The organism is Pseudomonas sp. GW821-FHT12A04 (genome assembly GCF_058807755.1).
In genome coordinates, this window is record NZ_JBXAQZ010000004.1 from 1 (window position 1) to 56,949 (window position 56,949).

Annotated in this window: 55 protein-coding genes and 1 pseudogene (1 of these 56 only partly in view); 16 read left to right on the forward strand and 40 right to left on the reverse strand. The window is 60.8% G+C overall.

Features of this window, described 5'->3' with window-relative positions:
* Window positions 1-533 precede the first annotated feature (533 nt).
* From AC1RS8_RS07600 to AC1RS8_RS07610, 3 genes are all read right to left on the reverse strand, one after another.
* Window positions 534-749 (reverse strand): DUF1289 domain-containing protein, encoded by a 216-nt coding sequence (locus tag AC1RS8_RS07600; protein ID WP_489339799.1) that lies wholly within the window; start codon window positions 747-749, stop codon window positions 534-536.
* The gene (locus AC1RS8_RS07605; protein WP_489339798.1) at window positions 746-1,270 is read right to left on the reverse strand and encodes a gamma carbonic anhydrase family protein; all 525 of its coding nucleotides are present in this window, start codon (window positions 1,268-1,270) and stop codon (window positions 746-748) included. The genes AC1RS8_RS07600 and AC1RS8_RS07605 overlap by 4 nt, the downstream gene beginning before the upstream one ends.
* Window positions 1,271-1,341: 71 nt before the next feature.
* A complete protein-coding gene (locus AC1RS8_RS07610) occupies window positions 1,342-1,941 on the reverse strand; it encodes a CoA pyrophosphatase (protein ID WP_057716271.1) in 600 nt (199 codons plus the stop codon).
* Between the two features lie 147 nt (window positions 1,942-2,088).
* Here AC1RS8_RS07610 and AC1RS8_RS07615 point away from each other — a divergent pair, with 147 nt between their 5' ends.
* The 7 genes from AC1RS8_RS07615 to nagE all read left to right on the forward strand — a co-directional run bounded on the left by AC1RS8_RS07615 (window position 2,089) and on the right by nagE (window position 10,857).
* Complete coding sequence (locus tag AC1RS8_RS07615; RefSeq protein ID WP_057716272.1) at window positions 2,089-2,640, forward strand: NUDIX hydrolase; 552 nt, start codon at window positions 2,089-2,091, stop codon at window positions 2,638-2,640.
* Window positions 2,641-2,761: 121 nt separating this feature from the next.
* On the forward strand, window positions 2,762-3,265 hold the full coding sequence (locus AC1RS8_RS07620; protein WP_007982819.1) for a L,D-transpeptidase family protein: 504 nt from the start codon (window positions 2,762-2,764) through the stop codon (window positions 3,263-3,265).
* A 295-nt stretch (window positions 3,266-3,560) separates the two neighbouring features.
* Window positions 3,561-4,292 carry a GntR family transcriptional regulator gene (locus tag AC1RS8_RS07625; protein WP_057716273.1) on the forward strand — a complete coding sequence of 244 codons (732 nt, stop codon included), beginning with the start codon at window positions 3,561-3,563 and terminating at the stop codon, window positions 4,290-4,292.
* A 39-nt stretch (window positions 4,293-4,331) separates the two neighbouring features.
* The gene (gene nagA, locus AC1RS8_RS07630) at window positions 4,332-5,438 is read left to right on the forward strand and encodes an N-acetylglucosamine-6-phosphate deacetylase (RefSeq protein ID WP_489339797.1); all 1,107 of its coding nucleotides are present in this window, start codon (window positions 4,332-4,334) and stop codon (window positions 5,436-5,438) included.
* Window positions 5,419-6,441 carry an SIS domain-containing protein gene (locus AC1RS8_RS07635; protein ID WP_109790605.1) on the forward strand — a complete coding sequence of 341 codons (1,023 nt, stop codon included), beginning with the start codon at window positions 5,419-5,421 and terminating at the stop codon, window positions 6,439-6,441. The genes nagA and AC1RS8_RS07635 overlap by 20 nt, the downstream gene beginning before the upstream one ends.
* A gap of 154 nt (window positions 6,442-6,595) precedes the next feature.
* Window positions 6,596-9,112 (forward strand): phosphoenolpyruvate--protein phosphotransferase, encoded by a 2,517-nt coding sequence (gene ptsP, locus AC1RS8_RS07640; protein WP_489339796.1) that lies wholly within the window; start codon window positions 6,596-6,598, stop codon window positions 9,110-9,112.
* Between the two features lie 29 nt (window positions 9,113-9,141).
* Window positions 9,142-10,857, forward strand: a complete 1,716-nt coding sequence (nagE, locus tag AC1RS8_RS07645; RefSeq protein ID WP_489339795.1) for an N-acetylglucosamine-specific PTS transporter subunit IIBC — start codon at window positions 9,142-9,144, stop codon at window positions 10,855-10,857.
* 184 nt (window positions 10,858-11,041) lie between these two features.
* Here the strand turns inward: nagE and AC1RS8_RS07650 are convergent, their stop codons facing one another.
* On the reverse strand, window positions 11,042-11,353 hold the full coding sequence (locus AC1RS8_RS07650; RefSeq protein ID WP_057716278.1) for a YqfO family protein: 312 nt from the start codon (window positions 11,351-11,353) through the stop codon (window positions 11,042-11,044).
* 5 nt (window positions 11,354-11,358) lie between these two features.
* Window positions 11,359-15,255, reverse strand: coding sequence for a phosphoribosylformylglycinamidine synthase (purL, locus tag AC1RS8_RS07655; protein ID WP_057716279.1), 3,897 nt, complete (start codon window positions 15,253-15,255; stop codon window positions 11,359-11,361).
* A 285-nt stretch (window positions 15,256-15,540) separates the two neighbouring features.
* Here purL and mltF point away from each other — a divergent pair, with 285 nt between their 5' ends.
* Complete coding sequence (gene mltF, locus AC1RS8_RS07660) at window positions 15,541-17,001, forward strand: membrane-bound lytic murein transglycosylase MltF (RefSeq protein ID WP_079246808.1); 1,461 nt, start codon at window positions 15,541-15,543, stop codon at window positions 16,999-17,001.
* A gap of 123 nt (window positions 17,002-17,124) precedes the next feature.
* Here the strand turns inward: mltF and pdxJ are convergent, their stop codons facing one another.
* The 8 genes from pdxJ to lptF form a co-directional block, all read right to left on the reverse strand.
* Complete coding sequence (pdxJ, locus tag AC1RS8_RS07665; RefSeq protein WP_340315358.1) at window positions 17,125-17,868, reverse strand: pyridoxine 5'-phosphate synthase; 744 nt, start codon at window positions 17,866-17,868, stop codon at window positions 17,125-17,127.
* Between the two features lie 49 nt (window positions 17,869-17,917).
* Window positions 17,918-18,601, reverse strand: a complete 684-nt coding sequence (gene recO / locus AC1RS8_RS07670; RefSeq protein WP_489339794.1) for a DNA repair protein RecO — start codon at window positions 18,599-18,601, stop codon at window positions 17,918-17,920.
* Window positions 18,602-18,773: 172 nt separating this feature from the next.
* Entirely contained in the window at window positions 18,774-19,676 is a 903-nt protein-coding gene (era, locus tag AC1RS8_RS07675; protein ID WP_007973959.1) for a GTPase Era, read from the reverse strand.
* Window positions 19,669-20,358: a ribonuclease III gene (rnc, locus tag AC1RS8_RS07680; RefSeq protein ID WP_008053221.1), complete on the reverse strand. Its 690-nt coding sequence runs from the start codon at window positions 20,356-20,358 to the stop codon at window positions 19,669-19,671. The genes era and rnc overlap by 8 nt, the downstream gene beginning before the upstream one ends.
* Before the next feature lie 184 nt (window positions 20,359-20,542).
* Window positions 20,543-21,397, reverse strand: coding sequence for a signal peptidase I (gene lepB / locus AC1RS8_RS07685; protein WP_057716283.1), 855 nt, complete (start codon window positions 21,395-21,397; stop codon window positions 20,543-20,545).
* Window positions 21,398-21,402: 5 nt separating this feature from the next.
* A complete protein-coding gene (gene lepA, locus AC1RS8_RS07690; protein ID WP_008053223.1) occupies window positions 21,403-23,202 on the reverse strand; it encodes a translation elongation factor 4 in 1,800 nt (599 codons plus the stop codon).
* A 171-nt stretch (window positions 23,203-23,373) separates the two neighbouring features.
* Entirely contained in the window at window positions 23,374-24,435 is a 1,062-nt protein-coding gene (lptG, locus tag AC1RS8_RS07695) for an LPS export ABC transporter permease LptG (RefSeq protein ID WP_057716284.1), read from the reverse strand.
* Window positions 24,428-25,546, reverse strand: a complete 1,119-nt coding sequence (gene lptF, locus AC1RS8_RS07700) for an LPS export ABC transporter permease LptF (protein WP_057716285.1) — start codon at window positions 25,544-25,546, stop codon at window positions 24,428-24,430. Before lptF ends, lptG begins: the two co-directional genes overlap by 8 nt.
* A gap of 393 nt (window positions 25,547-25,939) precedes the next feature.
* Here lptF and AC1RS8_RS07705 point away from each other — a divergent pair, with 393 nt between their 5' ends.
* The 3 genes from AC1RS8_RS07705 to AC1RS8_RS07715 are packed head-to-tail and all read left to right on the forward strand — an operon-like array spanning window position 25,940 to window position 28,335.
* On the forward strand, window positions 25,940-27,430 hold the full coding sequence (locus AC1RS8_RS07705) for a leucyl aminopeptidase (RefSeq protein WP_489340603.1): 1,491 nt from the start codon (window positions 25,940-25,942) through the stop codon (window positions 27,428-27,430).
* 60 nt (window positions 27,431-27,490) lie between these two features.
* The gene (locus AC1RS8_RS07710; protein ID WP_057716286.1) at window positions 27,491-27,919 is read left to right on the forward strand and encodes a DNA polymerase III subunit chi; all 429 of its coding nucleotides are present in this window, start codon (window positions 27,491-27,493) and stop codon (window positions 27,917-27,919) included.
* An 8-nt stretch (window positions 27,920-27,927) separates the two neighbouring features.
* Entirely contained in the window at window positions 27,928-28,335 is a 408-nt protein-coding gene (locus tag AC1RS8_RS07715) for a DNA polymerase III subunit chi (RefSeq protein ID WP_340315351.1), read from the forward strand.
* Window positions 28,336-28,476: 141 nt separating this feature from the next.
* Here the strand turns inward: AC1RS8_RS07715 and AC1RS8_RS07720 are convergent, their stop codons facing one another.
* Complete coding sequence (locus AC1RS8_RS07720; RefSeq protein WP_489339793.1) at window positions 28,477-29,244, reverse strand: sulfite exporter TauE/SafE family protein; 768 nt, start codon at window positions 29,242-29,244, stop codon at window positions 28,477-28,479.
* Between the two features lie 196 nt (window positions 29,245-29,440).
* Here AC1RS8_RS07720 and xseA point away from each other — a divergent pair, with 196 nt between their 5' ends.
* Together xseA and AC1RS8_RS07730 are read left to right on the forward strand one after the other, a co-directional pair.
* Window positions 29,441-30,820, forward strand: coding sequence for an exodeoxyribonuclease VII large subunit (gene xseA, locus AC1RS8_RS07725; protein ID WP_489339792.1), 1,380 nt, complete (start codon window positions 29,441-29,443; stop codon window positions 30,818-30,820).
* Between the two features lie 3 nt (window positions 30,821-30,823).
* On the forward strand, window positions 30,824-31,645 hold the full coding sequence (locus tag AC1RS8_RS07730) for a peptidoglycan DD-metalloendopeptidase family protein (RefSeq protein WP_102670186.1): 822 nt from the start codon (window positions 30,824-30,826) through the stop codon (window positions 31,643-31,645).
* A gap of 124 nt (window positions 31,646-31,769) precedes the next feature.
* Here the strand turns inward: AC1RS8_RS07730 and AC1RS8_RS07735 are convergent, their stop codons facing one another.
* The gene (locus tag AC1RS8_RS07735; RefSeq protein ID WP_167362849.1) at window positions 31,770-31,931 is read right to left on the reverse strand and encodes a hypothetical protein; all 162 of its coding nucleotides are present in this window, start codon (window positions 31,929-31,931) and stop codon (window positions 31,770-31,772) included.
* 166 nt (window positions 31,932-32,097) lie between these two features.
* On the opposite strand from AC1RS8_RS07735, the gene leuA reads away from it, so the two are divergent.
* Window positions 32,098-33,777 (forward strand): 2-isopropylmalate synthase, encoded by a 1,680-nt coding sequence (gene leuA, locus AC1RS8_RS07740; RefSeq protein WP_489339791.1) that lies wholly within the window; start codon window positions 32,098-32,100, stop codon window positions 33,775-33,777.
* Window positions 33,778-33,963: 186 nt separating this feature from the next.
* Here leuA and AC1RS8_RS07745 read toward each other — a convergent pair whose 3' ends face one another.
* From AC1RS8_RS07745 to trmJ, 22 genes are all read right to left on the reverse strand, one after another.
* Window positions 33,964-34,755 carry an amidohydrolase gene (locus AC1RS8_RS07745; protein ID WP_057716292.1) on the reverse strand — a complete coding sequence of 264 codons (792 nt, stop codon included), beginning with the start codon at window positions 34,753-34,755 and terminating at the stop codon, window positions 33,964-33,966.
* Entirely contained in the window at window positions 34,743-35,891 is a 1,149-nt protein-coding gene (locus tag AC1RS8_RS07750; RefSeq protein WP_489339790.1) for a pyridoxal phosphate-dependent aminotransferase, read from the reverse strand. The genes AC1RS8_RS07745 and AC1RS8_RS07750 overlap by 13 nt, the downstream gene beginning before the upstream one ends.
* Window positions 35,892-36,182: 291 nt before the next feature.
* The gene (gene der, locus AC1RS8_RS07755) at window positions 36,183-37,652 is read right to left on the reverse strand and encodes a ribosome biogenesis GTPase Der (RefSeq protein ID WP_057716294.1); all 1,470 of its coding nucleotides are present in this window, start codon (window positions 37,650-37,652) and stop codon (window positions 36,183-36,185) included.
* Complete coding sequence (locus AC1RS8_RS07760; protein WP_157858934.1) at window positions 37,640-37,816, reverse strand: hypothetical protein; 177 nt, start codon at window positions 37,814-37,816, stop codon at window positions 37,640-37,642. Before AC1RS8_RS07760 ends, der begins: the two co-directional genes overlap by 13 nt.
* A 76-nt stretch (window positions 37,817-37,892) precedes the next feature.
* Window positions 37,893-39,044 (reverse strand): outer membrane protein assembly factor BamB, encoded by a 1,152-nt coding sequence (bamB, locus tag AC1RS8_RS07765; RefSeq protein ID WP_489339789.1) that lies wholly within the window; start codon window positions 39,042-39,044, stop codon window positions 37,893-37,895.
* Window positions 39,037-39,678, reverse strand: coding sequence for a tetratricopeptide repeat protein (locus AC1RS8_RS07770; RefSeq protein WP_057716297.1), 642 nt, complete (start codon window positions 39,676-39,678; stop codon window positions 39,037-39,039). The genes bamB and AC1RS8_RS07770 overlap by 8 nt, the downstream gene beginning before the upstream one ends.
* Window positions 39,679-39,719: 41 nt before the next feature.
* The gene (gene hisS, locus AC1RS8_RS07775) at window positions 39,720-41,009 is read right to left on the reverse strand and encodes a histidine--tRNA ligase (protein ID WP_008053247.1); all 1,290 of its coding nucleotides are present in this window, start codon (window positions 41,007-41,009) and stop codon (window positions 39,720-39,722) included.
* Window positions 41,010-41,047: 38 nt separating this feature from the next.
* Complete coding sequence (gene ispG / locus AC1RS8_RS07780) at window positions 41,048-42,157, reverse strand: flavodoxin-dependent (E)-4-hydroxy-3-methylbut-2-enyl-diphosphate synthase (RefSeq protein WP_008057743.1); 1,110 nt, start codon at window positions 42,155-42,157, stop codon at window positions 41,048-41,050.
* A gap of 3 nt (window positions 42,158-42,160) precedes the next feature.
* Window positions 42,161-43,186 (reverse strand): RodZ domain-containing protein, encoded by a 1,026-nt coding sequence (locus AC1RS8_RS07785; RefSeq protein WP_489339788.1) that lies wholly within the window; start codon window positions 43,184-43,186, stop codon window positions 42,161-42,163.
* Window positions 43,186-43,944 carry a type IV pilus biogenesis/stability protein PilW gene (pilW, locus tag AC1RS8_RS07790; RefSeq protein WP_489339787.1) on the reverse strand — a complete coding sequence of 253 codons (759 nt, stop codon included), beginning with the start codon at window positions 43,942-43,944 and terminating at the stop codon, window positions 43,186-43,188. The genes AC1RS8_RS07785 and pilW overlap by 1 nt, the downstream gene beginning before the upstream one ends.
* A 16-nt stretch (window positions 43,945-43,960) precedes the next feature.
* Complete coding sequence (gene rlmN / locus AC1RS8_RS07795) at window positions 43,961-45,103, reverse strand: dual-specificity RNA methyltransferase RlmN (RefSeq protein ID WP_046040918.1); 1,143 nt, start codon at window positions 45,101-45,103, stop codon at window positions 43,961-43,963.
* 28 nt (window positions 45,104-45,131) lie between these two features.
* On the reverse strand, window positions 45,132-45,557 hold the full coding sequence (gene ndk, locus AC1RS8_RS07800) for a nucleoside-diphosphate kinase (RefSeq protein ID WP_007903599.1): 426 nt from the start codon (window positions 45,555-45,557) through the stop codon (window positions 45,132-45,134).
* 89 nt (window positions 45,558-45,646) lie between these two features.
* Window positions 45,647-45,847, reverse strand: a complete 201-nt coding sequence (iscX, locus tag AC1RS8_RS07805; RefSeq protein WP_008070969.1) for a Fe-S cluster assembly protein IscX — start codon at window positions 45,845-45,847, stop codon at window positions 45,647-45,649.
* A gap of 14 nt (window positions 45,848-45,861) precedes the next feature.
* Entirely contained in the window at window positions 45,862-46,203 is a 342-nt protein-coding gene (fdx, locus tag AC1RS8_RS07810) for an ISC system 2Fe-2S type ferredoxin (protein ID WP_007998670.1), read from the reverse strand.
* A 2-nt stretch (window positions 46,204-46,205) separates the two neighbouring features.
* Window positions 46,206-48,068: a Fe-S protein assembly chaperone HscA gene (gene hscA / locus AC1RS8_RS07815; RefSeq protein WP_057716301.1), complete on the reverse strand. Its 1,863-nt coding sequence runs from the start codon at window positions 48,066-48,068 to the stop codon at window positions 46,206-46,208.
* A 51-nt stretch (window positions 48,069-48,119) separates the two neighbouring features.
* Complete coding sequence (hscB, locus tag AC1RS8_RS07820; RefSeq protein WP_057716302.1) at window positions 48,120-48,641, reverse strand: co-chaperone HscB; 522 nt, start codon at window positions 48,639-48,641, stop codon at window positions 48,120-48,122.
* Window positions 48,642-48,649: 8 nt separating this feature from the next.
* Complete coding sequence (iscA, locus tag AC1RS8_RS07825) at window positions 48,650-48,973, reverse strand: iron-sulfur cluster assembly protein IscA (RefSeq protein WP_003227904.1); 324 nt, start codon at window positions 48,971-48,973, stop codon at window positions 48,650-48,652.
* A gap of 34 nt (window positions 48,974-49,007) precedes the next feature.
* Complete coding sequence (gene iscU / locus AC1RS8_RS07830) at window positions 49,008-49,394, reverse strand: Fe-S cluster assembly scaffold IscU (RefSeq protein ID WP_028620148.1); 387 nt, start codon at window positions 49,392-49,394, stop codon at window positions 49,008-49,010.
* 101 nt (window positions 49,395-49,495) lie between these two features.
* Entirely contained in the window at window positions 49,496-50,710 is a 1,215-nt protein-coding gene (locus AC1RS8_RS07835; protein WP_489339786.1) for an IscS subfamily cysteine desulfurase, read from the reverse strand.
* A 50-nt stretch (window positions 50,711-50,760) separates the two neighbouring features.
* Window positions 50,761-51,252 carry a Fe-S cluster assembly transcriptional regulator IscR gene (gene iscR / locus AC1RS8_RS07840; RefSeq protein WP_007903581.1) on the reverse strand — a complete coding sequence of 164 codons (492 nt, stop codon included), beginning with the start codon at window positions 51,250-51,252 and terminating at the stop codon, window positions 50,761-50,763.
* Between the two features lie 254 nt (window positions 51,253-51,506).
* A complete protein-coding gene (cysE, locus tag AC1RS8_RS07845) occupies window positions 51,507-52,283 on the reverse strand; it encodes a serine O-acetyltransferase (protein ID WP_007982740.1) in 777 nt (258 codons plus the stop codon).
* 2 nt (window positions 52,284-52,285) lie between these two features.
* On the reverse strand, window positions 52,286-53,056 hold the full coding sequence (gene trmJ / locus AC1RS8_RS07850; protein ID WP_008053257.1) for a tRNA (cytosine(32)/uridine(32)-2'-O)-methyltransferase TrmJ: 771 nt from the start codon (window positions 53,054-53,056) through the stop codon (window positions 52,286-52,288).
* Between the two features lie 146 nt (window positions 53,057-53,202).
* On the opposite strand from trmJ, the gene suhB reads away from it, so the two are divergent.
* Together suhB and AC1RS8_RS07860 are read left to right on the forward strand one after the other, a co-directional pair.
* Window positions 53,203-54,021: a type III secretion system regulator SuhB gene (suhB, locus tag AC1RS8_RS07855; RefSeq protein ID WP_008053258.1), complete on the forward strand. Its 819-nt coding sequence runs from the start codon at window positions 53,203-53,205 to the stop codon at window positions 54,019-54,021.
* A gap of 91 nt (window positions 54,022-54,112) precedes the next feature.
* Window positions 54,113-54,208 (forward strand): annotated as a pseudogene (locus tag AC1RS8_RS07860) (outer membrane lipoprotein carrier protein LolA); the annotation flags it as partial.
* Window positions 54,209-54,279: 71 nt separating this feature from the next.
* Here the strand turns inward: AC1RS8_RS07860 and AC1RS8_RS07865 are convergent.
* From AC1RS8_RS07865 to secD, 3 genes are all read right to left on the reverse strand, one after another.
* Window positions 54,280-54,828: a glycine zipper 2TM domain-containing protein gene (locus AC1RS8_RS07865; RefSeq protein ID WP_057716304.1), complete on the reverse strand. Its 549-nt coding sequence runs from the start codon at window positions 54,826-54,828 to the stop codon at window positions 54,280-54,282.
* A 121-nt stretch (window positions 54,829-54,949) separates the two neighbouring features.
* Entirely contained in the window at window positions 54,950-55,864 is a 915-nt protein-coding gene (gene secF / locus AC1RS8_RS07870) for a protein translocase subunit SecF (RefSeq protein ID WP_218494982.1), read from the reverse strand.
* 9 nt (window positions 55,865-55,873) lie between these two features.
* Window positions 55,874-56,949, reverse strand: partial view of a protein translocase subunit SecD gene (gene secD, locus AC1RS8_RS07875; RefSeq protein WP_057716306.1) — the 3' portion only. The gene runs 793 nt beyond the window's last position; the window shows 1,076 of its 1,869 coding nt (coding positions 794-1,869); the start codon falls outside the window, past its right edge — the gene reads right to left on this strand; it ends in the stop codon at window positions 55,874-55,876.

A 56,949-nucleotide genomic window follows, 5' to 3' on the forward strand; every position in this document is an offset into this window, starting at 1 on the left:
AGACGAACGCATTCCCATGTGGGAGCGAGCCCGCTCGCGATGGTCGTTAACGATAACGCGGGACGTCTGGCTCCCCGTGGTGTTCTTGAGTCCATCGCGAGCAGGCTCGCTCCCACAGACGAAAGCATTCCCATTTTGGAGCGAGCCCCCGCGCGATGGGCGTTAACGATATCGCGGGACGTCTGGCTCCCCGCGGTGTTCTTGAGTCCATCGCGAGCAAGCTCGCTCCCACAGACGAACGCATTCCCATGTGGGAGCGAGCCCGCTCGCGATGGTCGTTAACGATAACGCGGGACGTCTGGCTCCCCGTGGTGTTCTTGAGTCCATCGCGAGCAAGCTCGCTCCCACAGACGAACGCATTCCCATGTGGGAGCGAGCCCGCTCGCGATGGTCGTTAACGATAACGCGGGACGTCTGGCTCCCCGCGGTGTTCTTGAGTCCACCGCGAGCAGGCTCGCTCCTACAGTCGAACGCATTCCCATGTGGGAGCGAGCTTGCTCGCGATAAAGTGCGAAGCACTTTCTGGGGGCAATTCAGTTATCGGATTTGGAAGGCAACATCCAGATCAACCCACTGGCCTTGGCCCGCTCATGACACAACCCCAACACCGTGCGGCGCTCGTCGTTGGTCATGCGGCTCCAGCGGGTAATCTCCTCCACCGTGCGTTGGCAACCGGTGCAGATGTCATCGTCGTCCAGCGCACAAATATTCACGCAGGGCGATGCAACCGGGCGTTCGGTGGCAGTCATTCTTCCTGCTCGGCCAGGTCGCGGGCATAGCGCTGCGAGTTGTGCACGTAGTGAGCAGCGCTGGCTTCCAGCATCCTGATTTGCGGCTCGATCAACTCACGCACCACTTTGCCGGGCGAGCCCATGACCAGCGATCCGTCCGGAATCTCCTTGCCTTCGCCGATCAGCGAGTTGGCGCCGATGATGCAGTTCTTGCCGATCTTCGCACCATTGAGAATCACCGCGTTGATGCCGATCAGGCTGTAGTCGCCGACGGTGCAGCCGTGGAGCATGGCGTTGTGGCCGATGGTCACGCCGGTACCGATGGTCAGCGGGTAGCCCATGTCGGTGTGCATCACGGTGCCGTCCTGGACGTTGCTGTTCTTGCCGATCAGGATCAATTCGTTGTCGCCGCGCAATACGGCGTTGAACCAGACGTTGGCGCCCTCTTCCAGCTTGACCTTGCCCACCAGCACGGCATTGGGTGCGACCCAGCTCTGTGGATGGGTTTCGACGCGGGCGTCGCCCAGGCGGTATTTCATTGTTGTATTCCTCAAGGCTCAGGCAGGCTTTTTTCAGCAAAACCAGTATTCAGGCCATTCGAACGATGGCTTCAGATACTGATAAAGCTTTTGGGAGGCTGATGCAGGCTGATTTTGGCGTCATACAGCAGGTTGATCAACTCGACGATCATGATCGCCGTCAGCCCCCAGATCTTGTATTCGCCATAGCGATAGCTCGGCACGTACCAGCTGCGGCCCTGATAGTCGATGCGGTGGGTATGTTCGCGAGGGTCTTTACGGAAGAATTCCAGGGGCACGCTGAACACCGCGGCGATCTCGGCGTCGTTGGCCCGGTATTCGACAAAATCCGGGATCACCCCGACATAGGGCGTGACCTTGATGCCATGCAGGCTGATCAGCGGGCTGAGCGGTCCGATCACCTCGACCAGCCCCGGCGGCAGGCCGATCTCTTCTTCGGCTTCACGCAGGGCGGTGAAAATCAGGTCGGGGTCTTCGGGGTCACGGCGCCCGCCGGGGAAGGCAACTTCGCCGCCATGGGTCGACAGGCCGCTGGCACGCAGGGTCAACACCAGCTCGGGCTCGTCACTGCGGGTGATGGGCACCAGCACCGCTGCCTCGGGAAAACGACGATCGGTCTCCAGTGTGCGTGGAGTGTGGTTACTAACCCGATGCAGTAGCTCGTCCAGCATGAGTGTTCTCGATTTGTGCCTTACCCGGCATCATGCACCAATCGCTGCGGTCGCCCAACCCCCGCAACCGCCCCATGTCGCGAAACGACAACTTGCCGACCGGCACTGCCGCACGCCAAGATAGGCGCAGCATTCAGGAACCCCAGCATGAAATTTTGCAGCCAGTGCGGTAACCCGGTGACCCAGCGCATTCCCGAAGGCGATTCGCGCCTGCGCTTTGTCTGCGACAGTTGTCACGCCATTCACTACCAGAACCCCAACATCGTCGCCGGCTGCGTGGCGACCTGGGGCACCCAGGTATTGCTGTGCCGGCGGGCCATCGAGCCGCGACGCGGTTACTGGACCCTGCCCGCCGGTTTCATGGAGAACGGCGAGACCATCGAACAGGCTGCCATTCGCGAGACGGCCGAGGAAGCCTGCGCCCGGGTGCGCAACCTGAACATCTATACCCTGATCGACGTGCCGCACATCAGCCAGGTGCATGTGTTCTTCCGTGCCGAACTGGTGGACCTGGACTTTTGCGCCGGCCCCGAGAGCCTGGAAGTGCAACTATTCGACGAAGCGGACATTCCATGGGATGAGCTGGCTTTCCGCACGGTGGGCCGTACCTTAGAATGCTTCTTCGCTGACCGGCGGACCGAAATCTATCCCGTTCGGTCTGAATCGATCCCACCGCTTGCTCAGCCCGCCATTATCTGATGTCATCTCGGCATCACCGGGAGGCGCCGAAAGATTGTCCGAATGCGGCCCGAGCCAGCGGCAGCTCCTGCAAAAACTTCTATACATAAATAGTCGCGACACCTCCTGGGGAATCGTTTCAATGCGCTGGTTGCTTGCCCTGTTCTGTTTGTCGTTTGTCACGGTGTCCCAGGCTTCTGCCGTGGAAACCCTGGACGGCAAGGTCATCGAGAAAATCCTGATTCTCAAGTCTTCCCATCAATTGCAATTGATCAATGACGGCAAGCCGCTCAAAACCTATCGCATTTCCCTGGGCAAGCGTCCCAAGGGGCCGAAGCTGATGGAAGGCGACAAGCGCACCCCGGAAGGCTTCTACTGGGTCGACTGGCGCAAGATCAGCGACCGTTTCAACCTGGCGATGCACATTTCCTACCCGAACATCAGCGACTCCGCCCGCGCCCGTCGTGAAGGCGTCGAGCCCGGCGGCATGATCATGATCCACGGCACCCCGGACAGCGAAGACACCCCGGAAGACCTGTTCCACACCCTGGACTGGACCGACGGCTGCATCGCCATGCGCAACATGGACATGCGCGAAGTCTGGAACCTGGTGCCGGACGGCACGATGATCGAGATCCGCCCGTAAATCCCCCGACCTTTGGTCGCCTCGCAAAAAAAATCAAAAAAATTCCAGCCTTCGGCAGCTCCTGCAGGGTGAATACCATTTCCCCCTGTAGAAGCTGCCGAAGGCTGCGATCTTTGCTTTAAATCCTCCCACCGCTAATACCACTTCAATCCAGCCTCTTTCCACTGCGCCCAATAAGGCCTGTTTACCGCACCTGCAGCCTGAGAGCTGCATTGACATGGTATTCAAGTGGTATTAGTTTTTTGTCCTACAGCGAACAAGTAACTTTCCTACAGACGCGTCGGACAATAATTAAATGAACGACCTTTCAGCCCTGCGCCCCGACGACACCCAACCCACGCCGTTGTACCTGCAACTGGCACGCAATCTGGAAGCGGCGATCCATGCCGGCCAGTGGAAAGCCGAACAGGCCATGCCGTCGGAGCGCAATCTGAGCGAGGCGCTGGGCATCTCCCGCGTCACTGCACGCAAGGCTCTGGAAGTGTTGTTCGAACAAGGCCTGATCCGCCGCAACCAGGGCTCCGGCACCTTCATCACGCCGCGTCTCGAACAACCGTTGTCGCGCCTTTCCGGTTTCAGTGAAATGCTCCGCCTCAAGGGTTTCGTGCCCGGATCGCAATGGCTGGAGCGGGAAATCACCTTGCCGACCCACGAAGAACTGATCCGCCTCGGCCTGTCGCCCAACGACAAAGTCGCGCGCCTCAAACGCCTGCGCAAGGCCGACGACACGGTGATGGCCATCGAGATGAGCACCCTGCCCGCCTCGATCATTCCCAAGCCGCAGGCCGTGGGCGATTCCCTCTACGAATACCTCGACGGCATCGGCAAACCGGTTGTCCGCGCCCTGCAGCACATCCAGGCGATCAACGCCTCGGACGAATTCGCAGCCCTGGTGGGCATCGCCCCCGGCACCGCCATGTTGCTGATGACCCGGGTCGGCTACCTGGAAGACAACACGCCCATCGAAGTCACCGACACCTATTGCCGTAACGACTACTACGACTTTGTCGCAGAGCTTCGCCGCTAGAACGCTGCATCGCGAAACCGCCCACCCAGAGAACCGATCATGTCCGAAGACAACATCCTCACCGCCCACGGCTGGGTTCGCGGCCGACTGGTCCATGAGCACGGCAAAGTCGTGTCGATCGAAGGCCAGCCCTGCGATCCGGCGGACAACAATCTGCCGTACCTGCTGCCGGGCTTCATCGACCTGCACGTTCACGGCGGCGGCGGCAAAGACATCATGGAAGGCGCGCCGGCCTTCGAAACCATCACCCGAACCCACGTGCGCTTCGGCACTACGTCGCTGCTGGCCACCACCATGACGGCACCGAGCGAAGAGATATCCAGCGTGCTCCAGGCCGTCGGCGAATTCTGTGAGCAGCGGCCCCAAGGCAGCGCCCGGGTGCTTGGCGTACACCTCGAAGGCCCCTACATCAACCCGGGAAAACTCGGCGCGCAACCCAACTTCGCCCACACCGCGCTGATGGCCGAAGTCGAAGCGTACCTGGCGCTCGCACCGATCCGGGTGATCACCATTGCCCCGGAAATCGCCGGTCACGATACCTTGATCCGCGACCTCAGCAGCCGCGGCATTCGCATGCAGATCGGCCACACCCTGGGCAGTTATGAGGAAGGCGTGGCCGCGCTGGAGGCCGGCGCCAGCAGTTTCACCCACCTCTACAACGCCATGAGCCCACTGCATCACCGCGAACCCGGGATCGTCGGCGCTGCCCTGGCTCACGCCAAATACGCCGAACTGATCCCGGATTTGCTGCACGTGCACCCCGGCGCCATCCGCGTGGCCCTGCGTTCGATTCCTTGCCTGTATTGCGTCACCGACTCGACCGCCGCCGCCGGCATGCCCGATGGCGAGTACAAACTCGGCAGCCACACCGTGACCAAATGCCTCGGTGGCGTGCGCCTGCCCGACGGCACGCTGGCCGGCAGCACCCTGACCATGGATCAGGCTCTGCGCAACCTGGTGAAAATCGGCCTGCCCATCGCCGAAGCCTCGCAGCGCCTGTCGCAATTCCCCGCCGACTACCTCGGCATCACCGAACGCGGGCGCCTGCAACCGGGGGCCTGGGCCGACTGCGTGCGGCTGGATCGCTCACTGAAACTGACCGCCGTCATGGTCGAAGGAGAAGACATTGACTTCAAAAATGCTTGAAGAGGCGCTGTCCTCGTTCGAGGCCGTGCAAGCCCAATTACAGCAACTCGACCCGCAGATGATCGAGATCGCCGGGCGCCTGCGTCGTCAGCCGCCGCAAGTGGCCATGACCGTGGCGCGTGGCAGCTCCGACCATGCCGCCAGTTACTTCGCCTACCTGACCATGCAACTGCTGGGCATCCCGGTGGCGTCGCTGCCGATGTCGGTGGTGACCATGCAACAGGCACCGTTGAAGGTCAGCGGCCAGGTGGCATTCGCCTTTTCGCAATCGGGGCAAAGCCCGGACCTGGTCAACAGCCTGCGCCTGTTGCGCAAGCGCGGCGCCTTGAGCATTTCGCTGGTCAATGCCGAAGACTCACCGCTGGAAGCCGCCTGCGAATTCAGCCTGCCGCTGTGTGCCGGCACCGAAAGCAGCGTCGCGGCGACCAAGAGCTTTATCGCTACCCTCAGCGCCAGCGCCCGGCTGATTGGCCACTGGAAAGAAGACACCGAACTGCTCGACGCCTGCCGCGCCTTGCCCGAAGGCCTGCGTGACGCCGCGCAACAGGACTGGAGCCAGGCCATCGACGCCTTGCGCGATTGTCAGCGGCTGATGGTGATCGGCCGTGGCGCCGGTTTCGCCATCGCCCAGGAAGCGGCGCTCAAGTTCAAGGAGACCTCGGCGATCCAGGCCGAAGCCTTCAGCAGCGCCGAAGTCCGTCACGGTCCGATGGCCTTGATTGGCGACAACTACCCGCTGCTGGTGTTTGCCCCACGGGGCGCCGAACAGGCCGGTTTGCTGAGCCTGGCCGCCGACATGCGCCAACGCGGCGCCCTTGTGCTACTGGCCGCGCCGGATGACGTGCTTGAACGCGACCTGACGCTGACCCGCGCCGAACACCCGGCCCTCGACCCGATTCTCGCGATCCAGAGTTTCTACGTGATGGCCGCCGGCCTGGCCGTGGCCCGAGGCATGGACCCGGACCAGCCACGGCACCTGAGCAAAGTGACGCGTACGCACTAACCACCCTTGTAGGAGCGAGCTTGCTCGCGATGGTCGTCAACGAAAACGCGCGTTTGCTGGATAAACGCGGCGTTCTTTAGTCCATCGCGAGCGAGCTCGCTCCTACAGAGGGGGGCGTGTTGATCCGAACCGTATTTTTTGATGAGACCGAGCCATGCATAACAACAATAAAGAGCTGACTTTAAGCGCCCCGCTCAGCGGCCCGGTGCTCACGCTCGCCAAAGTCCCGGATGCGGTGTTTGCCAGCGGCGCCATGGGCGACGGGATCGCCATCGACCCGTTGAACGATACCCTTCATGCGCCGTGCGCGGGCGTGGTGGTGCATGTCGCCCGCACCGGCCATGCGGTGACCCTGCGTGCCGACAACGGTGCGGAGCTGCTGCTGCACCTGGGCCTTGATACCGTCGAACTGCAAGGCCAGGGCTTTTCGATGCTGGTCAAGGAAGGCGCGCGCGTCTCCAATGGCCAGCCGCTGCTGCGCTACGACCTGGACAAGGTCGCGCAACAGTGCAAAAGCCTGGTCAGCCTGCTGATCCTCACCAACAGCCAGGACTTTCAGGCACGGCCCATCACCCTCAAGTCGGTAAAGGTCGGCGAGCCGCTGCTACACATCATTCGCCGCCAGGGCGTGGGCGCGCAGGCGGACGTGGAGCTTGCTGGCGAAGAAGTGGTCGGCCACATCCGCATCGCCCATCGTGGCGGTCTGCACGCACGGCCGGCCGCGTTGATCCGTCAGACCGCACAAGGATTCAAAAGCAAATCGCAGCTGCATTTCGCCGGCAAGTCGGCCACCTGCGACAGCCTGATCGGCCTGATGGGGCTGGCCATCGGCGAACAGGCAGAAGTCCAGGTCAGTTGCCAGGGCCCGGACGCCGAAGCCGCGCTGCAAGCCTTGCTGACCGCGTTATCCACAGCCCTGGCCGAAGACAGCCATGCCGCCGCGCCGACCACGATTGCCCAACGCAATCGCCCCGCCGAAGCCGGTGTATTGCACGGCGTCTGTGCGGCGCCCGGCCTGGTCGGCGGGCCGCTGTTCCACCTGAATGCGATCAGCCTGCCGGTGGATGCCGGCCATCATGATCCCCAGCAACAGCAGCAAGTACTGGACGCGGCACTGAGCCAGGTGCGCAGCGAAATCGAACGCACGCTGGTCCTGGCGAAAAAACACAAGGACACCGCTGAAGAGGCGATCTTCGCCGCACACCTGGCGCTGCTGGAAGACCCGGCCCTGCTGGACGCCGCCATACAAACCGTCGCCCAGGGCACGGCCGCGACCCACGCCTGGAGCCAGGCCATCGACGTGCAGTGCGAAGTCCTCCAGCAAACCGGCAGCACGCTGCTGGCCGAACGCGCCAACGACCTGCGCGACCTCAAGCAACGGGTGCTGCGCGCATTGCTCGGCGACACCTGGCATTACGACGTGCCGGCCGGCGCCATCGTCGCAGCGCATGAACTGACGCCCTCCGATTTACTGCAACTGAGCCAGCAAGGCGTCGCCGGACTGTGCATGGCCGAAGGTGGCGCGACCTCCCACGTGGCGATTCTGGCGCGGGGCAAAGGCCTGCCGTGCATGGTGGCGCTGGGTTCGACGCTGCTCGACCAGCAACAGGGGCAACCGGTGGTGCTGGACGCCGACGGTGGCCGCCTCGAACTGACACCCAGCACACAGCGCCTGGCCGACGTGCGCCAGCTGCAACAGCAACAGCAACAACGCCGGGCCGAACAACAGGCTCAGGCGCACACCCCCGCACTGACCACCGATGGCCTGCGCATCGAAGTCGCCGCCAATGTGGCATCCAGCACGGAAGCGGTAGACGCGTTGGCCAATGGCGCCGACGGCGTCGGCTTGCTGCGCACCGAGTTTCTCTTCGTCGACCGCCACACCGCGCCGGACGAACAGGAACAACACCACGCCTATCAAGCGGTGCTCGATGCCATGGGCGACAAGTCGGTGATCATCCGCACCATCGACGTCGGCGGCGACAAGCAACTGGACTACCTGCCACTGCCCGCCGAGGCCAATCCGGTGCTCGGCCTGCGCGGCATTCGCCTGGCCCAGGCTCGCCCTGAACTGCTCGACCAGCAATTGCGCGCGCTGCTGCACCTGCGCCCGTTGTCACGCTGCCGGATCCTGCTGCCGATGGTCACGGAAGTCGATGAGCTGCTGCACATCCGCCAGCGCCTCGATGCCTTGTGCGGTGAACTCGGCCTGGCGCAACGCCCGGAACTGGGTGTGATGATCGAAGTTCCGGCCGCCGCGCTGCTGGCCGAGCAACTGGCCGAACACGCGGACTTCCTGTCCATCGGCACCAACGACCTGTCGCAATACACCCTGGCCATGGACCGCGACCACGCCGGGCTCGCCGCTCGCGTCGATGCACTACACCCGGCACTGCTGCGGCTGATCGCCCAGACCTGCGCCGGTGCGGCGCAGCACAACCGTTGGGTGGGCGTGTGCGGCGCGCTGGCGTCCGATCCATTGGCCACGCCGGTGTTGATCGGCCTGGGGGTCAGTGAATTGTCGGTGAGCCCGGTACAGGTCGGCGAAATCAAGGACCGCGTGCGTCATCTCGACGCCAGCGAATGCCGGCGCATCAGCCAGGATCTGCTCAAGTTGAGCAGCGCCAGCGCCGTGCGTCACGCCTGTCACCAGCATTGGCCTCTGAGCTGAAGAACAACAAGAATCCACGGAGAACCGCCATGTACCAACTTTTCATCGAAGGCCTGCAACGCCTCGGCCGCGCGCTGATGCTGCCGATCGCGATCCTGCCGATTGCCGGCCTGCTGCTGCGCCTGGGCGATACCGATCTGCTGAACATCGCGATCATCCACGACGCCGGCCAGGTGATCTTCGCCAACCTGGCAATGATCTTCGCCATCGGTATCGCGGTCGGTTTCGCCAGGGACAACAACGGTACGGCGGGTCTGGCCGGGGTGATCGGTTACCTGGTGATGATCTCCACCCTCAAGGCGCTCGACCCGAGCATCAACATGGGCATGCTCGCCGGGATCGTCAGCGGCCTGATGGCCGGCGCGCTGTACAACCGCTTCAAGGACATCAAGCTGCCGGAATACCTGGCGTTCTTCGGTGGCCGACGGTTCGTGCCGATTGTCACCGGGTTCGCCGCCGTGGGGCTGGGTGTGGTGTTCGGCTACATCTGGCCGCCGATCCAGCACGGCATCAACAGCTTCGGCACACTGATGATGGAAAGCGGCAGCTTCGGTGCGTTCGTCTTCGGCCTGTTCAACCGCCTGCTGATCGTCACCGGCCTGCACCACATCCTCAACAACATGGCGTGGTTCGTGTTCGGCAACTTCACCGACCCCACCACCGGGGCGCTGGTGACTGGCGACCTGTCGCGCTACTTCGCCGGCGATCCGAAGGGTGGCCAGTTCATGACCGGCATGTTCCCGATGATGATCTTCGGCCTGCCCGCCGCGTGCCTGGCGATGTACCGCAACGCCCTGCCGGCACGGCGCAAGGTGATGGGCGGGATCTTCCTGTCGATGGCGTTGACCGCGTTCCTGACCGGCGTCACCGAGCCGATTGAATTCGCCTTCATGTTCCTCGCGCCGTTGCTGTTTGTGCTGCATGCGTTGCTGACCGGCCTGTCGATGGCCATCACCAATGCGCTGAACATCCACCTGGGGTTCACCTTCTCCGGCGGCTTCATCGACATGATCCTGGGCTGGGGCAAGTCCACCAACGGCTGGCTGGTGTTCCCGGTGGGCCTGGCGTATGCCGTGATCTATTACGTGGTGTTTGACTTCTGTATCCGCCGCTTCGACCTGAAGACACCGGGCCGCGAAACCAGCGCTGACGTCGAGCAGGTTGCCATCGCCGACAATGAACGCGCCGGGGCATACATCAAGGCCTTGGGTGGTGCCGAAAACCTGATCACCGTCGGCGCCTGCACCACGCGCTTGCGCCTGGACATGGTGGATCGCAACAAAGCTTCGGATACCGACTTGAAAGCACTCGGTGCCATGGCCGTGGTGCGTCCGGGCAAGGGCGGGAGTTTGCAAGTGGTAGTGGGGCCAATGGCCGACGCGATTGCCGATGAGATTCGCCTGGCGATGCCTGCGCTAGGTCGCGCCATGGTGTCGTCACCGGCTGCAGAAATCGACGCGCCGCCACCTGCCGCCATGGCGACACCCGAGGCCCAGCAATGGCTCAATGCCCTGGGCGGCGGCGACAATGTGCTGCAACTCGATTGCGTGGCCATGACCCGCATCCGCCTGCAACTGGCCGATGGCAAGGCGTTGTCGGAGTTCGATTTGAAAGCGTTGGGTTGCCAGGGTGTAAGTCAGCTGGATGGCGGTATCTGGCATCTGCTGATTGGCGACAAGGCGCCGACCTTGAGTGATGCACTGGAGGTGTTGGTCAATCGCAGCGAGGTCAGTGCCAAGGTTTAGATCCTCGGTGCCTGATAGGCCGCCATCGCGAGCAAGCTCGCTCCCACAGTGGTCCGGTGTATGCAGATCCAATGTAGGAGCGAGCTTGCTCGCGATGAGGCCCTCACTGACGCCACAATAGTTTGGGCAACAAAAAACCCGCTGAAATCTCTTTCAGCGGGTTTTTCATTTCAGCACCGGAGAATCAGAAATCCTCCAGCCGCCACACTTCATAAGCCGGTGTCTCATAGGGATGGCTCTGTTTCAGAGCCGCCACTACCGAGCGAATCAACTCATCGGCCACCACCAGCTCAACCTTCCATTCCTCGACCTGTTCGACCTGCCCTGCCTCGCCAATGAACGGCTGGCTGCCGTCCAGTGGACGAAACTGGCCAGTGCCCAACACTTGCCATGCACAGTGGTCATAAGCACCGATTCGCCCCCCACCGGCGGCGAATACGGCGCTTTTGACCACCTCGACATGACTGTCGGGAACAAAAAAGCTGAGCTTGTACACGGCGCTTAGTTCACCCACACACGAGCGTTACGGAACATACGCATCAACGGAGCATCTTCGTTCCAGTCATCCGAACGCCACGAGTTCTGCACGGCGCGGAACACACGTTCCGGGTGCGGCATCATGATGGTCACGCGACCGTCGCGGCTGGTCAAACCGGTGATCCCGCGCGGCGAGCCGTTCGGGTTGGCCGGGTAGCTTTCGGTGACCTTGCCGTGGTTGTCGACGAAACGCATCGCCACGCAACCCGACAGATCGGCTTCCAGCAGTGCTTCTTCGCTGGCGAACTCGGCATGGCCTTCACCGTGAGCAATGGCGATCGGCATGCGCGAACCGGCCATGCCTTGCAGGAAGATCGAGTTCGACTCCTGGATCTGCACCATGGCAACACGGGCTTCGAACTGCTCGGAGCGGTTGCGCACGAAGTGCGGCCAGAACTCGCTGCCCGGGATCAGCTCGTGCAGGTTGGACATCATCTGGCAACCGTTGCACACGCCGAGGGTGAAGCTGTCGTTGCGTTCGAAGAAGCCCTGGAACGCATCGCGGGCACGGCTGTTGAACAGCGCGGATTTCGCCCAGCCTTCACCGGCACCCAATACGTCGCCGTAAGAGAAGCCGCCGCAAGCGACCATGCCCTTGAACTCGTTCAGGTCGACCCGGCCGGCCAGAATGTCGCTCATGTGCACGTCGATCGCGTTGAAACCGGCGCGGTCGAACGCGGCAGCCATTTCCACCTGACCGTTGACGCCCTGCTCACGCAGTACGGCAACCTGTGGGCGAATGCCTTTCTTGATGTAAGGCGCGGCGATGTCCTGGTTGATGTCGTAGCTCAGCTTGACGCTCAGGCCCGGGTTTTCTTCTTCCAGCAGCACGTCGAACTCTTGCTCGGCGCAGTCGGCGTTGTCACGCAGACGCTGGATCTGGTAGCTGGTCTCGGCCCACTGGCGTTGCAGCAGACGACGCTGGCCTTCGAACACAGTGTCGCCGTTGAAGGTGATGCCGATCTCGCCATTGTTGATTGGCTGACCGATCACCGACACGCAGTCACCCAGGCCGGCAGCGCTGAACTGCGCGAGGATGTCCGGGGTCGCGTCCTGGCGAACCTGGATCACGGCACCCAGTTCTTCGTTGAACAGGATGGCGGCGATGTCGGCAGAGGTTTCTGCCAGACCGTCGAGGTTCAGGCTCAGGCCACAGTGACCGGCGAACGCCATCTCGACAACGCTGGTCAGCAGACCACCGTCGGAGCGGTCGTGGTAAGCCAGCAGGTGGCCGTCGGCGTTGAGGCCCTGGATCACCGCGAAGAAGGCTTTGAGGTCTTCGGCGTCATCGACGTCCGGAGCCTGCTTGCCGAGCTTGCCGTGAACCTGCGCCAGGATCGAGGCGCCCATGCGGTTCTGGCCGCGGCCCAGGTCGATCAGGATCAGGTCGGTGGTGCCCTTGTCCATGCGCAGTTGCGGGGTCAGGGTCTGACGGATGTCAGTCACTGGCGCGAAACCGGTCACGATCAGGGACATCGGCGAAGTCACGGACTTGTCCACGCCTTCATCGTTCCAGCGGGTGGCCATGGACATCGAGTCCTTGCCCACAGGAATGGTGATGCCCAGCTCAGGGCACAACTCCATGCCGACCGCTTTCACGGTGTCGTACAGGCGTGCATCTTCACCCGGGTGACCGGCAGCCGACATCCAGTTCGCCGACAGTTTGATGTCGGAGATCTTGCCGATGCGCGAGGCCGCGATGTTGGTCAGGGTTTCGCCGATGGCCATGCGGCCCGACGCCGGAGCGTCCAGCAGTGCCAGCGGAGTACGCTCGCCCATGGCCATGGCTTCACCGGTGTAGACGTCGAAGCTGGTGGCGGTGACGGCAACGTCGGCCACCGGAACCTGCCACGGGCCGACCATCTGGTCACGGGCCACGAGGCCGGTGATGGTGCGGTCGCCGATGGTGATCAGGAAGCTTTTGCTCGCCACGGCCGGGTGATGCAGAACGCGCTCGACGCAGTCGGCGATGCTCAGGGTCGACGGATCGAAATCGTCGCCCAGTTCGTTCTCGCGAACCACCGAACGGTGCATGCGCGGGGCTTTGCCCAGCAGCACTTCCAGCGGCATGTCCACCGGGCTGTTGCCGAAGTGGCTGTCGGTCACGGTCAGTTGTGGCTCGGCAGTGGCTTCACCAACGACGGCAAACGGGCAACGCTCACGTTCGCAGATCGCCTTGAAGCGCTCGAAATCCGCCGGGCCGACGGCCAGAACGTAACGTTCCTGGGATTCGTTGGACCAGATTTCGTGCGGGGCCATGCCCGGCTCGTCGTTTGGAATGTTGCGCAGTTCGAAACGGCCACCGCGGTCGCCGTCGTTGACCAGTTCCGGGAAGGCGTTGGACAGACCGCCCGCACCCACGTCGTGGATGAAGCTGATCGGGTTCTTGTCGCCCAGTTGCCAGCAACGGTCGATGACTTCCTGGCAGCGACGTTCCATTTCCGGGTTTTCGCGCTGTACGGAAGCGAAGTCCAGGTCTGCCGAGCTGGTGCCGGTGGCCATGGAGGAAGCCGCGCCGCCGCCCAGGCCGATCAGCATCGCCGGGCCGCCGAGCACGATCAGCTTGGAGCCGACGACGATCTCGCCTTTCTTGACGTGTTCTTCACGGATGTTGCCCATGCCGCCGGCCAGCATGATCGGCTTGTGGTAGCCGCGAACTTCGTCACCGTGCGGGGTGGTGATCGATTGTTCGAAGGTACGGAAGTAGCCGGTCAGTGCCGGACGACCGAATTCGTTGTTGAACGCAGCGCCGCCCAGCGGGCCTTCGATCATGATGTCCAGCGCGGTGACGATGCGCTCGGGCTTGCCGTACGGCACTTCCCACGGCTGTTCGAAACCCGGGATCTGCAGGTTCGACACGGTGAAACCGGTCAGGCCAGCCTTCGGCTTGGCACCGCGACCGGTGGCGCCTTCGTCACGGATCTCGCCACCGGAACCGGTGGATGCGCCCGGGAACGGGGCAATCGCGGTCGGGTGGTTGTGGGTCTCAACCTTCATCAGGATGTGCACCGGCTCCTGCACCGCACCGTACTGGCGGGTCTCAGGGTCCGGGAAGAAGCGACCGGCCACGGAGCCGACGATCACCGAAGCGTTGTCCTTATAAGCCGACAGAACGCCTTCGCTGTGCATCACGTAGGTGTTCTTGATCATGCCGAACAGGCTTTTTTCCTGGCTCTCGCCGTCGATGTCCCAACTGGCGTTGAAGATCTTGTGACGGCAGTGCTCGGAGTTCGCCTGGGCGAACATCATCAGTTCGATGTCATGCGGGTTGCGCTTCAAGCCGACGAAGGCGTTGACCAGATAGTCGATCTCGTCTTCGGCCAGGGCCAGGCCCAGCTCGGTGTTGGCTTTTTCCAGCGCGGCGCGGCCGCCACCCAACACGTCGATGGCGGTCAGGGGCTTCGGTTCGGCGTGGCTGAACAGGCCGGCGGCCTGCTCGAGGTTGCCCAGGACGATCTGGGTCATGCGGTCGTGCAGACCGTCGGCGATCAGCTGGGCTTCAGCGTCGCTGAACTGGCCGGCCACGTAGAACGCGATGCCGCGCTCCAGGCGCTGGATTTTCGCCAGGCCACAGTTACGGGCGATGTCGCTGGCCTTGCTCGACCACGGCGAGATGGTGCCGAAACGCGGCAGCACCAGAAACAGACGACCGGTCGGTTCCTGTACCGGAACGCTTGGACCGTACTTCAGAAGGCGCGCGAGCACCTGCTGTTCGTCGCCGGTCAGGACGCCGGTAACTTCGGCGAAGTGAGCGAATTCAGCATACAGGCCGCTGACAGCCGGAACCTTCTGGCTCAGTTGCTCAAGGAGCTTGCTGTGGCGAAAGGCAGAAAGGGCAGGAGCGCCGCGCAGGATCAACATCTTCGGGACAGCCTCGGGAAGGGGTGTGCTTTGAGGCCGTGCATTCTAGCCTAAACAGCCCGCGACATCACCCGAAACGCTACGCACGGTTGCACTCGGGCGTCGATCTGTGTTTCTGCCTCGAAAGTCAGGTTAACCGGGCGTGCAGCAACAGCTTATTTTTACTGTAACAAAATGCAGGCAAGGCCCATTCCTGCGGGGTTTCGGCCGGTTTTGTGATCGCTAGCAGACAAGCCCCTCACTGTCGAGATATGGCGCTCGTGGTCCTTTGCGTATACTGCGCAGATGTTTTTCCCAACGGCTTTGCGTCCGCGGTACGCCAAATGGCTGATCGCAACCGGACTCTTCCTGATGCTCGGTGGCTGTGTTGATAAACCCAACACGCTCGAGCGCGTAAAGGAGGATGGTGTGCTGCGGGTGGTTACCCGAAACAGCCCCGCCACCTACTTTCAGGATCGCAACGGTGAGACCGGCTTCGAATACGAGCTGGTGAAGCGCTTCGCCGACGATCTGGGGGTCGAGCTCAAGATCGAGACCGCCGACAACCTCGATGACCTGTTCAACCAGGTCGGCAAGCCCAATGGCCCGGTGCTGGCGGCTGCCGGCCTGGTCAGCAGCGAAGAGCGCAAGAAGCAGGTGCGCTTCTCCCACTCCTATCTGGAAGTCACCCCGCAGATCATCTACCGCAACGGCCAGTCCCGGCCAACCGATGCGAAGGATCTGGTGGGCAAGAAGATCATGGTGCTCAAGGGCAGCACCCACGCCGAACAACTGGCGCAGCTGAAACAGAAGTTTCCCGGCATCGAATACGAAGAGTCTGACGCGGTCGAGGTCGTCGATCTCCTGCGCATGGTGGATGAAGGTCAGATCGACCTGACCCTGGTCGACTCCAACGAAGTGGCGATGAACCAGGTGTACTTCACCAACATCCGGGTCGCCTTCGACCTCGGCGACGCCAGCAACCAGAGCTGGGCCGTCGCCCCGGGCGACGACAACAGCCTGCTCAACGAAATCAACGATTACCTCGACAAGGTCAAGAAGAACGGCACCCTGCAACGCCTCAAGGACCGCTACTACGGGCATGTCGACGTCCTCGGCTACATGGGCGCCACCACGTTTGCCCAACACTTGCAGCAACGCCTGCCCAAGTACGAACAGCACTTCAAGGCCTACGCCAAGAAGGAGAAAGTCGACTGGCGCCTGCTGGCGGCCATCGGGTACCAGGAGTCGTTGTGGCAACCGACGGTCACGTCCAAGACCGGCGTGCGCGGCCTGATGATGCTGACCCAGAACACCGCGCAGGCCATGGGCGTGTCCAACCGCCTGGACCCCAGGCAGAGCATCATGGGCGGCGCCAAGTACCTGGCCTACATGAAAGACCAGCTCGACGACTCGATTCAGGAGCCGGACCGGACCTGGTTTGCCCTGGCGGCCTACAACGTCGGCAGCGGCCACCTGGATGACGCACGCAAACTGGCGGCCAAGGAAGGGTTGAACCCGGACAAATGGCTGGACGTAAAGAAGATCCTGCCGCGCCTGTCGGAAAAGAAGTGGTACAGCAAAACCCGTTACGGCTACGCCCGCGGCGGCGAACCGGTGCATTTCGTGGCGAACATCCGTCGCTACTACGACATCCTGACCTGGGTCACGCAGCCGCAGCTTGAAGGGGACCAGGTCGCCGAGGGCAAACTGCTTGTTCCGGGGATCGACAAGAGCAAGCCGTCGCAGGAACCTGCACCGCTCTGACAGCCACCCAAAATCAAATGTGAAAGCGAGCTTGCTCGCGATGAGGCCCTGTCAGTCACATCAATTGTGTCTGTCAGACCGCTATCGCGAGCAAGCTCGCTCCCACAGGATTTTGTGTTGGTTTTAAGCCTTGGCAGCCGCCAGAATCAACGCCTTCATCTCCGAAACAGCCGACTTGAAGCCAACGAACAGCGCATGGGCCACCAGCGCATGGCCGATGTTCAGTTCGTTGATGCCCTTGATCGCCGCCACGGCTTCGACGTTGTGATAGTGCAGGCCATGACCGGCATTGACGATCAGGCCCTGGGCCAGACCGAAGGCCACGCCATCGGCTACACGCTTGAGTTCTTCGGCGACTTCGGTCGGCGTCTCGGCATCGGCATAACGCCCGGTGTGCAACTCGATGGCTGGCGCGCCGACACGACGGGAGGCTTCGATCTGGCGCTCATCGGCGTCAATGAACAGCGACACTTCGGAGCCGATCTTCGACAGACGCTCGACCGCCGCCTTGATTCGCGCTTCCTGCCCTGCCACGTCCAGGCCGCCTTCGGTGGTCAGTTCCTGACGGGTTTCCGGCACCAGGCAAATGTGCGCCGGGCGGATGCGCTCGGCGAACAACATCATTTCTTCGGTGACCCCCATTTCGAAGTTCATGCGGGTTTGCAGCACGTCCTTGAGCAGCAGAACGTCGCGCTCCTGAATGTGCCGACGGTCTTCGCGCAGGTGCACGGTGATGCCGTCGGCGCCCGCCTCTTCCGCGTCCAGTGCAGCCTTGACCGGGTCCGGGTAACGGGTGCCCCGGGCCTGACGCAGGGTGGCAACGTGGTCGATGTTCACGCCAAGAAGAATACGGGTGCTGGTGGTCACGGAAGCGCTCCAGAAGAAGAGAAAGTTCGGTGCACAGCATACGGTGTGATCAGGGCTTGCGAAACAGCTCGCGACTGACAAGTGGACGGCCGCCCAGGTGAACGGCCAATGCCTGGCGCATCAAGCGCTTGGCGGCAGACGGAGCGCCGGGGGCAGACCAGTCGGCTTCAGCCATGGCCAGCAATTCGGTGCCGTTGAACAAGCCCGGTTGCAGCAGGTAGACACGTTCAAGCCCGGCATCCACTTGCAAACGGTAGAGACCGTCCGGCGCGATGGGTTGATCATGAATATCAGTCGTCAGGGAAAAACCGTAGCCGAGGTCATCGAGCAAGCGCCACTCGAAGGAGCGCAGCAAGGGCTCCAGAGCACGACCTTCAGCCAGCGCCAGCAAAGTCGCAGCGTAGTGATCGAATACGCCGGGATGAGGATCTTCGGCGGGCAACAGGCGAATCAGCAATTCATTGAGGTAAAGACCGCTGAACAGCGCCTCGCCATTGAGCCAGGTGGAGATGCCAGCACTCTCCATGCGCCCGACATTCTTCAGCTCGCCCTTGCCCCGGAACTCGACTTCCAATGGCACGAACGGCCGCGCCAGTGTCCCGGCCTTGCCCCGTGCACTGCGCAACACCGCCCGCAGCCGACCTTGCGGCGTGAGGAAGTCCACCAGCGCGCTGTTTTCACGGTAGGCGCGGGAGTGCAGGACATAGGCGGGTTGGGCGGGCGCTTGGGACATGGAAATCGCAGTTCTCGATGAAGGAGCGCAGTTTTACATACAACCTGAAACCAATGTGGGAGCGAGCTTGCTCGCGATGAGGGCCTGATATTCAACATCAATGTTGACTGACAGACCGTTATCGCGAGCAAGCTCGCTCCCACAGGGGATCATTGTTGATCCGGAAAACGTATTACAGGTCGCCGTAACCCAACGAACGCAATGCACGCTCGTCATCGGACCAGCCACCCTTAACCTTGACCCACAGGTTGAGCATGATCTTGGAGTCGAACAGCAGCTCCATGTCCTTGCGCGCTTCGGTGCCGATGCGCTTGATGCGCTCGCCCTTGTCGCCAATGATGATTTTTTTCTGGCCATCGCGCTCGACGAGGATCAAGGCATGAATGTGCAGGGTCTTGCCCTGCTGCTTGAACTCTTCGATTTCAACGGTGATCTGATACGGCAGCTCGGCGCCCATCTGGCGCATGATTTTCTCGCGCACCAGCTCGGCGGCGAGGAAACGGCTGCTGCGGTCGGTGATCTGGTCTTCCGGGAAGAAGTGATCGTTTTCCGGCAGGTGCTCGGCAATCACGCGTTCCAGTGCATCGAGGTTATGCCCGTGCTGCGCGGAAATCGGGATGATCTGCGCATTCGGCAACTGCTCCTGCAACCAGCTCAGGTGCGGCATCAGCTCGGCCTTGTCTTCGATGCGGTCGGTCTTGTTCAACGCCACGATCAGCGGGCCGGTCACGTACTGGACGCGCTCGAGAACCATCTGGTCTTCTTCGGTCCACTTGGTGCGGTCGACCACGAAGATCACCACGTCGACGTCTTTCAGCGCCGCCGAAGCGGTCTTGTTCATGTAGCGGTTCAGGGCCTTTTCGCCGCCCTTGTGCATACCAGGGGTGTCGACGTAGATCGCCTGCACATCGCCCTCGGTCTTGATACCGAGCATGTTGTGACGGGTGGTTTGCGGTTTGCGCGAGGTGATCGCCAGCTTCTGACCCAGGATGTGGTTCAGCAACGTGGACTTGCCCACGTTCGGACGGCCGACGATGGCAACATAGCCACAGCGAGTTGCGTTTGTATCAGTCATTGCCATTCTCCACACCCAGGGCAATCAGTGCTGCGGCGGCCGCTACCTGTTCGGCAATACGACGACTCACACCCTGACCTCGGCTTTTTTCATTCAGTAAGATGATTTCGCATTCGACGAAGAACGTCCGGCAATGCGGCTCACCCTGGATATCCACCACTTCGTAACGCGGCAGCTCACAACCACGGGACTGCAGGAACTCTTGCAGGCGGGTCTTTGGATCTTTGTTGGTGTCGACCAGCGTCAGGCCTTCGAACTCGCCGGCCAGCCAGGCGAGCACACGCTCGCGGGCCATTTCCATGCCAGCATCGAGGTAGATCGCACCGATCAGCGCTTCGAGGGCATCGGCCAGAATCGACTCGCGACGGAAACCGCCGCTTTTCAGCTCGCCCGAGCCCAGGCGCAGGTATTCGCCCAGATCGAAACCACGGGCCAGTACGGCCAGGGTCTCACCTTTGACCAGACGTGCGCGCAAACGCGACAACTGGCCTTCGCGAGCCAGCGGGAAGCGCTCGAACAACGCCTCGCCGGCGACGAAGTTGAGAATGGCGTCACCGAGGAATTCCAGGCGTTCGTTGTTACGCCCGGCAAAGCTGCGGTGAGTCAGGGCCAGGACCATCAGTTCCTGATCCTTGAAGGTGTAGCCGAGCTGACGCTCTAGACGGCTTAAGGAGACGCTCACGGTTTACCCACGCTGAGTTCGTGGCTGGATTCCACCGCCATCGCCGTAAGTTGGCGCAGGCTTGGGACAATTAAAGCTGTGTTCAAAAATAACGTCCTGAATATCATTGTTTTCATGCCTCTGGCGCCCATTGTGCCGGCTCCAGAAATGCATTCGGCGCTGTGTTCAACAGCGCCGTGTCTGATTACTTGATCAGGCCAACCCGCGAGAAATTCGGCAGGTGGCTGAGTTTGGGTTCCGGCCAGCTCATCCAGACCGCAAAGGCCTTGCCGACGATATTCTTGTCGGGAACCATGCCCAGCAGATCCTTGGGAATGTTCGGATCATCCCAGTAGCGACTGTCGTTCGAGTTGTCGCGGTTGTCGCCCATCATGAAGTAGTGCCCGGCCGGCACGGTCCACGAATGGTCCGGCATTGCGCGGTAGCGGCTCATTTCCTTGCGGATCATGTGCTCGGCCACACCGAGTTTTTCCTTGTAGAGCTCAGCGCTGCCCAGCGTGCCCGGCTCGGAGCCGACCAGTTGCTCGGCAATCGATTGACCGTTGACGAACAGGCGCTTGTCGGCGGTGTAGCGAACCGTGTCGCCCGGCAAACCAACCACACGCTTGATGTAGTTGACGTTCGGGTCGCTCGGGTAGCGGAACACCATCACATCGCCGCGCTGCGGATCACCGACTTCGATGACTTTCTTGTCGATCACCGGCAAGCGGATCCCGTAGGAAAACTTGCTCACCAGGATGAAGTCGCCGACATCCAGGGTTGGCTTCATCGAACCGGAAGGAATCTGGAACGGTTCCACCAGGAACGAACGCAGCACCAGCACGATGAACAACACCGGGAAGAACGACTTGCCGTATTCAACCAGCAGCGGCTCTTTGTTCAGCTTCTCGACCACGACCATGTCAGGCTGGCTGACGCTGCCCTGATAGGAAGCGATGGCGGCACGCCGACGCGGGGCCAGGATCAACAGATCGAGCAACGCCAACAGGCCGCAGACGAACACGGCGATGACCAGCAACAGCGGGAAATTTAGCGACATAGGACCTAACTATCCAACCTGAGCACTGCAAGGAAGGCTTCCTGTGGAATCTCCACGTTGCCGACCTGCTTCATGCGTTTCTTACCGGCCTTTTGCTTCTCCAGCAGTTTCTTCTTACGGCTGACGTCACCACCGTAGCATTTGGCCAATACGTTCTTTCTGAGCGCCTTGACGGTTGTCCGCGCCACAATCTGCCCGCCAATGGCGGCCTGGATTGCCACGTCGAACATCTGCCGCGGAATCAGTTCTTTCATCTTCTCGGTCAACTGGCGACCTTTGTAGTGCGAGTTGTCACGGTGCACGATCAGCGCCAGGGCGTCGACCTTGTCACCGTTGATCAGCACGTCCAGTTTCACCAGGCTAGCCGATTGATAACGATCGAAATGGTAGTCCAGCGAAGCATAGCCGCGGCTGGTGGATTTCAGGCGGTCGAAGAAGTCCAGCACCACTTCGTTCATCGGCAGGTCGTAGGTCACTTGTACCTGGGAGCCGAGGAACAGCATGTCAACCTGCACACCACGTTTTTCGATGCACAGGGTAATGACGTTGCCCAGGTGCTCTTGCGGCACAAGAATATTGGCCCGCACGATCGGCTCACGCATGTCTTCGATCGAGGACAGGTCCGGGAGCTTCGACGGGTTATCGACGTAGATCGTCTCGCCGGTCTTGAGCAGCAGCTCGAAGATTACCGTCGGCGCCGTGGTGATCAAGTCCAGGTTGTACTCGCGCTCCAGGCGCTCCTGGATGATTTCCATGTGCAGCATGCCGAGGAAGCCGCAACGGAAGCCGAAGCCCAGTGCGTCAGAGCTTTCCGGCGTGTATTGCAGCGACGAGTCGTTCAGGGTGAGCTTTTGCAGCGCTTCGCGGAAATCTTCGAAGTCGTCGGAGCTGACGGGGAACAGACCGGCGTAAACCTGCGGCTGAATACGTTTGAAGCCTGGCAGTACATCAACGTCCGGCGTCGAGCTCAAGGTCAGGGTGTCGCCCACTGGCGCACCGTGAATGTCCTTGATGCTGGCGATGATGAAGCCCACTTCACCGGCCTTGAGGTCAGCGGTAGGGGTGTGCTTCGGGTTGAATACACCGACGCTGTCTACCAGGTGGATCTTGCCGGTGGACTTGACCAGGATCTTGTCGCCCTTCTTCACACGACCGTGGCGCACGCGTACCAGGGAAACAACACCCAGGTAGTTGTCGAACCAGGAGTCGATGATCAACGCTTGCAGCGGATCTTCGTAGTTGCCGGTCGGTGCAGGAATGGTGGCGACCAGGCGCTCGAGCACTTCGTCGACGCCCAGGCCGGTCTTGGCCGAGCACTCGACCGCATCGGTGGCATCGATGCCGATGATTTTTTCGATTTCTTCTTTAACACGGTCCGGATCGGCCTGTGGCAGGTCGATCTTGTTCAGCACGGGCATCACTTCCAGGCCCTGCTCGATGGCCGTGTAGCAGTTGGCAACCGACTGTGCTTCAACGCCTTGACCGGCATCGACCACCAGCAGCGCGCCTTCACAGGCAGCCAGCGAACGGCTCACCTCATAGGTGAAGTCAACGTGGCCGGGGGTATCAATGAAGTTCAGCTGGTAGTTGATACCGTCGCGAGCCTTGTAATACAAGGTGACGCTGTGCGCCTTGATGGTGATCCCGCGTTCACGCTCAAGGTCCATGGAGTCCAGGACCTGGGCTTCCATTTCGCGCTCGGCGAGGCCGCCACACATCTGGATGAAGCGATCGGCCAGCGTCGACTTGCCATGGTCAATGTGGGCGATGATGGAGAAATTGCGGATATGACTCAAATCACTCACGGATCAACACTCAAAAAGGCTGCAGGCATAGCCCGCCGAAAAATAGCCGGGAATTGTACCTGATCCACGGCGCAAGCGTCACGTTCGCAGGTCAGACGGTGCCTACAAAAACGCCCCGGTCTTGCGACAAGGGCGTTTTTTAACGTCAAAGCGGTCGGAAAATGCCCGCCATCAGCCAGCTCGACGCAACAGCCAGAGCCCCGCCACGGCACAAACACCCGCCGGCACCAGCACCGAAAGCAACGGCGGGAAGCCGAACACCTGGCTCGAAGGCCCCAGCAGATCCTGAACGATGCGGAAGGTGAAGCCCACCAGCACGCCGGTGAACACCCGTTGACCCAGGGTCACCGAGCGCAGCGGACCAAAGATGAAGGAAATCGCCATCAACACCAGAGCGGCAGTCACCAGCGGCTGCAACACCTTGACCCAAAATGCCAGCCAGTAGCGGCCATTGTTCAGCCCCTGGTCCGCCAGATAATGGATGTAACTCCACAGGCCACTGATCGACAGCGACTCGGGCACCATGATCACGGTGTTCAGCAACTGCGGACTCAACGCAACGTCCCAGCGCTCTTGCGGGGTCGAAACCACTTCGGTGCTGCGCTCGTGGAACAGCGTGGTCGTGACATCCGACAACTGCCAGTGATCGTTTTCGAAGTTGGCACGCTTGGCGAAACTCGCCGACAGCATGTGCCGCTCTTTGTCGAAGCGATAACGGGTCACGCCATACAGGATGCCGTTGGGTTGTACCGAGTTGACGTGAATGAACTCATCGCCCTGGCGGTGCCACAAGCCGTGCCTGGCGCTTTGTGCATCACCGCTGCCCTGGGCCAGCGAGCGATTGGCCTGTGCGGCGGTTTCAGCGGGCGGAGCGACGTACTCGCCGACCAGCACGCCGGCCAGCATCAATACCAGCATCGGCTTCATGACCGCCCAGACGATCCGGCCGATCGACACGCCGGCGGCGCGCATGATGGTCAGCTCACTGTTGCTGGCCAGGCTGCCCAGACCGATCAGGCAGCCGATCAGCGCAGCCATCGGCAGCATTTCGTACATCCGGCGCGGAGCGGTCAACAACACATAACTCAGCACATCGACCAGGGTGTAGGTATCGCTGATTTCCCCCATCTCGTCGATGAAGGCAAACAGTGTCGCCAGACCAAGAATGATCCCGAGCACCGCCAGGATCGCCATGAACACACTGCTACCAATGTAGCGATCAAGCTTAACCACGGGCCACCTCCAGCGCGCTGCGGCGACTCGCCCTCTTCAAGCTCAAGGGTTCCCAGTAGAGCAAGCCCAGGCCGATGGACAGGAAAATCCCGTGCACCCACCACAAGCCAAACACCGCAGGGATCTTGCCCTTGTCGAGGGCACCGCGGGCGGCAATCAGAATGCTCAGGTAAGCCATATAAAGAAGAATCGCCGGCAGTAACTTGAGGAATCGGCCCTGACGCGGGTTGACCCGTGACAGCGGCACCGCCATCAAGGTCACGATGAACACCAGCAACGGCAGAGACATGCGCCATTGCAGCTCGGCGCGCATGCGAATGTCGTCACTGCCGATCAATGTACGGGTCGGCATTGCGTCACGGTCGGTGACTTCGTCACTGACTTCCGGTTTTGGCAGCAACACACCGTACTCGTCATACTTGATCGCCCGGTAGTCGGCCTGCCCCGGACTACCGTCATAGCGATAGCCGTTATCAAGAATCAGGTAGCGGTTGCCGTCCGGACGAATTTCCTGGCGCCCCTTTTCCGCCACCAGCACAGAAATCCCGCGATCCTTGTTATTGGAACTGATGTTTTTTTGCGAGATGAACACACCACCCAGATTGACGCGGTCATCGGACATGCTCTCGGTGTAGGTGACCCGGGTGCCGTCGCGCAAAGCCTGGAAACGCCCTGGCTCCAGGGTATCGAATTCGGTCAGGGCATCCTGCTTGTTCAGCAGCAACTGAAACTGATTGGCCCCCTGTGGCGCCAGGCTCAGGCTCAGCCACGCCACGACGAGCGCAACCAGGGTGGCCGGGAACAGCGTCATGCAAAACAGCCGCTGCTGGCTCATGCCCGTGGCCGAGAGCACGGTCATTTCGCTTTCGAGGTACAGGCGCCCGTAGGACAACAGGATCCCGAGAAACAGCCCCAGTGGCAGGATCAGCTGGAGGAAGCCCGGCAGGCGATAGCCCATGATCAGGAACAACGACCCCGGATCCAGCAGGCCCGAAGCCGCCTGGGCGAGGTATTTGATGAAGCGACCGCTCATGATGATGACCAGCAGCACGGCACTGACGGCGCTCAAGGTCAACAGGACTTCGCGGGATAGATAACGGAAGACGATCAAACCAGACACTCCAGGGTTGTCAGGCTAAGGCGGCCGAACAAGCAAACGTATCGGACAGCCCGCAAGGCAGAGCCGCCGAAAAAAGATGGCGCATTATCCTGTGATTGGGTGCGCCTGTCACTGCGCAATGCATCCCCCCCTTGTAGGAGCGAGCCTGCTCGCGATGGTCGTCAACGATAACGCGGGGAGCCTGACACCCTGCGTCAATCTTGGGTTCTTCGCGAGCAGGCTCGCTCATACATTCGTGCGGTCGAGGGTTGTCAGCCGCCGGTAGCGAGGTTCAAACTGCGGCCTTTGTCGCCGGTCGATCCTGGCGCCTTTCTATTTATAAGCAATCGACGCACATAAGGTGTCGGGCGCATGCGTGATAACCATCAATTCAGGGACCCGGACATGGAACTGGTTGTAAAAAGCGTCAACCCCGAAACGTTGAAGACCGCCACTCTCGTGGTCTCCGTCGGCGAAGGCCGCAAGCTCGGCGGTGTTGCCAGACAACTCGACGAACTGAGCGGCGGCGCGATCAGCACTGTGCTCAAGCGCGGCGACCTGGCCGGCAAGGTCGGCCAGAGCCTGCTGCTGCACAGCCTGCCGAACCTCAAGGCCGAGCGTGTGCTGCTGGTGGGCGTTGGCAAGGACGACGAACTGGGTGACCGCCCGTTCCGCAAGATCATCGCCGGCATCCTCAATACCCTCAAAAGCCTGGGCGGCAGCGATGCGGTGCTGGCCCTGGATGAAGTGGTCGTCAAAGGCCGCGACAGTTATGGCAAGACCCGCCTGCTGGCCGAAACCCTGGTGGACGGCGAGTACAGCTTCGACCAGTTCAAGAGCCAGAAAGCCGAACCCCGCGCACTGAAGAAAATCACCCTGCTGACCATCAAGGCCGCCCAGGCTGAAGTGCAACGCGCCGTGACCCACGCCACCGCCATCGCCAACGGCATGGCCTTCACCCGTAACCTGGGTAACCTGCCGCCGAACATCTGTCACCCGACCTTCCTCGGTGAGCAGGCCAAAGACCTGGGCAAAGAATTCAAGGACCTGAAAGTCGAAGTCCTCGACGAGAAGAAGATCAAGGCCCTGGGCATGGGCTCGTTCTACGCCGTCGGCCAGGGCAGCGCCCAGCCTCCGCGCCTGATCGTCATGCAATACAACGGTGGCAAGAAATCCGAGAAGCCGTACGCGCTGGTCGGCAAAGGCATCACCTTCGACACCGGCGGCATCAGCCTCAAGCCGGGTGCCGGCATGGATGAAATGAAGTACGACATGGGCGGCGCCGCCAGCGTGTTCGGTACCCTGCGTGCCGTGCTCGAGCTGAAGCTGCCGATCAACCTGGTGTGCATCCTGGCCTGCGCCGAAAACATGCCGAGCGGCAACGCTTCGCGCCCGGGGGACATCGTCACCACCATGAGCGGCCAGACCGTGGAAATCCTCAACACCGACGCCGAAGGCCGTCTGGTGCTGTGTGACGCCCTCACCTACTCCGAGCGCTTCAAGCCGCAAGCGGTCATCGACATCGCGACCCTGACCGGCGCCTGCGTGGTTGCCCTGGGTTCCCACACCTCGGGCCTGCTGGGCAACAATGACGAACTGATCGACCAACTGCTGAGCGCCGGCAAGGCTGCCGACGACCGCGCCTGGCAACTGCCGCTGTTCGATGAGTACCAGGAACAGCTGGACAGCCCGTTCGCCGACATCGCCAACATTGGCGGCCCGAAAGCCGGCACCATCACTGCGGCCTGCTTCCTGTCGCGCTTCACCAAGAACCAGAACTGGGCGCACCTGGACATCGCCGGCACGGCCTGGACCAGCGGCGGCAAGGACAAGGGCGCCACTGGCCGTCCGGTTCCCCTGCTGACCCAATACCTGCTGGACCGCGCCAAAGCCTGAAACCGTTGATGGGCGGCGGCGTCACTTTTCGGTGGCGCCGCTTGCCGCTCTGGAACCGCAATGACCAAAGTCGACTTCTATATCCTGCCCAGCGCCGATCCTTCGGCACGCTTGGACTTTGCCTGCAAGCTCACCGAGAAAGCCTGGCGAATGGGCCACCGCATCTACCTGCATTGCAGCGACGCGGCCCAGCGTGACGATCTCGATGCGCGGCTGTGGACGTTCAAGGGCGAAAGCTTCGTGCCCCACGGCCCTGCCGACAGCGAGCCTGAGGGTTTGATTGTCCTGGGGTTGGGCGATGACTGCGGTCAACATCAGGATTTGCTGGTCAATCTCGACCTGAAAGTCCCGGCCTTCGCCAACAGGTTCGCCCGGGTGGCGGAAGTGGTGGTGGAGGATCCGACGATCAGAGCGGCCGCGCGGGAGAGTTTCCGTTTCTACCGCGAACAGGGCTATCCTCTGCAAGATCACCGTTTACAGCGACTCTGAGCCTTCCAATGGACACTCCAAAACCGCTGCAACAGTCCGCGCACCTGCTGGACGACCTTGAGTCGATCCGCCAATTGCTCGGCGATGACAACCTGCAACCGCCTCTGCTGACCGACACGGTCGAGGAAGGTGATCAGGAACAGATTCCCATGTTGTTCGACGCCGTGAGCGAACCTTCGCCACCCGTCGTACCGACAACGCCTGCCCCGATCGTTGAACCCGTCACCGCGGCGACGTCGACGCCCGCCCCCAGCAAGAACCCGGATGACTTGCTGCACCTGGACAGCGAATTGCGCGCCGCCGCGCAATTGATCATGCAAGACGTGATCGACGATTTCGCCCCGCACATCGAGACCGAAATCAAACGCCGCCTCAGTGCGCGACTGGAGCGCTTGTTGAGCCAGTACAACGACTGAACAGCTTGCAGTGGGGGGGCTCTTCTGTGGGAGCGAGCTTGCTCGCGATGACGATCTGTCTGGCACATCAATGCTGAATTTGCTGACCCCATCGCGAGCAAGCTCGCTCCCACACAAAGCGTCTCGCCACAAGTTGAATCTTCAGGTACTGAGATAGCGTCCGATCAACGCGATCCCGCTGGCCAGCACCAGCCACGTCACCAGGCGCACAAACGCCTCGCGGGACAAGCGCATGGTCAGCCGTCGACCGAACCACAGCCCCAGCACCATCGCCGGCAACAGACAAACCGCCAGCACCAGCAACGGCAAATCGGCATACACACCGGCGATTGCAAACAGGCTCAAACGCACCACCGTACTGCAACTGATCAGCGCACTCTGGGTGGCCCGGGCTGCCTCCTTGGGCAACCGGCTGTTCAAATAGATCGCATAGAGAAAGCCGCCGCTGCCAAACAACGCGCCAAACATTCCACCCACCGTCCCCATCGGCAGCGCCCACGCGGCGGACAACTGCGCCGGACGGACCTTTATCCACAGGCTGTAAATTGCATAGGCACTAATAAACAGCCCCATCAGCAGCAGCAACAGGTCGGATTTCAGGTTCAGCAGGAATATCACGCCAAGTGTACAGCCCACCGCCATGCACGGCAGCAACCGCAACAGCTCCGGCTTCGCCACATCGCGCCGTGACGGCAGCAGATTGCCGAATGCCGCGACAAAATCCAGCAACACCAGTAAAGGCACGATCTTCGACAGCGGCATGAACAGAATCAGAATCGGCCCCGCCACCAGCGCGGTGCCGAAACCGGCGATGCCGAACACGATGTAGGCCAGGGCGATGCCCGCACCGATTACCAGCCAGTCCAGCGGGCCGAATGGCCATTGGTTCAACAGTTCAAACACATTCATCCGAACATCTTCCTTGATCACATGAGGCGACTTTACCTCTGTGGGAGCGAGCTTGCTCGCGATGGCGATCTGTCTGGCACATCAATGCTGAATTTGCTGGCCCCATCGCGAGCAAGCTCGCTCCCACATAAATGCCCTCAATGGATTTGTGAGCAGTCGTGGAGATTGCCAGGCAAATGCCTTTAAACTGCGCCCCATGATTAAAGATCCCTTTGCAAGACTCGGCCTGGACCGCGAAGTCCTGACCGTCAGCCAGCTCAACGGCCGTGCGCGGGTGTTGCTTGAAGACGTGTTCAGCAACATCTGGGTCGAAGGCGAAATCTCCAACCTCGCCCGCCCGGCTTCCGGCCACGTGTATTTCACCCTCAAGGACAGCGGCGCCCAGGTGCGTTGCGCGTTGTTCCGGCAGAACGCGGCACGGGTTCGTCAGGCCTTGAAAGACGGCCTGGCGGTCAAGGTGCGTGGCAAGGTCTCGCTGTTCGAGGGACGCGGTGATTATCAGCTGATTCTCGACACCGTGGAGCCGGCCGGCGACGGCGCCTTGCGTCTGGCGTTCGATGCACTCAAGGAAAAGCTCAGCGCCGAAGGCCTGTTCAGTGCCGAGCGCAAGGTGCCGTTGCCGGCGCATCCGCAACGCATCGGCATCATCAGTTCGCCCACTGGGGCGGTGATCCGCGACATCATCAGCGTGTTCCGCCGTCGTGCACCACAGGTGCAATTGACCCTGATCCCTACCGCCGTACAGGGCCGCGAAGCCACAGCGCAGATTGTCCGCGCCCTGAAACTGGCCGATGCCCGCGGTTTCGACGCACTGATCCTGGCCCGGGGCGGTGGCTCGCTGGAAGATCTCTGGTGCTTCAACGAAGAAGCCGTGGCCCGTGCCGTAGACGCTTGCGTGACGCCGATTGTCAGCGCGGTCGGCCATGAAACCGACGTGTCGATCAGCGACTTCGTGGCCGACGTACGCGCGCCCACCCCCTCCGCTGCCGCCGAATTGCTGGCACCGGACTCCAGCGACCTGGTGCGTCGGGTCGAAAGCCTGCACCGACGGCTGGTGATGCGCATGCGGGACCGCTTGATGCGCGACCGCCTGCGCCTGGAAGGCGTTTCCCGACGTCTGCGCCATCCCGGCGAGCGCCTGCGCCAGCAAGCGCAACGCCTGGATGACCTGGACATGCGCATGCGCCGCGCGTTCGAGCGTAGCCTCAACATCCGCCGCGAACGCTTGATCCGCCTGGAAACCCGTCTGGCTGCACAACATCCGGGCCGGCAACTGGCAATGCTTCGCCAGCGCCTCGACAGCCTGGCCGAACGCCTGCCGCGCGCGATCCGCGAAGGGCTGAAGAGCCGTCGCCTGCAGTTGCACAGCCAGATGCAGACACTGCATGTGGTCAGCCCGTTGGCGACCCTCGGCCGTGGCTACAGCATCTTGCTGGACGAGCGCGGCAACGCGATCCGCAACGCCGCGCAAACCCATACCGGCCAGCGCCTGAAGGCCAAACTGGGCGAAGGCGAACTGCAAGTGCGGGTCGAAGACAATCACCTGACGCCCGTCACCCTTTCTTTACTGGATTGATCCATGCCGCGTTTCTTTGCTCCGTTGCTGTTGCTGCTCCTGACCTTCAACGCCCATGCCGACAGCTACATTACTCGCCAGTTGAACAAACCGGTGCCGGGAGGCGTTGCGGTGGTGGACCTGGGCACGTCCGCCCAGGCGCCAAAAGCCACTTATCAAGGTAAACCGGTGCTGGTAGTGAAGGAGCAGAACAACTGGCTGGCCATTGTCGGCCTGCCGCTGACGGTCAAGCCGGGGGTTCAATCGGTCAGCAGCGGCGGCCGTAATCTGAATTTTACGGTTGGCAACAAGAAATACCCGGAACAGCGCATCACCCTGAAGAACACCCAACAGGTCAATCCGGACCCGGAAAATCTCAAGCGCATCGAGCGTGAACTGGCTGAGCAGATTACTGCCTACCGCACGTTCAGCCCCAACACCCCGAGCAACCTGCTGCTGGACAAACCGGTGAACGGGCCGCTGTCGAGCAAGTTCGGCGTGCGGCGCTTTTTCAACGGTGAAGAGCGCAACCCCCACTCAGGCCTGGACTTCGCCGTACCCGGCGGTACGCCAATCAAGACCCCCGCCGCCGGCAAAGTGATCCTGATCGGCAACTACTTCTTCAATGGCAACACAGTGTTCGTCGACCATGGCCAGGGCTTTATCAGCATGTTCTGCCACATGTCGAAAATCGACGTGAAGGTGGGGCAGCCACTGGCCCGTGGTGACGTGGTCGGCAAAGTCGGCGCGACCGGCCGCGCGACCGGACCGCACATGCACTGGAACATCAGCCTGAACGATGCGCGGGTCGATCCGGCTATCTTCATTGGTGCGTTTCAGCCCTGAATCCTAGCCGAGGCCGATGGCCTCTTCGCGGGCAAGCCCGCTCCCACAGGGATTGCGCTGTACCTGTGGGAGCGGGCTTGCTCGCGATGGCAATATCACAGACACCGAAAGCAGTCCGGCAGTGTCACATCATCAATTGCGCACCACTCAAACCTCGCGCAAACAACAAAACAATCACTGCCAATCGCAGCAATAAAATCTCGATAAATACCCGCTCACGAGTATTCCTCTCAATTTTTTTCGACTGCTTGCCATCTTTCCCCCCCAAGGTTAGGGTTGAAGGCATGAAAACCTCTCACACCCTCATTCAGCTCCGCCAGCACCGCAGCCTGTGCCTTGTCAGTGCACGACTGCCGGGCTGAATCGTGGTGCCTCGTCCCAAGCGTTAGTCCAAGAACTTTTGATCCACCGGCAGGCCGCCTTTTTTCGGCCAACACAATAAGGATTTCCTGATGAGCATGCTCAAAGACCCGTCTTCGAAATACCGCGCGTTCCCGACCATCGACATTCCGGACCGCACCTGGCCGTCGAAAACCATCACCGCCGCGCCGATCTGGTGCAGCTCCGACCTGCGCGACGGCAACCAGTCGCTGATCGAACCGATGGACGCCGTCAAGAAGCTGCGTTTCTGGAAAACCCTGGTGCAGGTCGGCGTGAAGGAAATCGAAGCGTCGTTCCCGGCCGCCTCGCAAACCGACTTCGACTTCGTCCGCACCCTGATCGAAGGCAACCACATCCCGGACGACACCACCATCCAGGTGCTGACCCAGGGCCGTGAAGACCTGATCGAGCGCACCTTCGAATCCCTGCGCGGCGCGAAGAAAGCCATCGTTCACCTGTACAACGCGACCTCCCCTTCCTTCCGCCGCATTGTCTTCAACCAGGACAAGGACGGGGTCAAGGCCATCGCCGTGAACGCCGCCAAGCTGTTCGTCAAATACGCGGCCATGCAGCCGGACACCGAGTGGACCTTCGAGTACTCGCCGGAAACCTTCAGCGCCACCGAAATGGAGTTCGCCAAGGAAGTCTGCGACGCGGTGATCGAAGTCTGGAACCCGACGCCCGAGCACAAGATGATCCTCAACCTGCCGGCCACGGTGGAATGCGCGACGCCGAACATCTATGCCGACCAGATCGAATGGTTTGGCCGTCACATCAACCGTCGTGACAGCGTGATCATCAGCCTGCACACCCACAACGACCGTGGCACCGGCGTTGCCGCCACCGAACTGGGCCTGATGGCTGGCGCCGACCGTGTCGAAGGCTGCCTGTTCGGCAACGGCGAGCGTACCGGTAACGTCGACCTCGTGACCGTGGCGTTGAACCTCTACACCCAGGGCGTGGACCCTGAGCTGGACTTCTCCGACATCGACGGCGTGCGCAAAGTCGTCGAAGAGTGCAACCAGATCCAGGTGCACCCGCGTCACCCGTACGTCGGCGACCTGGTGCATACCGCGTTCTCCGGCTCGCACCAGGATGCGATTCGCAAGGGCTTTGCCCAGCAGAAACCGGACGCGCTGTGGGAAGTACCGTACCTGCCGATCGACCCGGCCGACATCGGCCGCAGCTACGAGGCGGTCATCCGCGTCAACAGCCAGTCGGGCAAGGGCGGTATCGCCTACCTGCTGGAACAGGAATACGGCATCAGCCTGCCGCGTCGCATGCAGATCGAGTTCAGCCAGGTCGTGCAGCGTGAAACCGACCGCCTGGGCCTGGAAATGACCGCCCAGCAGATCCACGCATTGCTGCACAGCGAGTACTTGCAGGCCAACACCCCGTACGCGCTGGTCAGCCATCGCCTGCAGGAAGAAAACGGTCATAGCGCCGTCGAAGTGGAAGTGGCCAGCCAAGGCCAGGGCGAGACTAACCTGCACTGGCGCGGCAAGGGCAACGGCGCCCTGGAGGCGCTGGTGGCCGGCTTGCCGGTACCGGTGGAAATCATGGATTACAACGAGCACGCCATCGGCGCTGGCACCAATGCCAAGGCTGCGGCCTACATTGAACTGCGTGTGAACGGCGAACGCGCGGTGCATGGCGTCGGCATCGACGAAAACATCACCACCGCCAGCTTCAAGGCCCTGTTCAGCGCACTGAACCGTTCGCTGAGCCAGCCGGAAGCGAAAGCGGCGTAACCCATCGCTGAAATGCAAAAGGCCCCGGGGTGTGAACCTCGGGGCCTTTTTGTTTGCCTGCCTGTTTTTGTATTGCTTGTCCCGGCCCCATCGCGAGCAAGCTCGCTCCCACATTTGATCGGTGTGAACGCGGTCACTGTGGGAGCGAGCTTGCTCGCGATGAGGCCCTGTCAGACAGTAAAGATTTCAGGTGAACTCGAAGGTATCGGCATCCAGATTCGCCGGAAACCGCGTGCGATACGCCGCCAGTTCAGCCGCATCCAGCACCACCTTGAACACCCCGTCAGCCTCTCCGGCACTGAGCAGCGTCTCGCCCTGGAAATCCAGGACCTGGCTGTCACCGGTATACGCAAAACCTTTGCCATCCGTGCCAATACGGTTCACCGCCGCCACATAGCACAGGTTCTCGATCGCCCGCGCCGGCAGCAAGCGGTTCCAGTGCTGACGCCGCGCACCGGGCCAGTTCGCGGTGTACAGCAGCAGGTCGGTGTCCTGGGCGTCACGGCTCCACACCGGGAAGCGCAGGTCGTAGCAAATCAACGGCCGTACTCGCCAGCCCTTGAGCTCGAACTGCACCTGGCGCTCGCCGGGGGTGTAGTGGTTATGCTCACCGGCCATGCGGAACAGATGACGCTTGTCGTAATGCCACACCTCGCCATCCGGGCGTGCCCACAACAGGCGATTGCGATGACTGCCGTCGGCGGCCTGGACGATCACGCTACCGGTGATCACCGCATCAAGCCTCAAAGCCTGAGCCCGCAGCCATTTGCTGGTGGGGCCGTTTTCCGCTTCGGCGAGGGCTTCCGACTCCATGGAGAAACCGGTGGTGAACATCTCCGGCAGAATGATCAGGTCGGCGCCGCGAGCCTGCTCCAGCAACGGTTCGAAATGCTCGAGGTTGGCCTGGCGGTCGTGCCAGGCCAGGGACGTCTGGATCAGCGCAACGGTCAGTTTCGGCAATGCACTCAGATCACGCATAGTTTTTCCGCCGCTTCATGCAGGGTCTCCTCACGCTTGGCAAAGCACAGCCGCACCAGGCGCTGGCCGACCGGTGGCGTCTGGTAGAACACCGAGATCGGGATACTGGCCACGCCGTGCTCGCGAGTCATCCACAGGGCCATCTCGACGTCATTGAGGTCCGGGCGGATCTGCGAGTAATCGACCAACTGGAAATAGGTGCCGGTCACCCGGGTGAAACTGAAACGCGACGGTGCCAGCAGATCGCAGAACAGATCACGCTTGGCCTGATAGAAAGCAGGCAGCTCTTCGACGTGCTCGGGATGCTCGGCCATAAAATCGGCCAAGGCATATTGCAGCGGCGTCACACCACAGAAATTGACGTACTGGTGCACCTTGCGCAATTCCGCCGTCAGGGCCGGCGGTGCGATCACATAACCGGTTTTCCAGCCGGTGACGTGGTAGGTCTTGCCGAACGAACTGACCACGAATGCACGCTGATACAGCTCTTCATGGGCCAGCACGCTGACGTGAGGCACGCCGTCATACACCAGGTGCTCGTAGACTTCGTCGCTGATCACATAGATATCGCGATCACGGATTAACGTCGCCAACTGGTCGAGTTCGTCACGGCTGATCAACGCACCGCTAGGGTTGTGCGGGGTGTTGAGAATGATCATCCGCGTGCGCGGGCTCAGTGCCTGAGCAAGCTTCTCGAAGTCGATACTGAAATCGTTCAGGCCCAGTTGCACATGCACGCAACGGCCGCCTGCCAGCTCCACCGAAGGTTCGTAGCTGTCGTATGCCGGGTCAAACACAATGACTTCGTCACCGCTGTGGATAACCGCCTGAATGGCACAGAAAATCGCCTCGGTCGCGCCGGGGGTGACCGTCACTTCAGTATCCACATCCACCTGTGCGCCATAACTGCGGGCGATCTTCGCCGCGATCTGCTGACGCAACACCGGCAGCCCGGTCATTGGCGAATACTGGTTATGGCCGCTGGCGATATGCCGGCCGACCGCATCGCACAGGGCCTGCGGGGCCGCGAAATCGGGAAAGCCCTGGGACAGATTGAGCGCGCCGGTCTGAGCCGCGAGCTGAGACATCTGAGTGAAGATAGTGATGCCGACATTCGGCAGCTTGCTGGTGATCATCGGTGGTTCCCTGCTCTACACCCGGCTCTACGGCGGCGCGGGGGAGTCCGAGGATAGCCCAAACGGCAGGCATGAAAAAGGGCGCCTTATAGACGCCCTTCTTCAATTGATCACCGCCGTACCTTGTGGCGAGCGGGCTTGCCCGCGTTGGGTCGCGAAGCGACCCCAATCCTGCGATCTCGGTGTGTCTGGTAGACCGCACTTGCAGGTATTGCGGCTGCTGCGCAACCGAACGGGGGCAAGCCCCCTCGCCACAACAAGCCCACCCCAAAAGAGTGAGCAAGCGCTGAATCAGCGCTTGTCGCGACGCTTCTTGTCGGCCTTCTTGTGGTGCGACATCAAACGACGCTTCTTGTTGACCTGACGGTCGGTGAGCGTGTTCTTGTTGCCTTCGTACGGGTTCTCGCCACCCTTGAACTCGATGCGGATCGGCGTACCGACCAGCTTCAGCACACGGCGGTAGGTGTTTTCCAGGTAACGCACGTAGGACTTCGGCACCTTCTCGATCTGGTTGCCGTGGATCACGATGATCGGCGGGTTCGCGCCACCAAGGTGAGCATAACGCAGCTTGATCCGGCGGCTGTTGACCATCGGCGGCTGGTGCTCGCTGACCGCGTCTTCCAGGATCTGGGTCAGGCGACTGGTCGGCCAACGGGTAACCGCGGACTTGAACGAGTTCTGTACCGACGCGTAGAGGTTGCCCACGCCGGTGCCGTGCAGTGCCGAGATAAAGTGAATATCGGCAAACTCGACGAAAAACAGACGACGCTGCAACTCGATCTTGACGAAGTCGCGCTCGCTCGGCGTCATGCCGTCCCACTTGTTGATCGCGATGACCAATGCACGACCGGCCTCAAGGGCAAAGCCCAGCAGGTTGAGGTCGTGATCCACCACGCCTTCGCGTGCGTCCATCACGAAGATCACCACGTTGGCGTCTTTGATCGCTTGCAGGGTTTTGACCACGGAGAACTTTTCGACTTCTTCGTGGATCTTGCCGCGCTTGCGCACACCGGCGGTGTCGATCAGCGTGTACTTCTCGTCGTTACGCTCGAACGGGATGTAGATACTGTCGCGGGTGGTGCCGGGTTGGTCGTAGACGATTACCCGGTCTTCCCCGAGCATGCGGTTGACCAGGGTCGACTTGCCGACGTTCGGACGGCCGATGATGGCGATCTTGATCCCGTCTTTTTCGCTTGGGCCAGGAATGCGCTTGGCTTCCTCGCCTTCGGCTACATCTTCTTCCTCGCCTTCTTCCAGCTCGTCTTCGTCTTTCGGGAAGTCACTCAGTGCGATTTCCAGCAACTGGGTGATACCACGGCCGTGGGCACCGGCGATCGGGATCGCGTGGCCCATGCCCAACGGGGCGAATTCGGCGCGGGCCATTTCCGGGTCGATGTTGTCGACCTTGTTGGCCACCACGTGGGAACGCTTGTTACGTTTGCGCAAATGCTCGGCGATCATCTGGTCGGCGGCGGTGAAGCCGGCCTTGGCATCTACCAGGAACAGAACGACATCCGCTTCTTCAATGGCCAGCAGCGACTGCTCGGCCATTTTTTCGTCCATACCGTGCTCGTCACCGGAGATACCGCCGGTGTCGATCAGAATGTAGGAACGCCCTTGCCACTTGGCCTCACCGTACTGGCGATCACGGGTCAGACCGGACAAGTCGCCGACGATGGCGTCACGAGTCCTGGTCAGGCGGTTGAACAAGGTGGACTTGCCGACGTTCGGTCGGCCCACCAGGGCGATTACGGGAACCATGCGGCTCTCCACTTCGTTATTTCAGAAAATACAAAAGCCGCTGCGAGGCAGCGGCTGGTGCTCGGGGCAATCACCGTGTGTTTTTTTGCAGGAGCGAGCTTGCTCGCGAAAAACGCAAAGACACCGCGTTTATCCAGATTGCCAACGTAATCGTTGACGTCCATCGCGAGCAAGCTCGCTCCTACACTCTTACAAACGGTGAAGCAGCCTGGGGGGTTAACCCCAAGCATAGTCAAACCTTTACTTAATGGTCAGGGCTTCCAGTTTGCCGCTGTTGCCATATACATAAATCGTGTCACCCACCACCAGCGGACGGGCACGCAAGCCGTCGCTGTCGATGCGCTCGCGGCCGACGAAACGACCGTCCACCTGACTCAGCAGGTGCAGGTAACCTTCCAGGTCACCGACTGCAACGTAGCTGGAGAACACTTCCGGAGCCGACAGTTGACGGCGAGCCAGCGAGTCGTTGCTCCACAAGGCTGTGGTGGAACGCTCGTCGACGCCTTCAACGGTGCCCGAAGATAGGGTCACATAAACGGTACCGAAACCCTGGGCGACACCGGCATAGCTGGAAGCATCACGCTGCCAGAGCTGACGGCCGCTTTGCAGGTCCAGAGCAGCAACGCGCCCCTGATAGCTGGCGACATACAGCGTCTCGCCCGACAGCAGCAAGCCACCGTCGATGTCGACCACGCGTTCCAGCTCCGAACGACCTTGCGGGATCGCTACGCGCTGTTCCCACACCGGTACGCCGTTGGAGATGTCCACGGCAACCACTTTACCGGTCGACAGGCCAGCCACCGCGAGGCGGTTGGTCACGATCGGCGCACTGGTGCCACGCAGGGTCAGTACCGCAGGCGTGCTGTCATAGATCCAGCGACGGTCACCGGTGGAGGCATCCAGGCCGATCAGACGATCGTCCTGGGTCTGAACCACCACGACTTCACCGTTGTTGGCTGGCGGCGCCAGTACTTCGCTGGACACGCGAGCGCGCCACTTTTCTTCACCGTTGATCGCGTCCAGGGCAACGATTTCACCCTTGATCGTACCAATGGTGACCAGACCGTAACCTACGCCAACGGCGCCGGAAACAGGCAACTCGAGGTCTTTCTTCCATTTGACGTCGCCGGTGTTGCGGTCCATCGCCATCAATACGCCAGTGACGTCGGCGGCATAGATGGTATCGCCATCGATGGCCGGAACCAGCATGTTGTAGGTTTCGCCCTGACCGTCACCGATCGAACGACTCCACTGCTTGTGCAGAACCACTTCTTCCTTGAAGTCGACCAGTTCGGCCGGAGGCAGTTCTTTTTTGCTGTTGCTGCTGCAACCCGCGGCCAAAATGGCCAGGGCCAGCAATGCTGCATGTTTCCAACGAATCACGTCACGCATCCCCTTTGGCCAGGTCGTCCAGCTTGATTTGCAGGCCACCGACCGCCGCTTCATCCGACAGTGCCGCCTTGGCTTTTTGATACGCCGCGCTCGCCTCGTCGGTACGACCCAGCTGCACCAGCAGGTCACCCTTGAGCTCTTCGCGAGTGGCCAGGAATGCCTTGTCGGCATCGCCTTCGAGCAGCTTCAGTGCTTCGTCGGCCTTGTTTTGCGCGCCGAGTACCTGGGCCAGACGCTGACGGGCGATTTCGCCCAGCGCCGGGTTGGCCGGTTTGGCGACAATAGCCTTGAGCTCGGTGACCGCGTCGTCCAGCTTGCCGCTGTCGACCGCTACCTTGGCCACGAACAGGCTGCCGTACTGCGCATAGGCGCTGCCGCCGAACTCGCTGTTGAGCTTGCCGGCCAGGTCCGAAACACGGGCCGCATCAGGCTTGCCGTCAGGCGTCAGCGTGGTTTCGAGCAATTGCTGATAGAGAATCGAGGCGCCTTGCGACTGATTGCTCTGATACTTCTGGAACGCCTGCCAGCCGAACACGATGACCAGCGCCAACAGGCCGCCAGTGACCAGGGGCTTACCGTTGCGTGACCACCATTCCTTCAATTCCATCAAATGTTCGTCTTCGGTACTCGACACCCCAATACTCCTTAATCGCTAATTCGGCTGTTTAGACAGCTTCAACCCTGCACGACGCAGGTGGCCAGGTGTGCTGCAAGCGCATCCCAGGCAATGCTTTGTTGTTCGCCCTGGCCACGCAGGGGTTTGAAACCTACCACTTGCTGGGCCATTTCGTCGTCACCGAGGATCAGCGCGTACAGCGCGCCGCTCTTGTCGGCCTTCTTGAACTGGCTTTTGAAACTGCCGGCGCCGGCATTCACTTGCAGGCGCAGGTTGGGCAACTGGTCACGAACGCGCTCTGCCAGGGTCAGGCCGGCCAGTTCGGCGGCTTCACCGAAGGCGCAGAGGTAGACGTCGACCTGACGGGAGATCTCTTGCGGGATCTGCTCCAGGGTTTCGAGCAACAGCACCAGGCGTTCGATGCCCATGGCAAAGCCAACGCCGGCGGTCGGCTTGCCGCCCATCTGCTCCACCAGACCGTCGTAACGGCCACCGGCACACACGGTGCCTTGGGCGCCAAGTTTGTCGGTGACCCATTCGAAAACGGTCTTGCTGTAGTAGTCCAGCCCGCGAACCAGCTTCGGGTTGATCACATAAGGAATGCCGGCGGCGTCCAGACGAGCCTTGAGGCCCTCGAAATGCACGCGGGATTCTTCGTCGAGGTAGTCGGCCATTTTCGGCGCATCGACCAGAATCGCCTGCGTCTCGGCGTTCTTGGTGTCCAGGACCCGCAACGGGTTGGTCTTCAGGCGGCGCTGGCTGTCTTCGTCCAGCTTGTCCAGATGCCGGGACAGGAACTCGACCAGTGCCTCGCGATAACGACCGCGAGACTCGCTGGTGCCCAGGCTGTTGAGCTCGAGCTTGACCGCATCGCGGATGCCCAGTTCGCCCCACAGGCGCCAGGTCAGCACGATCAACTCGGCGTCGATGTCCGGACCGTCGAGGTTGAACACTTCGACACCGATCTGGTGGAACTGGCGATAACGGCCTTTTTGCGGACGCTCGTGGCGGAACATCGGACCGATGTACCAGAGTTTCTGAACCTGGCCGCCGCCAGTGATGCCGTGTTCCAGCACCGCGCGCACACAGGCCGCCGTGCCTTCAGGGCGTAGGGTCAGGGAGTCGCCGTTACGGTCGTCGAAGGTGTACATCTCTTTTTCGACGATGTCGGTCACTTCACCGATGGAACGCTTGAACAGTTCGGTGAACTCGACGATCGGCATGCGGATCTGCTTGTAACCGTAGTTATCCAGCAGGCGCGAAACGGTGCCTTCAAAATGACGCCACAGGGGAGTCTGTTCGGGCAGGATGTCGTTCATGCCACGAATGGCTTGCAGAGACTTGCTCACTTAAATTCCTTAATTCGTTCGGCTCTTTTTAGCCAGGCTTAGCCGCGCGCAATAACGGCAGCTTCAGCTTCGACCTTTTCGGCCGCTTTCTGGCGGATCAAGCGTTCAAGCTCATCCACCAGATTGTCATTCGTCAGCTTCTGCGACGGCTTGCCGTCGATGTAAATCAGGTTCGGCGTGCCGCCGGTCAAGCCGATATGGGCTTCCTTGGCTTCGCCCGGGCCATTGACCACGCAACCGATAACCGCGACATCCAGCGGCACCAGCAAATCCTCGAGGCGCCCTTCCAGCTCGTTCATGGTCTTGACCACATCGAAGTTCTGCCGCGAGCAGCTCGGGCAGGCGATGAAGTTGATGCCACGGGAACGCAGGTGCAGGGATTTGAGAATGTCGTAGCCGACTTTCACTTCCTCGACCGGGTCGGCCGCCAACGAGATGCGAATAGTATCGCCAATCCCTTCGGCGAGCAGCATACCGAGGCCCACGGCAGATTTCACCGTGCCGGAACGCAATCCACCGGCTTCGGTGATGCCCAGGTGCAGCGGCTGGACGATTTCCTTGGCAAGCAAGCGGTAGGCTTCGACGGCCATGAACACATCGGAGGCTTTCACGCTGACCTTGAAGTCCTGGAAGTTCAGGCGCTCAAGGTGCTCGACGTGGCGCAAGGCAGACTCGACCAGCGCTGCCGGGGTCGGCTCGCCGTATTTCTTTTGCAGGTCTTTTTCCAGGGAACCGGCGTTCACGCCGATACGGATCGGGATCCCGCGGTCACGGGCGGCATCCACCACCGCACGCACGCGGTCTTCGCGACCGATGTTGCCCGGGTTGATCCGCAGGCAATCGACACCCAGTTCGGCTACGCGCAAAGCGATCCGGTAATCGAAGTGAATGTCGGCAACCAAGGGTACTTTGACCAGCTGCTTGATCTTGCCGAAGGCTTCGGCGGCGTCCATGTCCGGTACGGAGACCCGCACGATATCGACGCCGGCCGCTTCCAGGCGATTGATCTGCGCGACGGTGGCCGCAACATCGTTGGTGTCGCTGTTGGTCATGCTCTGCACAGCGATAGGCGCATCGCCGCCCACAGGCACGTTACCGACCCAGATCTTGCGGGATTCGCGACGTTTGATTGGAGATTCGCCGTGCATGACTTATTGACCCAACTTCAGGCGAGCAGTCTCGCCACTGGTGAACGGAGCGACATCAACCGGCTGGCCGTTGTAGCTGACCTGAGCGCCACGGGCAAAGCCCAGACGCACGGCAAACGGTGGTTTGCCATTGACCGCCAGGCTGTCGCCTTTGCGTTTGAGACCGCTGAACAGCACCTTGCCGTTACCGTCGGTCACTTGTGTCCAGCAATCGGAGGTGAACTGCACCTGAACCTGGCCTTGACCGGCCACCGGCGCGGCTGCCGCTGGAGCCGGAGCGACAGGGGCTACCGGTGCAGTCGCCACCGGGGCCGGGACGGCAGGAGCTGCCGGAGCCGGAGCTGCCGGGGTCACCGGCGCTGCGACAACGGGCGCAGTGGTGTGCGCGGGTGCGGCTGGCGCTACCGGGGCAGCTGGCGCAGTCGCCTGAGCCTGCTCTGGTGCTTCAGCCGGAGCGTCGGCCTGTGGCAGCGCGAGGGCGGTTACGCCTTCGCTCTGACCTTCCACGACGGCCTGGTCTTCCGGCTCGTCCAGCGGGTGAATCTGTGTCGTACCGTCGGCGCCTTCGACTTCTACGTGCTCTGGTGCCAGACCGATCAGGTCCTTGGTGCGCATCGAGGTCTGATCCTGCCACCAGACGAAACCGCCACCGATCACCGCGACCAGCAACAGCAGGCTGACGATTCGCAAAATGGTGTGGGAAACCCGGACCGGCTCTTCAATACGGCCCAGGCTGTGAACATTGCTGCCCTGGGAGTCGGTACCGGTGGATTGATCGAATTGCTGGACCAGAACGGCCTGGTCCATGCCGAGCAATTTGGCATAGGCGCGAATGTAACCGCGGGCAAAAGTATGCCCGGGCAGCTTGTCGAAGGCGCCGGCTTCCAGATTGCTCAAGGAAGTGGTGGTGAGGTTGAGCTTGAGGGCCACTTCGGCCAGCGACCAGCCATTGCTTTCGCGGGCCTGGCGCAAAGTCTCACCGGGATTTACGCGATTCGCTGCTACAACTTCGGGATGCGCCGCTTTCATCATTGCTCCGACAGGTATTGCTGATATTCCGGCGTACCGGGATAGAGTCTTTTTAGTTGCAGGCCTGCACTTGCGGCCTTGTCGCGGTCTTCGAACACTTTTGCCAGCCGAACGCCGAGCAATAGACTACGTGCATTTTGCCCGGAGAGCTGGCTAAAACGGTCGTAATAGTCACGCGCAGGCACATAATGCCTGTCTTCGTAAGACAACTCAGCCATTTCCAGCAATGCACGTGGTTGTTGGCGGTTCAGGCGCAGGGCTTTTTCCAGTTGCTGCCGGGCCAGATCGCGCTGACCGAGCATCGCTGCGGTCATGCCCAGGTTCTCGAACACCCGCGAACGCTCAGGATACAGGGTATCGGCAGCGGCCTGTTCAAAGCGCTCGTAGGCTTCGTTGTAACGCTTCTGCTCGAACAGGAAACTGCCGTAGTTATTGAGGATTCGTGCATCGGCGGGACGGGAAGCCAGCGCCTTGCGAAAATGCTCGTCGGCAAGTTCCGGTTCCATCTCGGCCTGGAACACCAGCCCCAGCGCCGCGTTGGCATCAGGGTCGGAGCCATCCAGCTCCAATGCTTTCTTCAACGGAACCTTGGCGCGTTCGGTCATGCCTTGTTGCAAATACCCGATACCGAGTTGCACATAGGCCTCACGCGCTTCATCACGGCCCTTGCTGGTCTTCATCGGGTTGTAATCACCCGAAAGCACGCAGCCAGCACACAGGCTGGCCAACAGCAAAAGCAGCGCAAAGCGCAGGGACATAGAGATCCTCTCTTGGTTATTTCGCGGCGTCTTGCGCTACATCGTTGTCGGCGTTGAGTTCACGCACGGCGATATAACGTTCGCTGCGACGGGTGCGATCCAGCACCTGCCCTACCAGTTGACCACAGGCCGCATCGATGTCTTCACCACGGGTGGTGCGGACGGTGACGTTGAAACCGGCATGATGAAGCTGATCCTGGAAACGACGAATGGCGTTGTTGCTCGGGCGCTCGTAACCGGAGTGCGGGAACGGGTTGAACGGGATCAGGTTGATCTTGCACGGGATGTTCTTGAGCAGCTCGATCATCTCCACGGCGTGCTCGACCTTGTCGTTGATATCTTTGAGCAAGGTGTACTCGATGGTCAGCACGCGCTTTTCGCCGAGATTCGACATGTAGCGCTGGCACGACTCGAGGAGCATCTTAAGCGGATACTTCTTGTTGATCGGCACCAATTGGTTACGCAATGCGTCATTCGGGGCGTGCAGGGACAACGCCAGGGAGACGTCGATGTGCTTGGAGAGCTCATCGATCATCGGCACCACGCCGGAGGTCGACAGGGTCACACGGCGCTTGGAAATGCCGTAGCCCAGGTCGTCCATCATCAAATGCATGGCCGCGACGACGTTGTCGAAGTTCAGCAGCGGCTCACCCATGCCCATCATCACCACGTTGGTGATGGCACGGTCGACGGTTGCCGGGACGCTGCCAAAGGATTTGTTGGCAATCCACACCTGCCCGATGACTTCGGCGGCGGTGAGGTTGCTGTTGAAGCCTTGCTTGCCGGTGGAGCAGAAACTGCAATCCAGGGCACAGCCTGCCTGGGACGAAACGCACAAGGTGCCGCGCTTGCCCTGGGGAATGTAAACGGTCTCGACGCAGCTGCCGGACGCCACGCGCACCACCCACTTGCGGGTGCCGTCGCTGGAGATGTCCTCGCTGACCACTTCCGGACCACGGACCTCAGCAACAACCTTGAGCTTTTCGCGCAAGGCCTTGCTGACGTTCGTCATGGCATCGAAATCATCGACACCAAAGTGGTGAATCCATTTCATTACCTGACCGGCACGGAAACGCTTCTCCCCGATTGAGTCGAAGAATTTTTCCATTTCCAGCTGGGTCAGACCCAGCAGGTTAGTTTTTACAGTCGATGTAGTCATGGATTCACCTTCACTCTTAAGCCAATGCTTAGCGAGTGGTTACTTCAGTAGCTGCGAAGAAGTACGAGATTTCGCGAGCGGCAGCGGCTTCGGAGTCCGAACCGTGTACGGCGTTGGCGTCGATGGAATCAGCGAAGTCAGCGCGGATGGTGCCGGCAGCAGCTTCTTTAGGGTTGGTAGCGCCCATCAGCTCACGGTTCAGAGCGATAGCGTTTTCGCCTTCCAGAACCTGAACGACAACCGGACCGGAGATCATGAAAGCAACCAGGTCGTTGAAGAAACCACGAGCGCTGTGCTCAGCGTAGAAGCCTTCAGCTTCGGCTTTGGACAGTTGCTTCAGTTTCGAAGCTACAACGCGCAGGCCAGCTTTTTCGAAACGAGTGGTGATCTCGCCGATAACGTTTTTAGCAACGGCGTCAGGCTTGATGATGGAGAAAGTACGTTGAACAGCCATGGTGTAACTCCAGAAACGGTAATTTACGAAAAATTAAACCCGCGAATTATACGCGGGTTCTCGGGTATTGCCTAACCTGCTCGACAGACTCAGTCTGCCTCTTCGATCCAGGCGGCCTGAATGGCTTCAAGCACTTTCTCGCCGCCGCGGGTCGGATCATCGCTGAACTCCGGCAATGCCAGCACCCATTGGTGCAGATCGACGAAGTTCACGTAACGCGGGTCCACCTCAGGCTTGCTTTCAGCCAACTGGATCGCGATTTCCAGCACATCAACCCATTTCAGACTCATTTCAGATCCTTGAATCAGTGCGGTGCTTCGGCCGCATGGTTGAGCGAATACTTCGGAATCTCGACGGTCAGGTCTTCGGTACCGACCTTGGCCTGGCACCCCAGACGGGACTCGCGCTCAAGACCCCAAGCCTTATCAAGGTAGTCCTCTTCCAGCTCGTCAGCCTCTTCCAGCGAGTCGAAACCCTCGCGGATGATGCAGTGGCAAGTGGTGCAGGCACAAACGCCGCCACAGGCACTTTCCATCTCGATGTGGTGCTCGTGGGCCAGTTCGAGGATGGAAATACCCGTCTCAGCCTCAACAACCATGCCTTCGGGGCAAAACTTCTCGTGTGGCAGAAAAATGACCTGCGGCATCGTTATTCCTCAATCTCATTCAGGTTGCGCCCCGCCAGCGCGGCTTTCACCGTCGAGTCCAGGCGGCGGGCAGCAAAGGCGTCGGTCACTTGCGACAGACGCTTGGTCTGCTGCTCGATGGCGTAACCATCGGTACCTTTCATCAGTTCGGTCAGTTCCTGCACCTGCAGGTCGATGACCATGCGCTCGTCGGCGTCGAGCAGTCGGTCGCCGTCGGCCTCCAGAGCAGCCTGCACCGCTTCGATCAGGCGCTGGGCATCGACCTGCTGCTCACGCAGTACGCGGGCAACCTTGTCATCGTTGGCGTGCTGGAACGAATCCTTGAGCATCTTGGCGATTTCGCCGTCGGTCAGACCGTAGGACGGCTTGACCTGGATGCTGGCTTCCACGCCCGAACCCAGTTCGCGGGCGGAAACACTGAGCAAGCCATCGGCATCGACCTGGAAGGTCACGCGAATCTTCGCTGCGCCGGCCACCATCGCTGGAATGCCACGCAGCTCAAAGCGCGCCAGGGAGCGGCAGTCGCTGATCAGCTCGCGCTCGCCCTGCAATACGTGGATGGCCATGGCCGACTGGCCGTCTTTGTAAGTGGTGAAGTCCTGGGCACGAGCGACGGGGATGGTGGTGTTGCGCGGAATCACCTTCTCCATCAGGCCGCCCATGGTTTCCAGCCCCAGGGACAACGGAATCACGTCGAGCAGCAGCAGTTCATCGCCATCGCGCTTGTTGCCGGCCAGGGTATCGGCCTGGATCGCGGCACCGATGGCCACCACTTGATCCGGGTCGATTTCAGTCAGCGGCTGGCGACCGAAGGCTTCGGCGACGGCTTCACGAACGCGAGGCACGCGAGTCGAACCACCGACCATGACCACGGCATGCACGTCTTCCAGCTCGACACCGGAATCACGCACCGCGCGGCGGCAGGCCTTCAGGCTTCGCGCGACCATCGGCTCGATCAACGCATCAAAGGCTTCACGGGTCAGTTCGGCTTTCCAGGCGCCATGCGCCACTTCGACCGACGAGGCACTGGTCAGCGCTTCTTTGGCGGCACAGGCAGTCTGCAGCAGTTGACGCTGCGCGCCCGGATCAAGGTCGGCCGACAAACCGGCGCCCTCAATGATCCAGCCGGCAATCGCGTGGTCGAAGTCATCGCCACCCAGGGCGCTGTCGCCGCCTGTGGCCAACACTTCGAAGACACCGCCGGTCAGGCGCAGAATCGAAATATCGAAGGTGCCGCCGCCCAGATCGTAAATCGCGACCAGGCCTTCGGCGTGCTGGTCCAGACCGTAAGCCACGGCTGCCGCGGTCGGCTCATTGAGCAAGCGCAACACGTTCAGACCGGCCAGCTTGGCCGCGTCCTTGGTGGCTTGACGCTGAGCGTCGTCGAAATAGGCCGGAACGGTGATCACCGCGCCCACCAGCTCACCGCCCAGGGTCGCCTCGGCACGCTGACGCAGGACCTTGAGGATGTCGGCGGAGACTTCCACCGGGCTTTTCGGGCCCTGGATCGTCTCGATGAACGGCATGTGCGATTCGCCACCGACAAAGCGGTATGGCAGTTGATCGCCCAATTGCTTGACATCGGACAAACCACGACCCATCAAGCGCTTGACCGACAGCACGGTGTTCAAAGGATCGGTGGCGGCGGCCAGTTTGGCGGATTCGCCAACTTCGACGCGATCGGCATGGTAGCGCACGGCAGACGGCAGGATGACCCGCCCTTCTGCGTCAGCCAGAGGCTCGGAAAGTCCACTGCGCAATGCAGCGACCAGCGAATTGGTAGTGCCCAAGTCGATCCCCACAGCCAGACGACGCTGGTGCGGTTGAGGACTTTGGCCGGGTTCGGCGATCTGCAGTAGGGCCATCGTTATCAGGACTTATCTGTATATCAGGCGTGCGACCGGAGCGGCACTGGGTTAATCGTCGAGGCGCTCTTCTAACTGGCGCACTTCGTAGGTGAGCTTGTCGAGGAACTGCATGCGCCGCATCAGGCGTTCGGCCCGTTCACGGTGCGCGGCATCGTTCCAGCAAGCTGCGAAGCTTTGGTTCAGTTCATCCTGGGCAGCCTTGAGGCGGCGCTTGAAGACGGCAACGCCATTCAGGTCGGCGCTGTCCTGCAGGTCTTCGAGCTCTTCGCGCAACTCCATTTGCTGCAGCAGAAACTCCGGATCATGCACCGTGACCTCCAGCGGCAGCTCGCCACCATTCAAGGCGAGCAGGTAACGCGCGCGCTTGGGTGGACTCTTGAGCGTCTGGTAGGCCTCGTTGAGGCTCGCGGATTGTTCCAGCGCCAACCGCTGCTCGCGCTCGGAAGCGTCAGCAAAACGGTCCGGATGAACGCCGCGCGCCAACTCACGGTAGCGCGTAGCCAGCTGATCGAGGTCCAGATCGAAACTCGGTTGCAGCTCAAATAAAGCGAAATGACAAGGAGTACCCACGACAAGCCTCAGATGTTGAAGCTTTCGCCGCAGCCACATTCACCGCGTACGTTGGGGTTGTTGAACTTGAAGCCTTCGTTCAACCCTTCCTTGACGAAATCGAGTTCGGTGCCGTCCAGGTAGGCCAGGCTCTTCGGGTCGATGATCACTTTCTCGCCGTGACTCTCGAACACCTGGTCCTCTGCAACCACCTCGTCGACAAACTCCAGCACGTAGGCAAGGCCGGAACAGCCCGTGGTGCGAACACCCAGACGAATCCCTTCACCTTTGCCGCGCCCGTCGAGGGAGCGCCGCACGTGTCGAGCAGCCGCTTCTGTCATGCTGATAGCCATCGGTGACTCCTTACTCGTCGCCAAAACTCGAAAATCAGATCAAGCCTTTCTTCTGCTTGTAATCGCGAACAGCCGCCTTGATGGCGTCTTCAGCGAGTACCGAGCAGTGGATTTTCACTGGCGGCAGGGCCAGTTCTTCAGCCAGCTGGGTGTTCTTGATGGTTTCCGCTTCGTCCAGGGTCTTGCCCTTCATCCACTCGGTGGCGAGGGAGCTGGAAGCGATAGCCGAACCGCAGCCGTAAGTCTTGAACTTGGCATCTTCGATGATGCCGGCTTCGTTGACCTTGATCTGCAGGCGCATCACGTCGCCACACGCCGGAGCGCCGACCATGCCGGTGCCGACATCAGGATCTTCCGCGTCCATCTTGCCGACGTTGCGCGGGTTTTCGTAGTGGTCGATGACCTTTTCGCTGTAAGCCATGATTCTCAATCCTCACTCATCAGGGCCGCTCTTGAGACCCTGTAGTTACGCTGCATGGACCGCCGCGCTGCTACAGGACCCGTATCCGGCGGCTTCTTTGTTTAGTGTGCCGCCCACTCGATCTTCGAGATATCGACGCCGTCTTTGTACATGTCCCACAGCGGCGACAGAGCGCGCAGCTTGGTAACAGCCTCGCAAACTTTCTGCGCGGCGTAATCGATTTCTTCTTCGGTGGTGAAACGGCCGAAGGTGAAGCGGATCGAGCTGTGTGCCAGTTCGTCGTTGCGGCCCAGGGCGCGCAGTACGTACGAAGGCTCAAGGGACGCCGAGGTGCAGGCCGAACCGGACGATACTGCCAGATCCTTGAGCGCCATGATCAGCGACTCGCCTTCAACGTAGTTGAAGCTCAGGTTCAGGTTGTGCGGAACGCGGGCGGTCATGCTGCCGTTGACGTACAGCTCTTCCAGGTGCTCGACCTGCTTGTAGAAACGGTCGCTCAACGCCTTGATGCGCGCGTTCTCGGCAGCCATGTCTTCCTTGGCTACGCGGAAAGCTTCACCCATGCCGACAATCTGGTGGGTCGCCAGGGTGCCGGAACGCATGCCGCGCTCGTGACCGCCACCGTGCATGGTCGCTTCGATACGCACGCGCGGCTTGCGGCTTACGTACAGGGCGCCGATGCCTTTAGGACCGTAGGTCTTGTGGGCGGAGAACGACATCATGTCAACTTTCAGCTTCTGCAGGTCGATCTCGACCTTGCCGGTGGACTGAGCAGCGTCGACGTGGAACAGGATGCCCTTGGAACGGAGCAGTTCGCCGATCGCTGCGATGTCGTTGACGGTGCCGATTTCGTTGTTCACGTGCATGACCGAAACCAGGATGGTGTCGTCACGCAGTTCGGCTTGGATCATCTCCGGGGTCACCAGGCCATCGGTACGAGGCTCGATGTAGGTCACTTCGAAGCCTTCACGCTCCAGTTGGCGCATGGTGTCCAGGACAGCCTTGTGCTCAATCTTGGTGGTGATCAGGTGCTTGCCTTTGGTGGCATAGAAATGTGCCGCACCCTTGATTGCCAGGTTGTCGGATTCGGTGGCACCAGAGGTCCAGACGATTTCACGCGGGTCGGCGTTGACCAGGTCAGCGACCTGACGACGAGCGTTTTCAACGGACTCTTCAGCTTTCCAGCCGAACACGTGGGAACGGGACGCCGGGTTACCGAAGTTTCCGTCGACCAGCAGGCATTCACTCATTTTTTGCGCAACACGCGGATCAACCGGGGTGGTCGCAGAGTAATCAAGGTAAATCGGCAATTTCATGGACTATCTCCTAAATCAGGCTGGCTGGCGTGCCGCTAGCTCTTTGGCTGTCATTCGACGGCGGACGCTTCAATCTTGTCCAGGCGTGGCGCCTTGCTGTTGCAACGGCGCTGGTCCTGACGCTGGGCTACTTCTTGTACCTCACGGCGAGTCACAAGGTCAGCCAAGCTGATACCGCTCAGAAATTCGTGAATTTGCAGGCTCAGATCGCACCACAAGTGGTGGGTCAGACAGGTGTCGCCTTGATGGCAATCACCCTGGCCCTGGCATTTGGTTGCATCGACCGATTCGTTCACCGCATCGATCACCTGGGCGACCTGGATGCCCTGCATGTCGCGGGACAATTGGTAGCCACCACCCGGACCACGCACGCTGGACACCAGATTGCTGCGGCGCAGCTTGGCGAAAAGCTGTTCGAGGTAGGACAGGGAGATGCCTTGGCGCTCGGAGATATCGGCCAGGGACACGGGCCCGTGCTGCGCGTGCAACGCCAGGTCAAGCATGGCGGTCACGGCGTATCGGCCTTTTGTAGTCAGTCGCATGGACAATTACCACGGAGTTCGGAATGAGGCGAGTATGCAATTCCCGAGTATTTAAGTCAACTATAAGACCTAGTACTTTAGTCAGGTTTACCCGCAAAAGAGCGGCAGCATCATAGCAAAGGCTGGCCATATACAGCCAGCAGTACCGCGTTATCGTTCATCGCGAGCAAGCTCGCTCCCACACTGGACCGCGTCAGCCTGTACAACTTGATCACCTGTGGGAGCGAGCTTGCTCGCGATGAATTCGACTCGGTTTAGCTGGCCTGACTCTGATCCTTGTCCTTCACACAGGCGAAATCTTCTTCGCGCAGCTCAGGCAGATCTTTCGCACAGTAATTGCTGCCCAGGTCCTTCAACGCCCCGCACATCCCCTCCAGACGACCATCGACCGCCTGCAGGTGATCGAGCAACTGGTTAATGGCGCGAGCCACCGGGTCAGGCATGTCTTCAGTCACACCGTAGGCATCGAAGCCGATCTTCTCGGCCATGGCCTTACGCTTGGCATCTTGCTCTTCGTCGGATTTGACGATGATTCGCCCCGGAATACCCACCACAGTGGCACCCGGCGGCACTTCCTTGGTCACGACAGCATTGGAACCCACCTTGGCACCGGCACCGACAGTGAACGGGCCGAGCACCTTCGCGCCCGCCCCGACCACGACGCCATCACCCAAGGTCGGGTGACGCTTGCCCTTGTTCCAGCTGGTGCCGCCCAGGGTCACACCCTGATAAATAGTGACGTCATCGCCGATCTCGGCGGTTTCACCGATGACGATGCCCATGCCATGGTCAATGAAGAAACGACGACCGACCTTGGCACCCGGATGGATCTCGATCCCGGTCAGCCAGCGGCCGAAGTTCGACACCAGCCGCGCCAGCCATTTCAGGTCCGCGCGCCACAGCATCGCCGACAAACGGTGGATCCAGATGGCGTGCATGCCCGGATAGCAAGTCAGGACTTCAAAAGCGTTACGCGCCGCCGGGTCTCGGTGGAATACGCTCTGGATATCTTCACGCAAACGCTCGAACATCATTAATCCTTCCGCTTAAGGAGCTCACCACGGGCCGCTTTTTGGGTTTCCGTGAGGATGCCACGCAAAATATTCATTTCCGCCCGGCTGACCGAGCTGCGTCCGTACAACCGGCGCAGGCGCGCCATCAAGTGCCGTGGCTTTTCCGGATCGAGGAATTCGATGGCCACCAGGGTCTGCTCCAGGTGCTCATAGAATCGCTCCAGCTCGTCCATGGTCGCCAGCTCAGCGCTTTTGACCGAGGCCACTTCTTCCTTCTCGACCTTGCTCGGCTGACCTTGGGCCGCCAGCCAGGACATGCGCACTTCATAACCCAACACCTGCACCGCCGCCCCAAGGTTCAGTGAACTGAACTCAGGGTCTGATGGAATGTGCACGTGATAATGACATCGCTGCAGCTCTTCGTTGGTCAGGCCGGAATCTTCACGACCGAACACCAGAGCGATTTCCGCACCCTGCCCCGCCTCCTCGACCACCTTCGTTCCGCATTCGCGGGGATCGAGCAGCGGCCAGGGAATGCGCCGGTCGCGAGCACTGGTACCAAGCACCAGGTTGCAACCGACCAAGGCATCTTCCAAGGTGGCGACGACCTGCGCGTTTTCAAGGATGTCCCCGGCACCGGAGGCACGGGCATCGGCCTCGTGATGCGGGAACACACGAGGCTCGACCAGCACCAGCCGCGACAGCCCCATGTTCTTCATGGCACGCGCAGCCCCGCCGATATTGCCCGGATGGCTGGTATTGACCAGGACGACACGAATGTTTTGCAGCAAGGGAGGCGCTCTCGAACACAATAATCGGGAGCCGAATCTTACAGCTGAACCTACCGTTAAGCCATGAAAGCGAACGTCGTCCTTCTCCTGTAGAAACTTTCTGATAGAATGCCCGGCTTTCTTTAACAACCTTAGGTGACACATCCATGCAGCCCATGCTGAATATCGCGCTGCGCGCCGCCCGCAGCGCCAGTGAATTGATCTTCCGCTCCATCGAGCGCCTGGATACCATCAAGGTCGACGAAAAAGACGCCAAGGATTACGTATCCGAGGTGGATCGCGCCGCCGAACAGAAAATCATCGACGCCCTGCGCAAGGCGTACCCGAATCACTCGATCCTGGGTGAAGAGACCGGCATGCACGCCGGCACCGGCATCGAAGGCGAAGAGTACCTGTGGATCATCGATCCGCTGGACGGCACCACCAACTTCCTGCGCGGCATTCCTCACTTCGCTGTCAGCATCGCCTGCAAATACCGCGGTCGTCTTGAGCACGCTGTTGTTCTGGACCCGGTTCGCCAGGAAGAATTCACCGCCAGCCGTGGTCGCGGCGCTCAACTGAACGGTCGTCGCCTGCGCGTCAGCGGTCGCACCAGCCTCGACGGCGCCCTGCTGGGTACCGGCTTCCCGTTCCGTGACGACCAGATGGACAACCTCGACAACTACCTGGGCATGTTCCGCGCCCTGGTTGGCCAGACTGCCGGCATCCGCCGCGCCGGCTCTGCAAGCCTGGACCTGGCCTACGTGGCCGCCGGCCGTTTCGACGCCTTCTGGGAGTCGGGCCTGTCCGAATGGGACATGGCGGCAGGCGCCCTGCTGATCCAGGAAGCTGGCGGCCTGGTGAGCGACTTCACCGGCGGTCACGACTTCCTTGAAAAAGGCCACGTCGTTGCCGGCAACACCAAGTGCTTCAAGGCAGTCCTGACGGCCATCCAGCCGCACCTGCCAGCCTCGCTGAAGCGCTAAGCTTCCAGCGACAGAAAAAGCACCCTTCGGGGTGCTTTTTTATGCCTGGAATTTGCCCCTCAAAACACCGCAATCCTCTGTAGGAGCGAGCCTGCTCGCGAAGGTCGTCAACGATAACGCGGGAATTCTGGATAAACGCGGTGCCCTTAGGTTCTTCGCGAGCAGGCTCGCTCCTACAGGGGATTGCGGTGGCGCATAAATCGCGGGCACAAAAAAGCACCCCGCAGGGTGCTTCTTTTTTAATCCAGCATCAGCAGATCAGTGAGCCGTCTGATTCTCCGACAAGATCAACTTGCCTTCCTTATCCACCGGAATCTGGTTGCCTGGATCACGATCCATGCGCACCTTGCCTTCCTTGCCGTCCAGCGAATAACGCACGTCGTAACCTACAACCTTGTCACTGATGTCGTTAACCGTGTTACAGCGGGTCTGGGTGGTGGTGTAGGTATCACGCTCCTGCATGCCTTCCTGCACCTTGTTACCGGCGTAACCGCCACCGACAGCACCTGCGACCGTGGCGATCTTCTTACCGCTGCCGCCACCGATCTGGTTACCCAGCAAACCACCTGCCAATGCACCGACCACCGTACCGGCGATCTGATGTTGATCTTTCACCGGCGCCTGCCGGGTGACCGCTACATCCTTGCACACTTCACGTGGAGTCTTGATTTGTGTCTTGACCGGCTCAACGGCGAGTACTTGTGCGAACTCCGGGCCGCTTTTAACCAGGCTGTAGGTGGCCACAGCACCCCCGGCAGTCACACCGACAGCACCCAGTACAGCACCAACCAGCATCGACTTGTTCACATGAACCTCCTGGACCATCAAATGCGGGATAAACCCGCGCTTCTCCCAGCCTTGGAGCACAAAAAAAGGCGCGAGTTCAACTCGCGCCTTTTTCGGACTACATCACTGAAAGAAGCTTCCTTCAAGGACGGTCGTCGACTTCCTTCTCGGTATTGGCCGGAGGAATCAGGTCTTCCGTGCTCAGGTTCAGCCAGATCAGCACCACGTTCGCGATGTAGATCGACGAGTAAGTACCCGCCAGAACACCGATGAACAGGGCAATGGAGAAGCCGAACAGGTTGTCGCCACCGAAGAACAGCAGGGCCGCGATCGCCAGCAAGGTGGAAATCGAAGTCGCCATGGTCCGCAGCAGGGTTTGCGTGGTCGAGATGTTGATGTTCTCGATCAGGCTGGCCTTGCGCAGTACCCGGAAGTTCTCACGAACCCGGTCGAATACCACGATGGTGTCGTTGAGCGAGTAACCGATGATCGCCAGCACCGCCGCCAGCACCGTCAGGTCGAAGGTGATCTGGAAGAACGACAGGATACCGATGGTCACGATCACGTCGTGGATCAGGGACACGATCGCACCGACCGCAAACTTCCACTGAAAGCGGAACGCCAGGTAGATCAGGATGCCGCCCAGCGCCATCAGCATGCCGAGGCCGCCCTGGTCGCGCAGCTCTTCACCCACCTGCGGGCCGACGAACTCGACGCGCTTGACCGTCGCCGGGTTCTCGCCGCCCACCTTCTGCAAGGCTTCGGCCACCTGGTGACCCAGTTGCGGGTCTTCGCCAGGCATGCGCACCAGCAGGTCGGTGGTTGCACCGAAGTTCTGCACGATGGCTTCGTGATAACCCGCGGTCACCAGCTGCTCACGCACCTTGGTGACGTCGGCCGGACGCTCGTAGGTCAGCTCGATGAGCGTACCGCCGGTGAAGTCCAGGCCCCAGTTCATGCCCTTGGTGGCGACGCTGAACAAGGCCAGCACCGTAAGGAACAATGTGACGCCGAACGCAAAGTTGCGAACGCCCATGAAGTTGATTGTACGTAACATGGCAGCCCCTTAAATCCACAACTTCTTGAAGTCACGACCGCCGAAGATCAGGTTGACCATCGCGCGGGTCACCATGATGGCCGTGAACATCGAGGTAAAGATCCCGAGGGACATGGTCACTGCAAAGCCCTTGACCGGGCCGGTGCCCATGGCAAAGAGGATGCCGCCGACCAACAGTGTTGTCAGGTTGGCGTCGAGAATCGCGGTGAATGCCCGGCCGAAGCCTTCGTTGATTGCGCGCTGCACGGTCATGCCGGCGGCGATCTCTTCACGGATCCGCGAGAAGATCAGCACGTTGGCGTCGACCGCCATACCCATGGTCAACACGATACCGGCGATACCCGGCAGAGTCAGCGTTGCACCCAGCAGAGACATCAAGGCCAGCAGCATCACCATGTTCACCGTCAGCGCGACGGTGGCGATAATGCCGAAGAAGCGGTAGATGGCGATGATGAACAGCGAGACGAACAGCATGCCCCACAGCGATGCATCGATACCCTTGGTGATGTTGTCGGCACCCAGGCTTGGACCGATGGTGCGTTCTTCAGCGAAGTACATCGGAGCGGCCAGACCACCGGCACGCAGCAGCAGCGCCAGTTCGGACGACTCGCCCTGGCCGTTCAGGCCAGTGATGCGGAACTGAGCACCCAGCGGCGACTGAATGGTCGCCAGGCTGATGATCTTCTTCTCTTCCTTGAAGGTCTGAACCGGAACGTCTTTCTCGACGCCGTTGACCACCTGCTTGGTGTAAGTGGTAACCGGGCGCTGCTCGATGAAGATCACCGCCATGCTGCGACCGACGTTCGAACGGGTCGCACGACTCATCAGCTCGCCGCCATGGCCATCCAGACGGATATTCACTTCTGGCCTGCCGTGCTCGTCGAAGCCAGCCTTGGCGTCGGTTACCTGGTCACCGGTGATGATCAGGCCACGCTCGATCAGCGCAGGAGGACGGTTGCCCTCACGGAACTCGAAGGATTCGGAAGTGGCTTTCGAAGCACCCGGCTCAGCCGCCAGACGGAACTCGAGGTTGGCCGTCTTGCCGAGGATACGCTTGGCTTCGGCGGTGTCCTGCACGCCCGGCA

Excerpts from the sequence above, each read along its gene's own strand:
- iscA (WP_003227904.1), bottom strand. The coding sequence starts at position 48,973 with ATGGCTATCAGCATGACAGAAGCGGCTGCTCGACACGTGCGGCGCTCC.
- era (WP_007973959.1), bottom strand. The coding sequence starts at position 19,676 with ATGACTGATACAAACGCAACTCGCTGTGGCTATGTTGCCATCGTCGGC.
- hscA (WP_057716301.1), bottom strand. The coding sequence starts at position 48,068 with ATGGCCCTACTGCAGATCGCCGAACCCGGCCAAAGTCCTCAACCGCAC.
- cysE (WP_007982740.1), bottom strand. The coding sequence starts at position 52,283 with ATGTTCGAGCGTTTGCGTGAAGATATCCAGAGCGTATTCCACCGAGAC.
- nagE (WP_489339795.1), top strand. The coding sequence starts at position 9,142 with ATGTACCAACTTTTCATCGAAGGCCTGCAACGCCTCGGCCGCGCGCTG.
- AC1RS8_RS07730 (WP_102670186.1), top strand. The coding sequence starts at position 30,824 with ATGCCGCGTTTCTTTGCTCCGTTGCTGTTGCTGCTCCTGACCTTCAAC.
- ptsP (WP_489339796.1), top strand. The coding sequence starts at position 6,596 with ATGCATAACAACAATAAAGAGCTGACTTTAAGCGCCCCGCTCAGCGGC.
- mltF (WP_079246808.1), top strand. The coding sequence starts at position 15,541 with ATGTTTTTCCCAACGGCTTTGCGTCCGCGGTACGCCAAATGGCTGATC.
- AC1RS8_RS07715 (WP_340315351.1), top strand. The coding sequence starts at position 27,928 with ATGGACACTCCAAAACCGCTGCAACAGTCCGCGCACCTGCTGGACGAC.
- ndk (WP_007903599.1), bottom strand. The coding sequence starts at position 45,557 with ATGGCTGTTCAACGTACTTTCTCCATCATCAAGCCTGACGCCGTTGCT.
- AC1RS8_RS07610 (WP_057716271.1), bottom strand. The coding sequence starts at position 1,941 with ATGCTGGACGAGCTACTGCATCGGGTTAGTAACCACACTCCACGCACA.
- nagA (WP_489339797.1), top strand. The coding sequence starts at position 4,332 with ATGTCCGAAGACAACATCCTCACCGCCCACGGCTGGGTTCGCGGCCGA.
- AC1RS8_RS07615 (WP_057716272.1), top strand. The coding sequence starts at position 2,089 with ATGAAATTTTGCAGCCAGTGCGGTAACCCGGTGACCCAGCGCATTCCC.
- AC1RS8_RS07785 (WP_489339788.1), bottom strand. The coding sequence starts at position 43,186 with ATGAAAGCGGCGCATCCCGAAGTTGTAGCAGCGAATCGCGTAAATCCC.
- iscR (WP_007903581.1), bottom strand. The coding sequence starts at position 51,252 with ATGCGACTGACTACAAAAGGCCGATACGCCGTGACCGCCATGCTTGAC.
- der (WP_057716294.1), bottom strand. The coding sequence starts at position 37,652 with ATGGTTCCCGTAATCGCCCTGGTGGGCCGACCGAACGTCGGCAAGTCC.
- iscX (WP_008070969.1), bottom strand. The coding sequence starts at position 45,847 with ATGAGTCTGAAATGGGTTGATGTGCTGGAAATCGCGATCCAGTTGGCT.
- AC1RS8_RS07600 (WP_489339799.1), bottom strand. The coding sequence starts at position 749 with ATGACTGCCACCGAACGCCCGGTTGCATCGCCCTGCGTGAATATTTGT.
- lepB (WP_057716283.1), bottom strand. The coding sequence starts at position 21,397 with ATGTCGCTAAATTTCCCGCTGTTGCTGGTCATCGCCGTGTTCGTCTGC.
- rlmN (WP_046040918.1), bottom strand. The coding sequence starts at position 45,103 with ATGACTACATCGACTGTAAAAACTAACCTGCTGGGTCTGACCCAGCTG.
- leuA (WP_489339791.1), top strand. The coding sequence starts at position 32,098 with ATGAGCATGCTCAAAGACCCGTCTTCGAAATACCGCGCGTTCCCGACC.
- ispG (WP_008057743.1), bottom strand. The coding sequence starts at position 42,157 with ATGCACGGCGAATCTCCAATCAAACGTCGCGAATCCCGCAAGATCTGG.
- pilW (WP_489339787.1), bottom strand. The coding sequence starts at position 43,944 with ATGTCCCTGCGCTTTGCGCTGCTTTTGCTGTTGGCCAGCCTGTGTGCT.
- AC1RS8_RS07720 (WP_489339793.1), bottom strand. The coding sequence starts at position 29,244 with ATGAATGTGTTTGAACTGTTGAACCAATGGCCATTCGGCCCGCTGGAC.
- AC1RS8_RS07605 (WP_489339798.1), bottom strand. The coding sequence starts at position 1,270 with ATGAAATACCGCCTGGGCGACGCCCGCGTCGAAACCCATCCACAGAGC.
- AC1RS8_RS07735 (WP_167362849.1), bottom strand. The coding sequence starts at position 31,931 with ATGCCTTCAACCCTAACCTTGGGGGGGAAAGATGGCAAGCAGTCGAAA.
- recO (WP_489339794.1), bottom strand. The coding sequence starts at position 18,601 with ATGTCCCAAGCGCCCGCCCAACCCGCCTATGTCCTGCACTCCCGCGCC.
- AC1RS8_RS07745 (WP_057716292.1), bottom strand. The coding sequence starts at position 34,755 with ATGCGTGATCTGAGTGCATTGCCGAAACTGACCGTTGCGCTGATCCAG.
- suhB (WP_008053258.1), top strand. The coding sequence starts at position 53,203 with ATGCAGCCCATGCTGAATATCGCGCTGCGCGCCGCCCGCAGCGCCAGT.
- fdx (WP_007998670.1), bottom strand. The coding sequence starts at position 46,203 with ATGCCGCAGGTCATTTTTCTGCCACACGAGAAGTTTTGCCCCGAAGGC.
- secF (WP_218494982.1), bottom strand. The coding sequence starts at position 55,864 with ATGTTACGTACAATCAACTTCATGGGCGTTCGCAACTTTGCGTTCGGC.
- purL (WP_057716279.1), bottom strand. The coding sequence starts at position 15,255 with ATGTTGATCCTGCGCGGCGCTCCTGCCCTTTCTGCCTTTCGCCACAGC.
- AC1RS8_RS07625 (WP_057716273.1), top strand. The coding sequence starts at position 3,561 with ATGAACGACCTTTCAGCCCTGCGCCCCGACGACACCCAACCCACGCCG.
- AC1RS8_RS07710 (WP_057716286.1), top strand. The coding sequence starts at position 27,491 with ATGACCAAAGTCGACTTCTATATCCTGCCCAGCGCCGATCCTTCGGCA.
- AC1RS8_RS07835 (WP_489339786.1), bottom strand. The coding sequence starts at position 50,710 with ATGAAATTGCCGATTTACCTTGATTACTCTGCGACCACCCCGGTTGAT.
- iscU (WP_028620148.1), bottom strand. The coding sequence starts at position 49,394 with ATGGCTTACAGCGAAAAGGTCATCGACCACTACGAAAACCCGCGCAAC.
- AC1RS8_RS07760 (WP_157858934.1), bottom strand. The coding sequence starts at position 37,816 with ATGGACGTCAACGATTACGTTGGCAATCTGGATAAACGCGGTGTCTTT.
- bamB (WP_489339789.1), bottom strand. The coding sequence starts at position 39,044 with ATGCGTGACGTGATTCGTTGGAAACATGCAGCATTGCTGGCCCTGGCC.
- AC1RS8_RS07750 (WP_489339790.1), bottom strand. The coding sequence starts at position 35,891 with ATGATCACCAGCAAGCTGCCGAATGTCGGCATCACTATCTTCACTCAG.
- xseA (WP_489339792.1), top strand. The coding sequence starts at position 29,441 with ATGATTAAAGATCCCTTTGCAAGACTCGGCCTGGACCGCGAAGTCCTG.
- AC1RS8_RS07620 (WP_007982819.1), top strand. The coding sequence starts at position 2,762 with ATGCGCTGGTTGCTTGCCCTGTTCTGTTTGTCGTTTGTCACGGTGTCC.
- AC1RS8_RS07705 (WP_489340603.1), top strand. The coding sequence starts at position 25,940 with ATGGAACTGGTTGTAAAAAGCGTCAACCCCGAAACGTTGAAGACCGCC.